Here is a 57,671-nt window from a genome sequence, read left to right as displayed (position 1 = left end):
CTGATGATTTTTCATCGACCAATTGCAGTGCTTTTAGGAGCTTCTCCGAGACTTTTTCCTCTGGTTCGTACTTACATGTTAGTAATTGTCTTTTTTGCACCAGTAGCTATGGTGAATATGATTTTAGGGGATATTTTGAGAAATGATGGGGCACCAAAACGAGCTATGGTGGTTCAGTTGTGCGGGAGTCTCGTCAATTGCGTGGCTGACTACATCTTGATTTATCCTTTAGGTATGGGGATGTTTGGAGCGGCTTTAGCAACAGGGGTATCACCTATTTTAGGCATTTTTGTAGCCTTGCCCCATTTTATGAAGAAAGATCGAGTCAAGTTACGTTTAGGGCCTTTGCGCTTTGAGCTCATTGTGAATTTTATTCGTTTAGGTTTAGCAACCTTGATATTGGAATTATCTAATGGGGTTATTCTGTTAGTCTTTAATCGCCTATTACTAGGAGTAGCTGGGGAAATGGGTGTGGCAGCTTATGGCATTGTGGCCAACGTTGGAATTGTGACGAATGCCCTCTTTAATGGGGTGGCTCAGGGGAGTCAACCTTTGATCAGTGAAAGCATCAATAAAACGAGTAGCAAGGGGACGCACTATTATTACCGTTTAGGACTGGGCACTATTGCGGGAATTAGTTTGATTTCTTATGCTATTATTGCCTTGGGAGCAGAAAGTATTGCCAATGCATTTAATGAAGGTCGGATAGTAGAGTTACAAGATTTAGCTGTAAGAGGATTACGTTTGTACTTCCTAGCTCTACCATTTACAGGATTTAACTTATTTAATACGATGTTTTTCAGTGCTAGCAACCAATCCAGAAGAAGTTTAGTGCTTTCTATGATGAGAGGTTTCGTGGTGATTTTACCTCTTGTGGTCGGACTAGCGACGATAGCTGGGGTTGATGGGATTTGGTTAGCCGTGATGGTAACAGAATGGGTGACCATTGCCTTTTGTCTTAAAATGCGTTACTTTGATTGGGTAAAGGAGTAAGTTCAATGGCTAAATTATCTACCTTAATTTATTTAGAACGAGAGGGCAAGTTTCTGATGATGCTGCGTAATAAGAAAAAGGTCGACATCAATGCCAATAAATGGCTAGGTGTTGGTGGAAAAGTGGAAGCAGGGGAAAGTCCCTATCAAGCGGCCTTGCGTGAGGTGTATGAGGAAACAGGCTATGTAGTAGATGATTTGAAAGCCAGAGGAATTATCACCTTCCTTTACGATCAAGACGAAGCCCTCTATATCTTTCTCTATACTGGTCGAGCGAAAGAAGGAGATCCGTGTGTTTGTGATGAGGGGGAACTCCATTACATAGAGAAAGAAAAGATCTTAGATTTAGATCTTTGGGAAGGAGATCGAGTCTTTTTAAAACGCTTATTGGAGAATGATCCACGTTTTATGGATATCCGTCTTGTTTATGATAAAGAGGATCGCTTACTAGCTGTAGAAGAGCGTTGCTAGGAGGAAAAAAGATGAAGGGAAAAGGCAAAACAGCTTGGCTTATTGCAGGTGGTGTCTTAGGACTTATAGCAGGAGGCCTTTATACTAAAAGAAAGAGCTTGATTGGCCCTAAATTAAGCTTGCATGGCCAACGTTTGTTGAATGAATTGAATCAACTTTTGCAGGGCTATGATCAAGAGAGACTTAATAGTATTTATTGGGTAGTTCAAGATCATGATATCAAGACGATTCAATACCTGCGCCAAAAGAATATCTTTAGCTACGAAGAATTGACAGCCATGTATTTGGATCGCTGGCGTCAATTTCCAGAAGTCCTAAGCCGAGATGTAGTGGCCTTAGCACCAGAAGCCTTAGCCGATGCCAAGGCGAGGGATCAAGCCTATCATGAAGGAGTGCCTCTTATTTATGGGATACCCTTGATTGTGAAAGATACCATTGAGTTAAAAGGACTACCAGTCTTGCGGGGGTTAACAGCCTTATCTAAACGCGCAAGTTCAGCTGATGCACAAGTGGTTCATCATTTGAAACGAGCAGGGGCGGTTATTCTTGGGAAGTATGGCTTTAAGAAAATTCGGAAATGGGCAGGAGAATCGGTCTATTACGATGGTGGAGCTAGTCTTTTAGCTCACAACCAAACGTTAGGAACTATCGGGACAGGCTTAGCAGGGAGATTAATCTGGCAATCTATCAGACAATCCTTGATCGGCTATAGGCCTTCTGTAGATCTTTATGAGATGGGAGGGATTCTGCCTCTATCAGATTGGGCTGAAGTGGTCGGCTTTATGGGAAAGAGTGTTTCGGATGTTGTTTTGCTAGCAGAAGCAGCCAAGGGTGAAAATGAAGATAGGCCAAAAACTAAATCTTCTAGTAAAGAGAGTATGCCAGATTGGCGAGATGTCCGTGTGAGTGTTATGGCAAGTAATGATGGCGACTTTGGGATCATGGATAGGGCAACAAGTTGGATGAAAGAAGAAGGCCTAGCCATTACTTACCAAAGTTTTTCCCTCACTAAGCAGTCTTTAGGCGAATTGTTTAGAGGAAGGATACGGAAAGCCTTTGATAACTATAGGGCTAATACAGCAACCCTTTTGCCAAGTTTTGAAGAAATTATTCATCAAACGAAATGTTTGGCGAAACAAAAACAAACTTGGATGGATCGTTATTTCACAGAGGATTTAGAAGAAAGAACGAGTGACCATCACTTAAAACAAGTTCTAGAAGGTTATAAGGCAGAAATGGCTGATTATTTTGCTGAAAATAAGGCGGATGTGTTAGCGGTCGTTGACGCGGGGATGATCCAAGAAGCAACACTAATCGGTCTCCCTGTTGTGACGATTCCTATGGGAGTAACGATGATGAGCGAACCTTTAAGTTTGACTTTAATTGGTAAGAAGGGTAGCGATAAGGCCTTGCTCCAATTTAGTCGCCAATTGAGTCACCGGATTCAAAAATGGCAACATGGAACGAAAGTGGATAGTTAGCTGACCTTTTAAGCGATGGATGGCATCAGTATAGAGCAAAAAAAAGCAAATAAGACTTATTTTCTCCCCGAAAATGGAATTTTTTGACCATTTTTGGGGATTTTTTGATAGAATAAAAAGTAATAGCAAACGCTTAAACACTATAGTTAGCGTTGTATAAAAAAAGGAGGCATTATAATGGAGTGGATGAAGCTTATTGGAATTGTCATTATTGTTGTCGGATTTGTACTCGGCTTGGATACCATTGCGACGATCATTATTGCTGGACTGGCAACAGCTTTGGTATCAGGAATGAATTTTCTGGAATTTTTGGAGGTCTTGGGGAAATCCTTTGTGGATCAGCGGGTAGTGTCCATCTTTTTCTTAACCCTGCCTATCTTAGGCTTGGCTGAATCTTATGGCTTGAAACAAGGGGCTGTTAAGTTGATTGAAAAGCTACGAGGGCTAACCATGCCACTATTTATTAGCTTGTATTTATTGATTCGCGAATTAGCAGGCTTGTTAGCTTTACGTCTTGGAGGACATGCTCAATTTGTTAGGCCTATTGTTTATCCAATGGCAGAGGCTGCCGCTCAAACAGAGATGGATGAGTTGGATGAAGAAGATATAGAAGAAATTAAGGGTTTGTCAGCTGCTAATGAAAACTTTGGGAATTTCTTTGCTCAAAATACCTATTTAGGGAATGCAGGGGTTCTTTTGATTAGTGGAACTTTGATTGATTTAGGTTACAAAGAAGCTTTGCCTGCTAGTATTGCCAAAGCTTCTATTCCTGCAGGTATTGCGATGTTAGTCGTAGGGATTGCTTATAATTATTATGTGGCTTATCGAATGAAGCAATAACATCAAAAAGGAGCTAAGAAGTAATGAGTGTGGATCTTGTTTTAGAAATTATCTGTGTCTTGATGGGTATCCAGCTCTTTCATACCAGCTATCGAGCTTTTATAGATGCTAGTTTGAAAAGCAAGCGTTTAGGGACAGGGGCATTTTGGCTCCTATTGGCTATTTTATTTGCCTTGGGATCTTATCTTCCAAATGTGGTAAATGGGGGATTGGTTTGTTTATTGGGCGTATTAACCTTATTTAAACAAGTAGAATTGGGGAGTTTTAAAGTCCCTAGTAGCGAACAATTAAAAGAGCGTGCTGATCGTATAGGTTGGTTGATCTTTTTGCCAGTTATTTTTTTATCAGTAGGTTCCTTGGCTTTGGGCTTAGCCTTACCTGAATATGGGAAAGTGGCGATTGGTCTAGGGGCTGTATTGGGGCTGATTGCTATCTTCTTAGTCACTAAAGCTAGTGGGAAAGAATTTTTGGAAGAAAACAATCGTATGGTGCAACAAGTTTCTCCCGTTAGCATTTTGCCTCAAATTTTGACAGCCTTAGGGGCAATTTTTACGACAGCTGGCGTTGGAGAATTGGTTTCCAAGGCTATTGGTGGTCTTATTCCTGCAGGTAACCAATTCGTTGGTGCATTTGCTTATTGCTTGGGGATGTTTATCTTCACTATTGTGATGGGGAATGCTTTTGCGGCCTTTACGGTGATTACGGCAGGTATTGGGATTCCATTTGTTTTTGCACAAGGTGGAGATCCTATAGTAGCTGGGGCTTTAGCGATGACTGCAGGATTTTGTGGCACCTTAATCACGCCAATGGCTGGGAATTTCAACGCCTTACCCGCAGCTTTGATGGAAATGAAATCTGAATATGGGGTGATTAAACAGCAAGCTATTCCAGCCTTTACTTTACTATTCATCCATGTGTTACTGATGTACTTCTTGGCTTTTTAAAAAAAGGTTTCAAGTTAAGCCAGTTTATAGGGACAGCACGTTTTAGGAGGGGCTCTTTAATTTAGGAGGGGCTCTTTAAGAAAGAATTGCGCTAAAGAGGACGGAAGCTCACTTGAGAAATGATTGATGTAGAGGGAACTGTTAGAAAGGAAGAGAGTTAATGAAAATTTTAGTCACAGGTTTTGATCCCTTTGGAGGAGAAAAGATTAATCCAGCTATTGAAGCGGTGAAACGCTTGCCTAGAAGCATACATGGAGCAGAAATTTACCAGCTTGAAATTCCAACTGTTTTCCACCGTTCAGCAGCAGTGATGAAAGCAAAGATTGAAGAAGTGAAGCCGGATGTCATTCTTAATGTCGGTCAAGCAGGTGGCCGTGCAGGAATAACAGTTGAACGAGTGGCGATTAACCAAGATGATGCGCGTATTCCAGATAATGAAGGGAATCAACCTATTGATGAACAGATTCAAAAAGATGGAGAGGCGGCATATTTTAGTACTTTGCCTATCAAAGCCATGGTAGAAGCCGTGAAATCTTCTGGTATAGCAGCGAGTGTATCTAACTCAGCGGGGACTTTTGTCTGCAACCATATCATGTATCAATCTTTATATCTCGCTCACACTTGTTATAAGGGAGTGAAAGCAGGTTTTATCCATATACCTTTTCTACCTGAACAGGTGGTGGATAAACCGACTATGCCTTCTATGAACCTAGGCGATATTGTCAAGGGATTAACGGAAGCTATTGGTGCTATTGTGGATTATGAAGGGAAAGAAGACGAAAAAATCATAGGTGGAACGACTCACTAAATAGACGACCAAAAAGCTATTTAAGAGGAATTTTGATGTGCCTTTCTATCTATACTTTGTTGTTGGTGAATGTAACAAGCGCTGATGAATAGAAAGCTCAGTATGACCGAACTGGAGGAAAGAGTCCTTCATCGGGAGCAGCGTAAAAGGAAGTCAAGCGAATTACTTGCTGTGCCGAAAGGCTTACAGCAAGTTTGAGACTGACTAGCTGGGAGACCAAGGCTCCCAGTGGTCCCGCTGCATTTTCCCGGATGAAGGTAACTCTTATCCGAAAGAATCGGTCATTTTTGTGTTTTATATGGCATAGACAGACTACAGTCTGTCTCCTTCGCCAACAACAAAAAGTACAGAGACTTTTTAAATAGGAGGGCTTTTATTTTGTTTTCCCATCTTCCATGCTAGACTCTCAGAAGCCTTTCCGTTAAAATCGTTAAGAGATAGCTAAAGAAGAAAGGTCAGTCTTATATGGACTCATCTAACTCAATTGAAATGAAAGAAGGGGGAGGGAGCGCTAATGGAAAAGAAGCAAAGAAACTTACTAAAAGGCAATGTGATGACGATTTTATTGGGGCTAGCAGCTCCTTTGATGGCGACAGCTTTTGCTCAGATGGCTTATAATCTCGTGGATATTTTTTGGATTGGGCGTCTGTCTGTAAAAGCTGTCGCTGCTTGTGGAACGGCAGGCTATTTTTGGTGGATAGGGGAGGCAGTTGTCCAAGCTGCTCGTGTCGGAGTGAGTGTGAAGTCCTCTCAAGCTTATGGAGCGAATGATATGAAAAAAAGTCAAGAAGTGATTGCTTCAGGGCTACAGTTGACTATTTTCCTTTCATTGGCCTTTGCGGCGATTATCCTCTTTTTCCAAGATCCCTTGATCAGCCTTTTTCATCTCTCTAAAGAAGTCAATGAAATGGCTAAACAGTATTTAGAGATCGTTGCCTTGGGGATGCCGGTTATATTTGCTGTGCCAACCCTATCCTCTGCCTATCATTCGACAGGAGACAGTGCAACACCTTTTAAATTGAATGTAGTGGGTTTAGTGACGAATATTATCATAGATCCGATTTTTATTTTTTCTTGGCATTTAGGGGTAAGAGGGGCTGCTTTGGCGAGTGTTACGGCGAATTTAGTGACGGTTATCCTCTTTTTCCTCCATATGCACTTTTTCCATCCTCATCTAAAAAAGGTGCCTTGGTTGCGCTGGCCGGGTTTATCTGCTTATTTAGAAATGTTACGGCTAGGCCTACCTTCAGGGGCTCAGAATGGGCTACATGCCTTGATCAGTATGTATTTAACACGTTTAGTAGCCAAGTTTGGCCCAATTCCAGTAGCAGTCTATTCAGCTGGGTCACAAATGGAATCTTTAACTTGGCTATCTGCAGAAGGTATTGCCTTTGGGCTGACAGTGATGGTCGGGCAACATGTGGGAGCTAAAGCCTATGAACGTTTGAAAGTTGTTATTAGAAAAGGTGTTTTCCTCACTTTTGTAGCAGGCGCTCTTGGTATGATGGTGCTGATTTTAGGGAGGCACTCTATCTTTCCTTTCTTTATTCAAGATTCACAAGAAGCTCTTCGCTTGGGGGCGATCTATTTAGTGATCTTAGGGGCTAGTCAAATTTTCCAAGGAGTAGAAATTGGGACAACGGGGGTCTTTCATGGTTTTGGACAAACCAAACTGCCATCTATGGTGGGGATGTCACTCAATCTTTTACGTATTCCATTAGCCTTACTTTTGATGCCTCATTATGGTGCTCCAGGTGTTTGGATGGCTATTTCTTTCTCTAGTGTCTTGAAAGGTATAGTGAATTCAGTTTTATTAAAGCATTATCTGAAGTCTTGGTTTATGGCACATCCTACTGGTCTGAAAGCAGAAACAGGCGAAAACTAGAGGCGTAAACGAGGGTCAGAAGAGAGTGATAACCCATATGGATGGCATACTTTGGGAAACAGGCGTTTATATGTTTACTTTTGCTTTGAAGTAGTCGTTTATCTATTCATTTTTGTTTTGAAGTAGTCGTTTATCTATTCATTTTTGTTTCCATAAGGACGGACATTCAATGATAGGAATTGGCAAAGATGAAACTTTTGAGTGTCTGTCCCCCTTTAGCCATTTTAGTGGAATCAAGTCATTGGAGAATGGAGCTAGCTCTTTTATAGAAAAGGTTGTAGGAGTTAGTCCTTGCATGAAAAGGGCTGGAATAGAGATGAGAAGTGGATGGGGAAGAAAAGATGGAATAATCGGATATTTTTTTGGAAAAAGTCTTGCAATTTATGATGAACTTGGCTATAATTATTTTTGTCGTTACGGGATATTAGCTCAGTTGGTAGAGCAATTGACTCTTAATCAATGGGTCGGGGGTTCGAGACCCTCATATCCCATCAGTAAACTGTTAGGCCTAGGCTTGACAGTTTTTTTATTTGCCAGTATATAAGCTTCATTTGATAGTTAAGAGAGTTTGAGTACTGGACATTTGTGTTATAAAGCAAGTGTTAGTGAAGGTAATGATAAAACGATTCAGATGACTAGTTTAGGGATAAGTAAGCTTGATAGCGAAAAAACATATGAAGTTAAAACCCTAGACATAAATGCATCTATTAGCTATGTTAAACTAAAAGAATAAGTCATCTTTGCTGATGTGAAATCGTTTGGCTTAAGTTAGCTTCTACTATAGTAGAGGGGGGAGAAGGGTATGCGACAATTAAAAAAATGGGGACTAGTAGCTTTGGTTATCCTAGTTTTATCTTCATGTGGATTTAGTGCTAAAGAATCGCTAAAAAGTCCGATCAAGGAGGTCACTCATCAGACACACAAAATTCTAGAAAAGGCAGAAGGAAAGAAGTTGGAAACTTATGCTTTGCTAAAGGAAATGCCAGAAGAAAAAGTTTTGGTGATTTATCGCCATAAAGGAGACCGTATCCTACAAGAAATAACCAAAACTTTAGCGACTTATTCTAGCTTGTCCTATGGCAATCGTTACCAAGCCATGCAGGATTCGCATTTAGCAGATAGTTTGAAAGCAGCTAAGAAAATAAAAGGGCTAGACTACTCGATTGATTTTAAGGAATTCTACCTTATTGAAGAAGTAGCAGTAGACTACGAAAAGGTAGACCGATTGGCATTAAATAAATTATTTCCTTCTTCCAAAAAAGACGGTTTAGATGGGTCAAAGAGCTTAGAGAAGAGCCTAGATTATCTGAAAAAGAAGCATTTTAAGCCAGTGAAGAAGTTAGATCTTGCAAGTTTGGAAAAGGAACTATTGGAAGAGGAAAAGTCCAAGGAACGAATGGACGCTTTAGTAGAAAGCTTGAAAGCTAAGATGCAAGCAAGATTTATTAAAGTCTATCAAAAAGGTTCTATGGAAAAAGGAGAGATGGCAGAGTTACGTTTCTTTAGCGAGGACAATGAGCCAGTTTCTGCCGTGCAAGTAACCCTTTTTCGTTCTTACAAAGGCCTATCTGAAAAGGAAAGAATAGCTGACCAAAAGAAATGGCAAAAGATTATTCGGCAAGTTAATCATTTAGATGGGGCAGCTGGACAAATGCGAGTGACCAAGATGGAAACGCATCTGGGGATTACTTTTGATCCGAATAAGGTGGACTTTACGACTTTAAAAAAGATGGATTTATTTAAAAAATTAGTGCTGAAAGATAATAAGTTGCTAGTGGATGACATGAAAAAGTTTTTAAAAGAGCAAGCATTTGAAGAAGTGAAAGTAGATGGACTTAAAGCTTTCGATGGGGATGAGTAGGCTTATTGGAGTGCCTGGTGTTAGTTAAGGAATAGGCAACTCTTATTCGAAAGAATCGATCATATTTGTGCTTTATATGACATGTACAGACAATGGGCTGTCTCTTTCATCGACAAGGAAAAGTCAGGCTGTCTTTTTTGTTGACCGCTTACTTTCTAGTCAGACGAAGGCTTAAGCCAAGTAAAAAGAAGTAGTTCCTTATCATTTAGATGGGAAACTACTTCTTTTTTATTTGCTGTGAGGAATTTCAATACTCAGCTCATCAATAGCTTTGATTTTAGAAAACTGAGTGACGGAAGAACTGTTTTTGCCTGGGTTTATAGATTTAAATCATCGACATAGAAGAAACCAACACCCAAGCATTTAGGCCCACCATGGACACCTAGTACAGTTGTTAATTCACGAGTAATGACCAATTCGGCCTTGTCGACGATGTCTGACATGTCTTTTAAGAGTAAGTTCAATTCAGAATCGTTATCTGCTGCAAAAGCCCCGAAGAAATATGGACGGCTTGTATCCAATTGCTCTCTACAAGCTTGGATCAAGGCTAAACGGCTTTTATTGGCTCCTCTTGCTTTAGAGGCGACAGATAATTGACCATCCTCTACAGTTAGAGTAGGTTGGATATTCAGTAAAGTACCAATTGCCCCCTTCATCTTGCCTAAGCGTCCGCCTTTGATCACATATTCAAGGGTACGAGTGAGCAGATAAACACGGCCGGAGTCGTCGATATTGGCACGTAGGCGATTCACCACATCAACAAATGGGATATCTTTTTCACGTAATAGGCTAGCGTAAATCCCCATCAACCCAATGACAATACCAATTTGCCCACTGTCGATGACCTCAATCTGAATACCCTCATCGATAAAGTCAGCGCAAATGACTTGGCAAAGGTTGTACATCCCGGTTAGGCGGATGGACCCAGTAAGGATCAAAATTTGTTTATACCCCTTGTCAACTAATTCTCGAATGGTGCTATCGACTGTTTTAGGACTAGGAATACCAGAAAGTACGGTATCATGTTGGCCGATCAGTTGATAGAATTCACGACTAGAAATATCGATTTGGTCACGGTAGTGTTGATCATCTAATTGGACTTGGTAAGGGATGAGAGTGATCCCGTATTTTTCGGCTAATTCTATATCGATGTTAGAAGCCGTATCCATAACAATTGCAAATTTTTCCATTAAGTTCTCCTTTTTATGGTAGGTTGAGGGTAGAGGAGTGGTTTTCATCAGGATGATTAAGTCCCTGCAACCCTTCAGTGGCTAATAGCAAATCAAGGACAAGTAAGTGGCTATAGGCTAAACAAGCATAGGTAAGACCTGTTGTTTCATGAGAAAGATCATAGGCTTCAAAATGGTAAGTCTTTTTCTTCACTAAAACAGGTAGAACTGTTCGATGCAGTTGTTCCTCTAAGGCTTCTGCAAAAGCATCATAGGTGACACTGATGGATCCATGCCGCATAGCTAAGTCAATTCCACGGCGTACTTGCTTGATTGGAATGACATGTTTCAAAATAGTGATCGCAATGATATGAGCGATATGTTCACGGTTATAACGTCGGCAACTAGGACTAGGCATGATCTCAAGTTTGACGTAATTTTGGATCATGGTAGCTGTTAGCTGGCTATCTTGAATTAATATCGGCCCTAAAATATCATTGATATATTGAATAACTTGCCGGGAGAAAAGCCCGATATCAGGCAGTTCTTTGTAGCGAGGTAAATGGTAATGGCTTAAAACGTTTAGAGCGTCGCGCATAGTTCCCCCTTCTTTTAGGCATCCTCTTAAGTAGATTAGTATTTGTTTCTGGACTAGTTAGAGCTTGTTTAAAAAACTTTATAGTTTCTAGCTTGCTAGTTTCTAGTAATAAATACTGTAAATAGTGTAACGAAAACCACAAAAACTGTCAAGAATACCGAATACTTTGTCCTTTTAGAAAGCTAGTAAGGGTTGCTACTGAACAGCTTTTTAGGGAAAACAGTTTTTTTAGGTGGATGGCATGTGTTGGAGTCCTTTTTCGAGAAGCGGAGAGCGTTCTCCTTTTTAAAAAGAGCTGGCAGCCGAGGCAAAAGGGAGAGGATTTCGATGGGGACATTTGCCCGTTTACGCCGAGCATTTAAGAAGGGTCAAGCCTTCATTGAAAAAAGAGGGGAAAGAAAATATAATAGGATGAGATTTAATTTTGTCCGAAACAGTAAGAAATAGAGGGGGAGTTGTGGTGAGGGAAAAGGCTGATCTGCCTTTGTCGACGATGGAACGCCACAGAGGGAAAAAATTTAGTCTTCTTATTCTAATAGAAAGTTTGTTGGTAGGTTTTTTAGCTGGACTGGTGGTGGTGGCTTACCGCTTCGCTTTGACACAATTATCCGAGATGAGAAATGTCTTGTTTGCACAAAAGCATCCGGTCACCCTTAGTCTTATCCTAATCTTGTTAATTGGGGCAGGATATGTCGTTAACCTTTTGCTCAAGTGGGCACCATATTCTGGTGGTTCGGGGATTCCGCAAATTCATGCTGAATTATTGGGAAGAATTGATTATGCGACTTGTCCTACCCTGATTAGTAAATTTTTTGGAGGAGCTTTAAATGCCTTCGCTGGCTTGAGTTTAGGTCGAGAAGGACCATCTATTCAGTTGGGGGGGACTATAGGGAAACTTCTTGGTCAGCTTTTAAAACTTGATCGTATGGATCGGGCTAGTCTAATGGCGGCTGGTGCAAGTGCCGGTTTGTCTGCAGCCTTTAATGCGCCTCTTGCCGGGATGCTTTTCGTCTTGGAAGAAATATACGGGACTTTTTCTTCGAGTGTCTTAGTGCCTGCTCTGTTAGCTAGTTTGATGGCCAATGTGGTTTCTTTTTATTGCTTGGGGGATCAGACAGCCTTTCATTTTAGACCCACTCATTTATTGGATTTAAGTCAACTATATTTGGTTTTGCCTCTAGCCATTCTAGCAAGCTTAGTTGGGATGTCTTTTAACCTACTTTTAGATAAATGGCGAGCTTATGCTAAACGTTGGCCTAAATTGATGGACTGGCGCTTCTCCCTATTGTTCCTTTTTTCTTTTGGGATTTGGCAAGTTTTACCCGAAATTCAAGGGGGAGGACATAGTTTGGTAGAAGCTTTAGCGAAAAGCACATTTCCCTTAAGCTTTTTATGCCTTTTGCTTGTTGGTAAATTGGTATTTACCTGTATTTCCTTTGATTCTGGAGCGCAAGGAGGTATTTTCTTGCCAGTCTTGGTCTTAGGGGCGACTACTGGAGTGGTTTTTCAGCAATTGCTTTTAGGATTTGTGAATCTTGAATCGTATCGTGTCAACTTTATGATCATTGGAATGGTGGCTATTTTAACGGCTGTTGTGAGGTCCCCAATCCTTTCTGTCGTCTTGATTGCAGAAATGACAGGAACCTTTTCTCAATTTTTAAGTTTATCTCTGGCCTCTATCGTGGCTTATGTTTTTTCTGAAAGTTTGAAAGTCGAGCCGGTTTATCATACCCTATACAAACACTTAATCGCTAACTTACCTTCTCGTTTGCCAAGTGGGAGACAGTTGTCGATGATGAGTCGTTTTTGCTTGCCTCCTGATTCAAAGCTAACGGGTAAAAAACTCAAAGATTTAAAATTCCCTTGCCCTCTTTTGGTGACAACGATTATAAGAGAGGGAGAAGAATTTGTCCCAGAAGGAGAGGATTGCCTTTTGCTCAATGATCAAGTCCTTGTGGCACATGAGTCAGGAAATGGGGAGTTGGTTGAAACTTTTTTCAAACAAACGTTGGAAAAGGATTAACTTAAATGGCTTACTCGAAATAGTAGAGAGCAAGTTTTGAAGGCTGTTGTCTAAATAAAAGAGAAAAGAACCCCTTCTTATGGTAAAATAGGTGTACTTGTAATTGAATTAGAAGGCTTCTTGATCCTTTAAGAAGCAATGAAGGAGGATTCCATGTCTGGCTTAGGCGATTGGAATAAAGTTCTCAAGATCTTGATGGCTATTGGAGATGTAGCTTTACTACTGCTGTCTCTATTCGTCTCTTTTTACTTGAGATTTGGCTTTACGATTCCGGAAAGAAATTTTAATGATGTTCGTGAAGCTTTTTGGTTAGTGGTGGTTGGATTTGTATTTGTAAATGTCTTATCTGGTATTTATGTTTTCTACAACAAAACAATCGGAGACCTCTTGTTTATTACGCTGATCAATCAAATCATCACTTCTATGGTGACGATGGCATTGACATTTGCTGGCAGGTGGTTTGCTTTTCCAAGATCAGTCATTTTGGTCAATATTTTGCTAGGGACTGTAGTTCTCTTTGCTTTCCGCTTTTTATGCTTCAAGGCCTACATTCATTTTGCTGGAACGAAACGGGTGATGATTGTGGGGGAAGAAAATCGGGTGTTCAAAGCGATTGACAATTTTAGGCGATCAAAAAATATCCGACATGAAGTGACACACGTTGTTCTGTCGGATTATTACTACAATGTTAAAGAGTATATGGATGAGTGTGATATTGTGTATTTTGCCAGCAACTTGTCTGAAATTGAACGCTATAAGATTGTAGATCTGTTAGTCCGTAGGGGCAAGAAAATTTTCTTTAATACCTCTTTTGAAAACATGATTTACATGACACCTAATATCATGAGTATTGAAGATGAGAGTATTATTGAATTATCTACTTTTGAAATTCCTTCAGAACAGGATGTCATCAAACGATTTTTTGATTTTCTCTTCGCTTTGATTATACTCGTTCTAGCTTCGCCTATTATGGTGATAACAGCGATTTGCATCAAAGCAGATTCACCTGGCCCTATCTTCTACCGGCAAAAACGAGTGACTTTGAAGGGGCGTGAATTTGATATTCTCAAATTCCGTTCCATGGGAGAAAAGGCCGAAAAAGAATCCGGACCGATTTTGGCTAGTTCGAATGATAGGCGTGTCACTCGGGTGGGTAAATATATTAGGAGTTTACGAATTGATGAGTTACCACAGTTGATTAACGTTTTAAAAGGTGACATGTCCTTGGTTGGGCCACGTCCAGAACGCCCATTCTTCGTGGATCAGTTTAAAAAGGAAAATCCGCATTACTATTTGCGTCATAATGTTCGTGCAGGGATAACTGGCTATGCCCAAGTGTATGGGAAATATGCCTCAAACTTTAATAGCAAATTAAATTTCGATTTGATCTATATCAAGAAATATTCCTTGCTACTCGATTTGAAGATTATGCTTCAAACAGTGAAAATTCTTTTTGATAAGGTATCTTCACGGGGCTTAGATGAGGAAGAAAACCACCAATACAATTTAGCAGAATTGAAGGCAATGGGGATCGAAATTATCCGCTAGAAGTCATTCAATAGAATAGAAACAAGCAGCAGTTGGGAAATAGGAATCCCTCTGCTGCTTGTTTTTTTGTGTGCGCCCGGCATGGGTAATAACTTGGTGGTGCAAGTCCACTAATGGGCAGAGTCCTACTCGATTAAGACAATGAGTTGAATAGTGCCTGAGAATGAAAATGTCAATTTTCTAGCTGATCAACAGCTGAGAGCTAGTAATTGGTCAAAAAAAAGTGGGGTCAATATTCTTTTAGTCGAGTAAGTCAGTGGGACAATATAAAATCTGGATAAGGCTAGGTAAAAGTCATTTTTAGTAATAGTATTCTAATTGTATTTTATGATAAAAAAGCGTAGTTGGTTTATAAAATTAGAGTATGTATTATTTTTTTAAGAAATACATATGCACTCATTAGAGAGTATGTTAAAATACTCAGAAAAAGGAGGTGAGAAGATGGGTAGAAGAAGATCTGAAATAAATAGGGCAAAAGAACATACTTTTGTACTGAAAGATGAGGAATTAGATTTTTTTGAAAAAGTGCTTAATGCAGATAGAAATTTAATTTTGCAAACGACTAGAAATCTTATGAATGAGAAAACTCAACAGAGCAGTTGTTAGAAGGAGTACACATTAGTAGACGTTGGATAAAATAGCTCTAATTTGAAAGAGATGCAGATATGTACCTAGAAAGAGACGTTTTAACGAGCGAAGCTATTCATATAGCTGAGAAAATATTGGCGGACATTTGTCCTAGCTACAGTATCCGAATGGTAAAAAGCAAGAATAGTTGTTTGTATGCTGTAGAAGTGGTAAACAATTCTGGCGAGGCGATAGCAGCTGGAAAAGGAAGGAAAGAACAAGCTTTAGCTGGAGCATTATTTGAAGCAATTGAACACCATTATTATTGTGATGATTCACCAACTTTTGAATCAAAATATATACCTATTGAAACTTTACGATCGAAAAACAGCCAATTAAATGACATGCTTCCTATAAGATTATATAAGAAGAATAAAGATGTTGAAGTTGTTGATATAATGCATGTGCATACTGGTGAAAAGATTCCCTTTCCCTTATTTCTTATCTTTCAAAATGCAGGATTGTGTGATGAGATAGTGAGTAGATATGCGACTAACAATGGATTTGCAGTAGGATTAAATCCTTATGAAGCAAAGATACACGCGATAAATGAAGTTCTAGAACGAAATGCTTTATCCACTCATCTTGTTGAAACATTTTTGACTAAAAATAAGCCGATTCGAGTAGTCCGACCTAGTTCACTCACGCAACCATTACGGAATGTGCTGTGTGATTTAGAACAAACGATACATGCAAAGATTCATATGATTGATATGACCGAATTTGACGGATTTTATAGTTATTATGTATGGACGGATGCTTTGAAAAAACTGCCACTAAAAGGTTCAGGGACATCACAGAACTCTGAGTTAGCTTTGTTTAGGGCTATGTCAGAACTATTCCAATCGTTTGCACTGTATACTATCGAAGAAGAAAGAATGGATGACTACACTTTTGAATTATTTAAAAGTGTACCACAGTATCGCAAAATGGTGACCTGTGACTATAAAGAGGTTGAAAGAGTTGATGTTGATTTTATGAATAGCCAAGTAAGTTTCGCTAATTGTAAGGAACAATATCAATACATTTTAACCTTACTAAAGAAGCACCATTTGAATGGATATGAATACGAAGTTGAAACTAACAATGAGATTTCTTGTTATAAAATTATTGTTCTTGAAGCGGATAATTTTCAGGTGGTTAATCAGGGGGTCATGGCTATTCCGAGAAAGATAAACTTTTCTAGTTTGAATAGCTAGCTGAATGCCTTGACCTGAAGGCTATACTTGTTATAGATGTGAAGAAATAGAGCAGTATGGAATGTCTGTGAACAAGTTGCTAAGGGATGAAATGACATTGTTAATAAAGTAATAAAAAGCAATTTGAAAGATTGCGGTAAATTAAAACAATACGTGAGGGACAAAATGATCGAGGTAAAAAACGTATCTTACGACTATAAAGTATTCGAGAAAAGTGAAGGGTTTGTAGGAGCTATTAAAGATTTCTTTAACCGGCAGTATGAGTTTGAACCAGCCCTTTCTCATATTGATTTACAGATTGAACGTGGTGAAATGATTGGGCTTTTAGGGCCTAATGGTGCAGGAAAAACAACCCTCATCAAAATCATGACTGGGATATTAGCTACAGATAAAGGAAGTGTGCTAGCGAATGGATATATTCCTTATCGAAAAGATGTAGCTTACTTAAAAGAAATTGGGGTTGTCCTTGGACAAAAAAGTCAATTGATTTGGGATTTACCTGCTAAGGAAACTTTATCTTTGCTTCAGGTTGTTTATGGGATAGACCGGGAGATTTTCAAGAAACGCTTGGAAGATCTGACGCAAAGGTTGAATTTGAGCGAAAAACTCAATATCCCTGTTCGAAAGTTGTCCATGGGAGAACGTGTCAAATTTGAAATTATTTGCGCTTTAATCCATTCACCTCAAATTCTATTTTTGGACGAACCAACTATTGGATTGGATTTGCCTAGTCAAGTGGCCATTCGTCAGTTTTTAAAAGAGATTAATCAAAATGAACACACAACCGTTATTATTACTTCTCATAATATGCAAGATATAGAGAATTTATGTGAAAGAGTCATTGTATTAATCAAGGGGAGTGTCCGAGATGACCTTACAATTGAAGGGTTGAAGAAAAAATATACGACCCAAGATCAGTACGTGATCGAGTTTAAGGAGGAAATTCCAGAAGAATTGACGGCCTATAAAGAAACGGAGAACAGTATCCGGTTAGCTTTGGAAGATTATGAAAAGATTAAAGGCCAGATCGATCTATCGGAGCTAGTAACCTTCCAAAAAGAAAGTGAAAGTTTTGAAGAAATTATTTATCGCTTATTTAAGGAAAATGCATAATGAAAAAATATTGGATCATCTTTTTAAATCGTTTATCAATTAGGTTGTCATATAAATTCAATTTGCTAGCGGGCATGTTTAATAATGTGATTGCGATTATTTTGTCGGTTTTTACCTGGCAGGCTATTTTTGCTAGTTCAGGTCAAGATGAAATAGGGTATTTCTCTCAAACACAAATGATGGTGTATATTATTCTTGTCAATTTTTCCATGGTTTTGTTTTCAGGAGAGGGAATTGTTCGTTTGGGTCAACAGGTTCGAACAGGAAAGTTGACGATGCATCTCTTGAGACCATATTCCTATTTGTTTTATAATTTTGCAGAACTTTTGGGAGGAAAATCGCTGGAGTTCCTAGTTTATTTGTTGGTGATTGCTTTTGGGGTTTTTAGGGGTTTTTCACCAAGCTATGCTGTACTTTTAACCCTCTTGTTAATAGTAAATGTTGCCATGTTCTTTTTGTTTGTTTCCTTATTAGGTAATTTAGGCTTCTGGCTGATTCAAATGTGGCCAATGCGGTCGATCTTCAATGCTGCTTATACCCTGTTAGGAGGCCTTTTATTTCCTTTGAATTTGTTGCCAAAGGGTTTTTATCATTTGTTGATGCTGAATCCTTTCGCTTTGGTGGGTTATCATTACACGAGAGCCTTGCAATTTCAAATGGATGAGCGGGAGATTGTCTGGCTGATTATTGTTGCTATAGGATGGAGCTTTATTTTTTATGTAGCTTACCAATTGAGTTACAGATTGGGCTTAAAGAAATACGAAGGAATGGGTGCATAATGACATTTAAATTGTGGCGAAAATTGGTCAGTCAAAGCATTCAAGAAATGTTGATTGATCGGAAGTCGGCAGCCCTAGTTTTTTTAATAGGAATCCTATTCTTTGGGGTGGAAATAATTGCTGGCGTAGTCTTTTTTGAACAAACTGAAACGATTTTAAATTGGACAAAAACGGATTACTTATTGCTAGTCTCAACAGCATCTAGTATCAGTTTTATGTATCAAACTTTATTTGTTATATCGCATGAAAATTTAACTGAGTATATTTTGGAAGGCGAACTTGAACCTTTTTTGTTGAAACCAGTTAACTCTCTCCTGTATTTTGTATTGAATCGGATTGATGTATCAAGCTTTTTTAACTGGTTGATTTGCTTAGGAGTACAAGTTTATTTTATACAAAATTACAGTATGAGTGTGTTGAGGCTGGTGTTATTTGCCTTCACCATGCTTTTGGCAGTTATTTTGATCTTTATTTTGAATCAACTGGCCGTATCCCTTTCTTTTTGGGTGGAAGATGCGGATAGTATTTTAGGTGTCCCAGAGTATTTAGTAGAGTTTTCTTCAAGGCCGATGGTGATATATCCTAAAGGGATTCGCTTTTTCTTTACCTGGTTTGTGCCAATTTTGATGGGTTTGAATCTTCCAGTTTTAATTGCTAAAGGAGATAGTTATCAGACCTATTTATTACTGTTAATGGCCTTAGATAGTTTGGGCTTACTGGCGGTTTATTATGTTTGGAAAGCAGGATTGAAGCGTTATGTTTCCGCAAATTAGGCAAATTAGGCAGCAAAAAAGAGCTAGTATATAAGGACTAGCTCTTTTTTGCTTTACACTTCTTGTTTTAAATAAGAGAAATTTAACAGAAAACTTAGCTTCAACTTAAGCGCTCGTACTCGAAATTGACCTCGATAAGCAAACGATAGACAAAGCTAATTTAATTGGTCAAAATTAAGAATAGCGTCATATTGCTCGATGTGATTAGTTGGTCTATGGGAAATATTAATGACACATAGATCTTTTTTGTTGAGCAAATAAGATTCAATCAAGTCGTAATTTTCTTTATCTAAGCCTGAAAGGGATTCGTCTAATAGGATAAAGTTTTTATGTTGCAATAGGGCTCGAATGATGAGGAGGCGTTGCTTTTGGCCACCTGAGAGATTGCCATCATCGATGAGTAGCTCATCTAGATCTTTAAAACGACTCTCTAAGTTAAATTGCTGCAACAATTTTTGAGTTTGATCGACTGGTAAATCTTGGTATAAGTGTAGATTGTTGAGGAGTGTTTCTGTAAATATAATGGATTGTTGAGAGATTAAGGCAATATGCTGTTGCACATCGGCGTAGCTCAGTTGTTGGCTATCAAGATTATTGTATAAAATACTTCCTTGATCAGGCTCGATGTTTTTAGTGAGTAAATAAGCTAAAGTAGATTTCCCTTTACCACTGCTACCTATAATGAGGTACTTGTGACCTCTGACAAATTCATAAGTAAAGTTTTTAAATAATTGATGGTCGTTGATGGAATAAGAGATGTTCTGTAGAAGGATTCTGTTCAATGCTTCTAGCTTGCTGGCTGTATGCGTTACATCTACTAGCTCGTTTGATTGATGATCATAACTTTGTTTAATATCCTTAACTGAGTTGATACTAGATAAATTGTCTGCAATCAGGTTGATAGGCATTTCAAGTTCGTTAGATAAAGCAATAATGGATGTTAGAGCACCGATTGTTATGGCGCCACTTAAAACTTGCTGACCACCGATAAGTAAAATCACTATAACACAACCGTAGAAAAATAAGCCGATTAAAACGTTTATCAGTGAGGTAAGTTGACATTCGTCTTGAACACTTGTATTGACATCTTTATATTTGTTATTAACGTTATCGACAAATAGCTTCGAGGAATGAGAGTTTTTAATGTCTAAAAGACCGGAGATAAAATCTTTCAAATAGCTGTTGTATTGGGATTGCTGATCAGATATTTTGTTGGTAACTGATCGAGTTTTATGCCTAAACAGATAGGGAATTAAAATAGGGAAAGCTGAAACTAAAATAATGAGGATAGCTGTGATGGAGTCAAGTGAAAATAAAGCCATAGAGGCAATGATAAATGTCACAATCCCTTGGTATAAGGAAATGATTGCATCATAATGGAAGGTTTTTATTCTATCGATATCATTGTTAAGAATGGAAATGTATTCGCCACTGGACTTTTCTTTGAATTGGCGAAAGTCTAAATGGAATACTTTACTAATAATGGTTTTGTGAATATCTAAGCCTACTTTATTGAGATAAGAGGTATTTAAATATTGTCTGGCGTACTCGATAATGAGCAACAAAATCATAATAAAAGCCATGACTAAAATGTTTTTTGAAAAAGCGTCAACGTCTTTTTTAGCCAATGCGTCAATAATAAATTGAATTTGATATGAAAATAACACGTTTAACGTTGATACAGCAGTAATACAAGTTAAAACGGTTAGAAATAAGAATTTACGCATAATCTTCCTCCTTTTGTGTTGCTTGATAGATTTCTTGGCATATAGCTGAAGTGGAATGGCCAATTTTATTTAAAGCGCGTTCCCAGTGTTTGATTCTCATTTTTATACATTGAGTATGTTTTTTTGAGATAAGATCTTCAAAATGAGTTAAATCAGACATTGAAAATAGGGAATCTGGGAAAAATGAACAGGGTTTGATAGTAGCTTGTTCAGTGATTGTCCACTCTAATAAACCTGCTCCACAAGATAAAGTTTGACCGTCTATATTTTTAAAAAAGCTTGAGCAAGCAGAATCGTCCCACGTATGAATCTTTATTTGATTGACGTATTCGTTACTTTTTATGTGTAGCAAAGTTTGAAAGTTAGCTAGCTCATTTTCTGAAAGCAACCATTTCTTGTGGATAGGGATGCCCCTCCCTAATTGGCTGAGCAAACCCATGGAGAGTTCAGGAATATGATGCTGGATTAAAAACTGAATATATTGATCAAATCGATTCAAAAATTGATGTCTAACTATATTGCTGACAGAAAAAGAGGCATTAATATCCGTTAAACATTGAATGCCCGCTAGAGTTCTTAAAAAGGCTCCTTTTTTCTTGGTTATAGTATCATGTATTGCGGGATCATAATCATATAGTGAAATTTGAATGTGATCAAAATAACTCATAACAGAGAGGTTATTGGTATTAATAAAATGCCCAGTGGTTGTTATGGAGGTATAGTCAAAATTTGTATTGACAAATTCACTTATGGCATTGAATTGAGGATGAATCATGGGTTCTCCACCAGTTATTTGGATTTCAGAGACAATTCCCTTGATGCTATTTAAAAATTTGAAGAGTTGGTCTGAATCAATGGAAGAGCTAAGTTTTGGACTGCATTCTTTAAAGCAATGAACACATTGCAAATGACACTTATTGGTTAACTCTATGACAATTTTTCTTGGGAAATATAAGCCTTTTTTGCCAAATATCTTTTTGCTAGTAAAGATACTACTTTTTACTAGCCATTCTTTTTCAATCATGTCTTTAATGAAAGAAGAAAGAATTGTAGTGATAGCTTGTATATCGTCTTCGATAACTATATTTTTAAAGTAATTCACCATACTATTGAAGGGTAAATTGTTGTTGATCATAGCTAAAATTTTTGCTTGATACTGATTTAGAAGGTAATAATGATTGTGAAGATCTAGTATCATTTCTTCTCCAAAATATTGTAAATAAGCTGTTGGGTTGATGATGAGTATAGTAATGCGCCCCCCTATTTTTAATGTGATGATTTAGTAAATGGCAAGATTTTGTTAGAAAGTGTATGACATAATCAGGGATTAATGTGATGTAAATAGCTTAAGAATGCATCAGGATTGTACTTATGTTGAGACAATTACATATAGGCAAGTCCTCCGAGCGTAGTAACGTATTAAATGGTTAATCTTTTGAATAAGCTTGTGATAAATAAAAGAATAACAAAATGATATAAATGACATATATCTATAGAAAGGAGTATTTTGAAATATAGGTAATAGGAATAGATTTTAATAACTGAGCAAATGACTCTTGGCTATGTTTTAAAATTAAAACGTAGCCAAGAGATGTTGCTTAGATTGGATCACTTTGCACAATATGCTTGAAAAAAGAATAAATCTATTTTAACTAAGTAGTAATTATTAAAAACTAATTAATTTAGTGTTTTTGGTTCTTTTTGTGCCACAATTGCGAATGGATTGACCTGTCTCAATAGTTAATTTGGCTTTCAAATCATATAAAGATAGTTGCTTCATCTTTTATCCTCCTTTTGTTTTGCTTAAACGTCGTTGACGTTTGAATAATTTTATATCATGAAAATGAGAAAGTAAATATAATAAACTAACCTAAATGTAATGAAAAAAATGACCTTTCCTTAAAGCTCTAGTAGCGCTTATGGGAGACGATTGGCTAAGTTTGTTTGGGCTATAAGCAATAGATTTCAGCTGTTGATAGCTCCAGTTTGGGAAAAGGTGTGTTAAAATGGAGGAAATATGCAAGCAACACGTTTGCCAAAAAAAGGAAGGATCTATTGCAATGCCTATTCAATACCATGACGACTCTTTAGCTTTACATACAGACTTATATGAGATTAATATGATGTATTCTTACTGGAAAGATGGCCTTGAAAATCGAAAGGCTGTTTTTGAAGGGTACTTCCGTAAGTTACCATTTAAGAGTGGTTATGCCGTTAATGCTGGTTTGGAGAGGATCATTCAATACATTGAAAATCTTCATTTCTCTGAAACTGATATAGCTTATATTAAGGAACATTGTGATTACGAAGAAGAATTTATTGACTACTTGAGAAACTTTCGCTTTAAAGGGAATTTGCGTGCTCCGGCTGAAGGGGACATTGTTTTTGCTAACGAGCCTGTTTTACAAGTAGAAGGAACGCTTTGCGAATGCCAATTAGTGGAAACAGCTCTTTTAAATATTGTGAATTTTCATATTTTAATTGCCACAAAAGCTAGTCGGGTGAAATCAGTTGCTAAAGATGACCCGGTGATGGAATTTGGCTCAAGGCGGGCGCAAGAATTTGATGCAGCTATTTGGGGAACTCGTGCAGCTTATATAGGAGGTTTTGATGCGACGTCCAATGTCCGTGCTGCTAAAATGTTTGGCATACCAGCTGCTGGGACTCACGCTCACTCCTTAGTACAAGCTTATCGTAATGACTATGATGCCTTTGTTAGTTATGCTAAGTCGCATAAAGATTGTTGCTTTTTAGTGGATACCTATGACAGCTTGAAATCAGGGGTGCCAAATGCTATTCGTGTGGCAAAAGAATTCGGGGACAAGATCAACTTTTTAGGTATTCGGATCGATAGTGGAGACATGGCTTATATGTCCAAGAAAGTTCGTCAACAATTAGATGAAGCTGGATTTACAGAAGCAAAGATTTATGCCTCCAATGATTTAGATGAAAACACCATGCTAAACTTGAAGATGCAAGGGGCTAAGATAGATGTATGGGGAATTGGTACCAAATTGATTACGGCTTATGATCAACCAGCTTTAGGGGCTGTATACAAGCTTGTGTCGATTGAAGATGATCAAGGGAAAATGGTGGACACCATCAAAATTTCTTCTAACGCCGAAAAAATTACCACCCCAGGGAAAAAGCAAATTTGGCGGATCACCCGTAAATCAGATGGGAAATCTGAAGGGGACTATTTGGCTGATTGGGATGAAGAAGTGGCAGGTTTGGATGAACTCTTTATGTTCCATCCAACTTATACCTATATCAATAAAACAGTGAAGGATTTTGTGGCTCGACCAGTTTTACAAGATATTTTTGTGGATGGGAAATTGGTCTATGACCTACCAAGTTTAGAAGAAGTAAGGAATTTTGCTAAAGAACAATTGGATCAACTTTGGGATGAATATAAACGTATACTGAACCCAGAACCTTATCCGGTTGACTTTTCTCAAATGATTTATGATCGGAAGATGAAGGCCATCCAAGAGATTAGAAAAGAGGTTGAAAAGGGGCAAGCTAAAGCTTAAAGGAGAAACAAATGAGACCATTGCAAAGAGAAATTATTCAACAGTTGAAAGTGTTGCCTACAGTTGAAGCGGAGAAAGAAATAAGGCGATCGATTGACTTTATCAAAGACTATTTTCTTGCCCATCCTTTTTTAAAAAGAGCTGTTTTAGGTATTTCTGGCGGGCAAGATTCGACTTTAACGGGTCGTTTAGGTCAATTAGCCATGAAAGAATTACGAGAAGAAACTGGGGATGAGGATTACCAATTTTTAGCGGTTTGCCTTCCTTACGGGCAACAAAAGGATCAAGAAGATGTGGAATTGGCACTTGATTTTATTCAAGCTGACCGAGTGATTCGGGTGGATATAAAAGCTGCTGTCGACGCTTTAGTCCAAAGTATCGATGGAGCGATTAGTGATTTTAACAAGGGAAATATCAAGGCTAGGATGCGTATGGTGACGCAATATGCTATAGCAGGTCAAGAGCAAGGCGTGGTATTAGGGACAGATCATGCAGCTGAATCAGTTACCGGATTTTATACGAAATTTGGGGATGGAGCTTGTGATATTTTACCAATTTGGCGCTTGAATAAACGACAAGGGCGCCAGCTTTTAAAGGCTTTAGGGGCTAATCCACGCTTGTATGAAAAAATTCCGACAGCTGATTTGGAAGAAAATGCTCCTCTTAAACCAGATGAAGAAGCACTTGGGGTGACTTATCAAGCGATTGATGATTATTTGGAAGGTCGAGAAGTCAGTGATGAAGAAGCTGAACGTATCGAAAGCTGGTATCTCAAAACGGCGCATAAAAGGCATTTGCCTATCACTGTTTATGATGATTTTTGGCGAAAATAGATATGAGTATGGCAGAAGATGATTTTTGGCAGAAATAGATATGAGTATGGCATATGATGATTTTTGGTGGAATAGATATGAGCACGGTATAAGATGACCGGCTAAGATAGATTAGTCAAAGGGGACTAGTTGAAATATAAGGAGTAGGACTGTCATTGAAGTAACTTTTCGGATAAATGTAGACATAGATGGATGAGATGGAATAGAAGCAGTAGGAAGGGAATCTTTATAAAGGGGACTGCCTTAAGGAGGTTTTGGGGTGGATAGACGATTGCTTGTAGCTTTTGTGTTAACCGTTATGGTTTCTTCAGTTATGACTCGATTGGTTCGTTATCTATCCTATCGTTTCCAATGGGTTGATCGACCTCGCTTCCGCCATATCCATCATCAGGCTATGGCTACTATGGGTGGCTTGGCTCTTCATGTCAGTTTTTGGTTGGTATTTGCTATTCTTTTCAAAGAACAGTTTGCGCATTATACCAGTGTTTTTGTTGGATCAAGCCTGATTGTTCTTACTGGAGCGATTGATGACTATAGGGATCTCTCTCCATTTCAAAAAACTTTTGGCATTTTGCTTGCGACAGTCTTAGTCGTCTCAAAATCATCTTTGTTAATTGAAACCATCCGTATGGGGAATACTCTAATTTTCTTGCCCGTTTGGTTGCAGTGGTTGGCAACTGGGGTTTGGTTCTTTTTGCTGACCAATGCGATGAACCTAATTGATGGCTTAGATGGACTAGCCTCTGGGGTAACGGTGATTAGTTTATTAACGATGGGGATGATCTTCTATTGGTTTATTTTTCCAACTCCTTTTCCTCAGCTCGTCATTGTAATATTAATGATGGGGAGTTTACTGGGCTTTTTGCCTTATAACTGGTATCCAGCCTCTATTTATCTAGGAGATACGGGGAGTTTGTGGTTAGGATTTATGCTTTCTGTCGTGTCCTTGGTAGGGGTTAAATCGGCAGCTTTTGTGTCGGTTATCTTACCAGTTTTTATTTTAGCTTTACCATTGATAGATTCTGTCTTTTCGGTTATTCGCCGTCTGTGGACAGGGCAAGCCATTTTTCAGGGGGATAGGAAACATCTGCATCATCGCTTGTTAGATGTAGGCCTCTCTCATTTGCAGGCAGTCTTGGCCATCCTTTCCATTAGCTTGCTTTTTAGCTTATCCGCTTTGACGGCACAGGTTTACCATGATATTTCGGTGATTTTCTTTGCTTTAGCTATAGTGTTGGCTACTTACTTAATAGTGATGACGAGAAAAAAGCCAAAAGATGGATAACGAGTCCTTAAAGTTTTATTGCGCTTCAATGATAAGTCAGTAGGGTATCTTTGGAGTTTGTTCTTTCTTTGGAAAGGTATGCCCTTAGAAGTGATGTCAAAAATGTATGTTTGATCCTAAATTCCCCCAAAAATTTGTCCACCATTTGAGCATTGGATAAATTTTTGGGGAATTTAGACTTGATCAAATAAGCCCTAAATTTGGATCAAAGGATCTAAATTTAGGGCTCTTTCTTGTCGGGAGTGATAGCTAGCTGCTTTTACTTAGTTTTCTGATGATAATATGAGGATTGCCCCTCATGTTTTTGTGGCTTAAAGATAAAAGAGGAACTAGTTGTTTGGATCTTGTCCTCTTTTCACGACTAGCGGGAGGATTTCCTTTTCTAGTGGAGTGATTTTTTCTTGACCGTTGAGGAAATTATGGATGGAAGAGACTAGCTTATCGTAGTGCTCTAGAGGAGTTTGTAGGCGGTAGGTAACCTGGTCTAGATAGCTGCGATTGGTTATTTCTACAGGATAATCTTTTAAAAAATGGTCAAGAGGATCGATGGCGCTATAGGCAAAAGTGAGATCAAAGGGTTGGTGCCAGACTCTATCGACAAGGCAGGCGGCATCTAAGGCGATGGTAACTCCCTTAGTATAAGCACGGATAAGACCGCCAGCACCAAGCTTTGTGCCACCAAAATAGCGGACGACAACGGCAGAAACATCGTGTAATTTATTTTTTTTAAGGACCTCTAACATGGGAACTCCAGCTGTTTGACTGGGCTCACCATCATCGTGGGCACGTTGGATATGGTCATCGTCGCCTAAAAGATAGGCAGAACAGTGGTGGGTTGCTTTGGGGTGCTCTGCACGAATTTTAGCTAGGCCGTCGATAGCCTCTTGTTCAGAGGAAATAGGAAAGAGATAGCCGATAAATTGAGAGTCTTTGATCATGATATCTGCGCTAGCCCATTCTTTAATTGAGAGATTTGACATAAAGTGGCAATTCCTTTCGTTCTAGTGGTTGATTCTGTGACTTGATTATAGCATACTGTAAGGAGATGTTTGCTAGGCTCTTCTAGCAAACGATAGGCTTGTGCCATAGATTCACAACATGATGCAATTATACAGATAAGTGATGGAGATATTAGATGACAAAGATAGCTTTAATGACAGATAGTACGGCAAATTTAACAGAACAACAGAAAAAAATATGGAAAGTCGACGTCGTGCCATTGAGTGTGACTTTTGGGCAAAAAACTTTTTTAGAAACGGAATTGACTGAAGAAAAATTTTACGACTACTTGAAGACGGATAGCCATTTTCCAACGAGTTCTCAGCCAGCTCCAACAGCTTTTTCAGATGCTTTTGAACGCTTGATAAAAGAGGGCTATGAGGAAGTTATAGTAGTGACTATTTCTTCTAAAATCAGTGGGACTTATCAATGTGCACAAATGATGGCGGAAGAATATGCTGACCGTTTGAAAATACATGTGGTAGATAGTATGTCTTCTGCAGCAGAAATGGTTCGTTTAGTGCAATATACTGCCTCGATGATTGCTAGCGGTTTTAATAGTGAGCAAATCTTATTTTCCGTCGAAGCTTTTGTTAAGCGAATGGAAACCACAATTGTGGTGAATGAGCTGGATAGTCTAGTTCGTGGAGGACGATTAAGCTCTGGGGTGGCAATGGTAGGCAATATGCTAAAAATTAAGCCTTTGTTGCAATTTGAACAAGGCGAAATTGTCTTAAAAGAAAAAATTCGTACAGAACAAAGAGCCATCAAGCGTGTTTTTGCACTCTTAGAAGAATATGTCGAACGAAGCTCGTCAGATGAAAAAGTTCTTGTGGGGATATCAGAGGGGCTTTATCGAAATAAAGCCGAAGAATTAGCCGAAGAAATTCGAGAAAAGCATCCGAATGTAGACGTGATGATTTCTTCCTTTAGTCCTGTTATAGCAACACATTTGGGAGAAAGATCTTTAGGGGTGATTTGGTCTGTTATTGATCCACAAGTCTCACTGATTAATGTAGAGGAATGATAAACTTTTTGAGATCGATTGTTCTTGTGGAAGATTTATTTAGGCGCTATTCTAAGAGCCTTTAAATGAATAAACGTTAATACAGTAAGGCGAAAGTCTGTTAAAAGTACTGATATACAAGTGCTTTTGACAGGCTTTTTTGCTTGAAGAGCTAGATGTATCTTGCTTGAAGGGGGATAAATGGGCCTAGCTACTGATGAAGTGAATGAGCTAATCAGAAATGAACTCTCTTGCGTTTCTTATTGACGCAAGGGGAAAAGTTATATTGTACTATTGTGAAGCCCTGTAGATGAGCTGCCTTATGTGAGTAAAGTGCAGGGGGAGCTTTTGTTTTGAAAAATGTTGTTCATCTATGTAAAGGAGGGGAAAAGTGGAAAGTTTAGAGGGGAGGGTGCTAAGTTTAGAAGAACTATCAAGAGAGCAAAGGGAATTTGTTCAAAAGCATCCAGATCAGCTTAGAAAGTTTTATGGCATTAGAGAGGGAATGTGTCGTCGTTGTTTAAATCAGGATAGCCGGCTATTTCAGGAAAAACCTTGTGTAAAGGGACATGGAAATTGTTTTTATTGCCTGGATTGCTTGGCTTTTTCACGTGTGTCAACTTGTAGTGCTTTAGTGTATCTACCGGTTACTTCCTTAGAGCCTAGGGAGGTTGATTTTTATTTGGAGCACTCCCTTTCCACCGATCAAGAGCGAATTAGTGGGGAAATGTTAGAGAGCCTGAGTAAGGGAGAAGATCGATTGATATGGGCAGTTACTGGTGCAGGGAAGACTGAAATGACTTTTGCTTGTATAAGAAAGGCGTTGTCTCAAGGCAAGAGAGTGGCCTATGCCTCTCCTAGGATTGATGTGTGTTTAGATTTACACGCGAGGTATAAAAAAGCTTTTCCGTCCGAGGATATTCCTCTTTTGTATGGGGAGAGTAAGGAGGAGTATCGCTTTAGACCCTTTATGATGATGACAACGCATCAATTGGTGAGGTTTTACCAAGCCTTTGACCTTCTTATTGTGGATGAGGCGGATGCTTTCCCTTTTAATGGTTCCGCGCTTTTAGAAAGGGCAGTGGCGAAGTCAGTCAAAAAAAGACATAGTATATTCTGGTTAACAGCCACACCGCCAAACTTTTTGATTGAGGAAGTGAGGAGTGAAGGCTTGCCTATATCTATTTTAGCTGGTCGCTTTCATGGGCATCCTTTGCCTGAAGCTGAGTTTTCTTATGTGGGGGATTGGCGGGAAAAAGTGATAAAGGGGAAGTTACCTAACTGTATTCACCAATTTTTGAAAGAAGAAGTCGCTCAAGGACAATTTCTTATTCTTTTTATGCCACATATACCCTTGATGATAAAAATGGAGAGTATCTTGAAAAAGCTGCATCCTGATTGGCGAGTGGCTAGCGTTTCAGCCAAGGATACTAAACGTTTAGAAAAAGTACAGGAAGCTAAGGGAGCAGCTTATGACCTTCTTTTATCCACAACGATCTTAGAAAGAGGAGTGACCTTTTATGCCATAGATGTGGCTGTTTTAGGCGCAGAAGACGAGACTTTTTCTTCTGAATCCTTGATTCAAATAGCTGGACGAGTTGGCAGGCATAAAGATGCCCCATCAGGACGAGTAGTCTATTTTCATAATGGGCAAACTAAAGCTATGAGAAAGGCTCAATTGACGATTCGTTTCCTCAATCGTTCTTATCAAGAGGGAAGGGAGGATTACCATGACTTGTTTACTTTGTCATGAAAAGATTCAAAGGAGATTCCTCCTAGAGCAGTGGCTGACATTTTATCCGATTAGCCAGCCTTGTCTATGCCTTGAGTGTCAGAAAAGTATAGAAGAGGAAAGGTTTAAAGGGGATTCTTGTTATGTTTGTCAAAAAGGAAAGGATAAAAAAGTGCTGTGTGCAGATTGCCTAAACTGGAGGGCTAAGGGAGTGGATCCCAAATTTCGTGTATGGTCAGCCTATCGCTATGAAGGGATGATTAAAGAGAGTTTACTGCAATTGAAAATGAAGGGGGATGTACGGTTTGAACGCATCTTATCGCCTATCTTTAAAGAGGAACTAAAAGTTTTTAAGGATAAAATTTTTGTACCTATTCCTTCCAATAGAGAAAGAAAGAGGCAAAGGGGATTTAACCCAGTGGCCTATCTGTTAGAAAAGGCAGGTTTAGCATATGTCCCTTTGTTAGAAAGTAAGCAAATGGGAGATGGGCAAATGAAACAGGCCTATAAAAGCCGACAAGAACGCTTGGCTTCAGAAAATCCTTTCCAATTGAATGAAGATTTGTTAAAAGATATTTCCGATAGGCAAGGAAAAAGTATATTATTAATCGATGACGTCTATACGACAGGTGCTACCATGCACCATGCCTTAGAATTGCTAGAAAATAGAGCCTTTCAATCGATAGCAGCTTGGGTTTTGGCAAGAGCTTAAGAAAGACTTGCCTTTCAGTTAGAAAAGCAAAAGAACATCTTGCTGCTAGAAATATAAATGAAGTCAATAAGGGAGAGAAAAAACATAATATAGGGAAGAAAAACTGAAAACGTTTGTAAATGATCTCTTAAAGTTTTATAATAATAGTGAAGGATCCCCTTATTTACTCATACCAAAGAGTCGGGATCTAAAACTGGGCAACCAGCGAAAGGAGATTGGTACTATGTTCAAGTATAATATGCGTGGAGAAAACATCGAAGTCACTGAGGCAATTCGTAATTATGCCATCAAACGGCTCAGTAAGCTCGAAAAATATTTCACAGATTCTCCTGATGTGACCGCACACGTTAATTTTAAAGTATATGCGGATAAACAAGCTAAGGTAGAAGTGACCATTCCGTTTTCTTTCTTAGTCTTGAGAGCAGAAGAAACCTCTCCAGATCTATATGCCAGCATTGATTTTGTAGAAGACAAACTTGAACGTCAAGTTCGTAAATACAAGACACGTATTAACCGTAAAGCACGTGAAAAACAAGTTGACTTGACGGTTCCGTTGGTAGATGACGAAGAAGTCGCTCAACGTGAAGGAGACGGCATTTCAATTGTTCGGAAGAAACGCATTGCTTTGAAACCTATGGACAGTGAAGAAGCTGTGCTACAAATGAATATGTTAGGTCACGACTTCTTCATTTATGAAGATGCTGAAACTGGTGGCATCAGTATTGTCTACCGCCGTAAAGACAAAAAGTATGGCTTGATTGAAACGGATGACCTAGAAAACTAGGAGACGGAAAAGAGAGCGATCAGCTAGCCTTGAAGTCGGATGAAAATGAAGAGCAGAGCAGTGGGAACCCTTTAGCTGGCATCCCGCTGCTCTTATTGCTTTTTTAAGCTAAACAAGAGCTTTGTCGCCACTGTAAGGCTTTATTTTGTCATAACTTAATGTTAGAATAATTTTGATATGGCTAAATTAGATAATGCCCACACTGTGATTCGTTGCTTTATTTAAAGATAGGCGATTGAGAAGGAGCTAGTATGGCAAATTTTTTGAAACGATTAATCGAAAACGATAAAAAAGAACTTAGACGCATCAGTAAAACAGCGGATAAAATCATGGCTTTGGAGCCTCAATATGCTGCTTTGACTGATGAAGAATTACAAGCAAAAACAAGAGAATTTAGAACACGTCTAAAAGAAGGAGAAACGTTAGATGATATTCTTCTGGAAGCCTTTGCGGTAGCTCGTGAAGGGGCACGGCGTGTGTTGGGCTTGTTCCCTTTTAAAGTGCAAATTATGGGTGGTATTGTTCTCCATGGAGGGAATATTGCCGAAATGAAAACGGGGGAAGGGAAGACTTTAACAGCTACGATGCCTGTTTACCTGAATGCTTTGTCTGGTGAAGGTGTACACGTGGTTACTGTTAATGAGTATCTTTCATCTCGTGATGCGGAGGAAATGGGGGAATTGTATCGTTTCCTTGGCTTAACGGTTGGATTAAACTTGAATAGTATGTCTGCCCCTGAAAAAAGGGAAGCTTATGCAGCAGATATCACTTTTTCTACCAATAACGAATTAGGTTTTGACTATTTGCGGGACAACATGGTGGTTTATAAAGAGCAAATGGTTCAACGCCCATTGAATTTTGTTATCGTCGATGAAGTAGACTCTATATTGATCGATGAGGCAAGAACACCGTTGATCATTTCCGGTCAAGCTGAACAATCCAATTTACTCTATAAACAAGCAGATCTATTTGTGAAACGTCTTAAAGAAGATGTGGACTATGTGATCGATATCACCTCTAAGACAATTGGTTTAACCGATGAAGGGATCACCAAGGCAGAACGGAATTTCCGTACGCCAAACTTGTACTCTGTGGATAACTCTGCATTAACGCACCATATTGATCAAGCTCTTCGAGCCAACTATATCATGCTTAAAGATATTGACTATGTGGTCGATGAAGGTGAAGTGAAGATCGTTGATCAATTTACTGGTCGTATTATGGAAGGGCGCCGTTATTCTGACGGTCTGCACCAAGCGATTGAAGCCAAGGAAGGCGTAAAAATCGAAAACGAATCTAAAACCATGGCGACTATTACCTTCCAAAACTTCTTCCGTATGTACAAGAAACTTTCAGGAATGACCGGTACAGCTAAGACGGAAGAAGAAGAATTCCGTGAAATTTACAATATGAATACCATCGTCATTCCAACCAACCGACCAGTTATTCGGAAGGATCAACACGACTTACTCTATCCTTCCTTAACGTCAAAATTCAGAGCTGTTGTTCGAGAAATTAAGGAGCGTCATGCTCTTGGTCAACCAATTCTTGTCGGGACAGTAGCTGTAGAAACTTCTGAACTTTTGTCCCGCATGTTGGCAAAGGAAAAAATTCCTCACGAAGTTTTGAATGCCAAGAACCACTTTAAGGAAGCGGAAATTATTACTGGAGCAGGTCAAAGAGGAGCTGTAACGATTGCTACTAACATGGCTGGTCGTGGGACAGATATTAAGCTTGGGCCTGGCGTGAAAGAACTTGGAGGACTTTGTGTTATTGGGACTGAACGGCACGAATCGCGTCGGATCGATAATCAGCTTCGTGGACGTTCTGGACGTCAAGGAGATCCAGGTGTAACGCAATTTTACCTGTCCTTAGAAGATGATTTGATGCGCCGATTTGGTTCTGAACGGATCCAAGCTATGTGGGAAAGATTGGGTCAAGATGAAACTGAGGACATCGTGATTCAAAACCGCTTCTTTACTAAACAAGTTGAATCTGCACAAAAACGGGTAGAAGGGAATAACTATGATACCCGGAAGAACGTTTTGGAATATGACGAAGTGATGCGGGAACAACGGGAAACGATTTATCGTCAACGTCTACAAGTGATTACTGAGGAGAAATCTTTGGAAAAGGTCACGATGCAAATGATCAAACGTACTATTCATCGTATGGTGGCTAATAATACGATTGGCGATAAGAAGGATTGGAATTACAGAGCCATTTACGATGCTGCTATTGCAAGTATTGCTAGAGAAGATGAACTTTCCAAATCAGAAATAGATGGAAAGAACCCAAGTGATATTGAGGATCTTTTATGGAAACTTGCTATGGCAACTTATGAAGATAAGAAGGAGCAATTAGCTAGTCCTGAACAATTGTTAGAGTTCGAAAAAGTAGTCATTTTACGAGTGGTGGATCAAAAATGGACAGACCATATCGATGACATGGATCAATTACGGACTGGGGTTGGCTTGAGAGCATATGCTCAAACAAACCCTCTAACAGAGTATCAAACAGAGGGGTATACACGCTTTAACGAAATGATTGCAGCGATCGATTTTGATGTCACACGGATCATTATGAAAGCTCAAATTCGTCGTAATTTGAAAAGAGAAGCAGTAACCCCATCGCACAGTAATTAAAGAGAGTAGGAGAGAAGAAATGGGCTGTTAAAGTTCACCCATTTCTTTTTCCATCTATACGAGTGCTTTTAAGAAATAGTATGGAAGGACTTAGCCTAGTGCAAGTCTTTAGAGAGGAAGTGTCCTAATTGGAAATAAGTGACTTAAGGCGAATCTATGAAAAAGCAGCTGCTCAAGTGAACAGCTTCAGGAGGTCTCTTTGACATAGACCGTTTATCTGAGGATATCGCCGAGATGGATCATCAAATGATGGCAAATGATTTTTGGGATGATCCTCAAAAAGCCAGAGAAATCATTGGCAAAAGCAACCAACAAAAAGCTATTCTTCACCAATTTGAATCCTTAGGGAGTCAAGTGGAAGATTTAAGAGATAGCATTGAGCTCTTGGAAGAGGAAGAAGATGAGGAATTACTAGCAGAAGCAGAAAAAGCTTCTAGGGTATTGGAAAAGGAGCTAAGAGGGTTTGAATTAGATATGCTCTTAGACGAAGCTCATGATTCTTCCAATGCTATCGTGGAAATACATCCTGGGGCTGGTGGGACAGAATCTCAAGATTGGGGCGAAATGCTCCTACGTATGTATAGGAGATGGGCTGAGCAGCATGATTTTTCAGTGGAATTCATTGATTACCAAAATGGTGAAGAAGCCGGATTGAAGAGTGCGACTTTCTTGGTGAAAGGGCATAATGCTTACGGTTATTTAAAAGCTGAAAAGGGTGTCCATCGTTTAGTTCGTATTTCACCGTTTGATTCAGCAGGTAAACGGCATACCTCTTTTTGCTCGGTTGATGTGGTTCCAGAGTTATCACAAGATGTGAATGTAGATATTAGACCAGATGATCTAAAAATTGATACCTACCGAGCTTCTGGGGCTGGGGGGCAACATATCAATAAAACGTCATCAGCTGTACGGATCACCCACTTACCAACAGGGATTGTAACGCAATCTCAGGCACAACGGTCGCAATTTGCTAATAAGGAGACAGCTATGCAACTCTTAAAGGCTAAATTGTTGCAAATGGAAGAAGAGGAAAAGGCAAAAGAGTTGGCTTCTATTCGTGGAGAACAACTGGAAATTGGTTGGGGATCGCAGATTCGTAACTATGTTTTCCATCCTTATAGTTTAGTGAAGGATTTACGGACTGAGTATTCTACTTCTTCGATATCCGATGTGATGGATGGAGATTTAGATGGATTTATTGATGCTTATCTCAAGTGGAGAATGGGGAAAGTTTCGGATCATTCACTTTAGGGAGAAGTTTTTAGGAAAGATGCTATACTGAGTCTAAGGTAAATGAAAATAAAAAAAGAAGAGAGGGAAGTGTATGGGACTCATCATAGAGATGATGGATGTGTCGAAATATTATGAGGGAGAAGTCCCAGCCTTGAAAGGCATTTCTGTTCAAGTTGATGCTGGAGAATTTGTCTATATTGTAGGGCCGAGTGGTTCAGGTAAATCTACCTTTACGAAATTGATTTATCGGGAGGAGAAAGTGAGCAAGGGCTATATTAAAGTCGGGGATTTTGACCTTGTTCGACTAAAAAATAGAGATATTCCCTATTTAAGAAGGTTTGTTGGGGTCATCTATCAAGATTTTAAACTCTTACCTAAGTTGACCGTTTATGAAAACGTTGCTTATGCTATGGAAGTTGTGGGGAAACGTCCAAAAGAGATCAAGCAACGAGTGAATGAGGTCTTGGAATTGGTTCACTTATCCGCCAAAAAAGATCGTTTCCCAGATGAATTGTCTGGTGGAGAACAACAGAGGGTAGCCATTGCTCGTGCGATTGCCAATATGCCAAAAGTTTTGATTGCAGATGAACCGACAGGAAATTTGGATCCGGAAACTTCAGTTGAGATTATGCAAATTCTAGAAAAAATCAACAAGCAAGGGACAACCATATTAATGGCAACTCATAATAGCCAAATTGTGAATCATATGCGTCATCGGGTTATTGCTATTGAAAATGGCAAAATTGTGCGTGACCAAAATCGAGGAGGCTACGCTTATGTTCGTTAGAAATTTTCTTCGCCATATAAGGGATGCCTTTAAGGGGCTTAGGCGGAATAGCCTCCTAACTGTCGCTTCCATTACGGCAGTGACCTTGACCCTCATCTTGTTTGGTTTAGCGACCAGCTTCTTGATGAATGTGAATCATGTCGCTATGCATCTTGAAGAACAAGTAACGGTTAAAGCTTTTATCGATCCAGCGGCTAATCCAGATGATGAAAAGAAATTACAAGAATCTGTCCAAAAAATTTCGCATGTAAAGTCTGTGGAGTATCGAACGAAGGAACAAGAACTAAAAGATTTAACCAAGTCTCAAGGGCAGGAGTTCAATATATTTACGGAAGATTCTAATCCTTTATCCAATGCCTTAGTCATTAAGACGACAGACCCACAAGTGACTAAAAAAGTTGCTGAAGAAGTCGCTAAGTTAGCTTATGTGGTGGATGTTAACTATGGGGGAGAAAGCGTCACCCAGTTCTTGTCTTATGTGAAAACAGGTCGTTTAATCGGGATGGGTGTCTTAGGAGCACTTTTAATCATTGCGATTTTCTTAATCTCCAACACGGTCAGAACAGCTATTTATGCAAGACAAGTGGAAATTGATATCATGCGTCTAGTGGGGGCAAAAAATTCCTATATTCGTGCGCCATTTTTCTTGGAGGGGGGCTTGATTGGCTTACTAGGGTCTATTATACCGCTTGCTCTCTTTATTATTGGCTATCCTATCCTTTATCGTTATGGGATGGACAAGATGGCAGGGACGTCTTTGAAGCTGATTCCTCCATATCCACATATTGTCTGGATTAGTTTGGCCATGGTTATTGTTGGAGTTGTCATTGGGTCTTTTGGTTCGCTCTTTTCTATTTCACGCTATTTGAAGAAATAAATGAGAGCTTTTAAAAAAGAGCTGGATCTTTGAAAAGAGATCGAGGGAATTAGTAGCTCTTTATCAAGTTTTATGACCCACATTTTTATTCTTAATTCAATTTTTTGTTGGCAAATTCTTTTGAAGCGGGGCTGGGACAAAAGCCCAATAATTAAGTAAGTCCAAATAAGAAAGTGTGTCATATCAAGTCGGGAAAAACTTGATTGGCGCACTTTTCTTCTTGCTTTATGAATTTTATCCCATCCCCGTTTCATAAGAATTGCACCTTGTTTTTTAGTTTTGAGACAGCTGAAAAGTGGATGACTTTCGTCTATCTGAAGGACATGATATAATAAAAGGGAACAGACATTCGCTTTAATAAACGATAGAAGATGAGTGAGATAGGAGTGACAGGAGCTTATGGGGAAAGAGAAGATTCTGGTACATGGTGCACGAACCCATAATTTAAAAAATATTGATTTAAGTATTCCAAGAGACAAGCTTGTGGTGGTTACTGGCTTATCTGGATCTGGTAAAAGCTCCTTGGCCTTTGATACTTTGTATGCAGAAGGGCAACGGCGTTATGTGGAAAGCTTGTCTACTTATGCTCGTCAATTTTTAGGGCAGATGGATAAACCTGATGTGGACAGTATTGAAGGCTTAAGCCCTGCGATTGCTATCGACCAAAAAAGTACTAGTAATAATCCTCGTTCTACTGTCGGTACGGTAACGGAAATTAATGATTTTTTACGTTTACTCTATGCTAGAGTTGGGGAGGCTGTTTGTCCGAATGATGGGCACTTGATTGCGAGTCAAAGTGTGGAGCAAATGGTGGATCGCTTGATGGCGATGAAGGAGAGGACTCGGATACAATTGTTGGCGCCTATTGTTAGAGGGAAAAAGGGGCAACACAAGCAAATTATTGAAAAAGTAAAAAAAGAAGGTTATATCCGTGTAGCTGTGGATGGCGAAATTTTTGAACTGTCTGAAGTCCCTGAATTAGATAAAAATAAAAAGCATGATATCAGTGTGGTAGTTGACCGCATTGCTATCAAGCCTTCATCTAGGTCTCGCTTGTTTGATTCCTTGGAAAATACGCTTCATTTGGCTGAAGGTCGTGCAGAAGTTTTGCTTGAAAAGGGAGAAACCCTTGTCTTTAGTGAGCATTATTCTTGCCCAGAGTGTGGCTTCAGTATAGGGGATTTGGAGCCACGTCTTTTTTCTTTTAATGCTCCTTTTGGTTCTTGCCCAGATTGTGACGGTTTAGGGGCTAAGTTAGAAGTGGATGTAGATTTAGTTATTCCTGATTCAAATCTTACGATAAGAGAGCAAGTTTTTGTGCCTTGGCGATCGATTTCTTCACGTTACTATCCGGAGCTCTTACAGCAATTTGCAAAAGCTACAGGGATTGATCTGGATACCCCTTTTAATCAATTGCCTAAAAAGCAACAGAATTGGTTATTATATGGCCGTCCAGACTTTTATTTTACCTTTGATTTCACTAATGACTTTGGGAAAAGGACACAAAAGGAAATTGATTTCGAAGGTGTATTGGTCAATGTGAATCGACGCTATCATGAAACGCATTCTTCATTTACACGAGAGCTGATGAGTCAATATATGACTCAATTGACTTGTCCAACTTGTCATGGCTATCGGCTGAATGAAAAAGCTTTAGCGGTAAAAGTCGAAGGCAAACATATTGGGGAAGTTTCTGATATGGCGGTAACAGATCTTTTGACTTTTGTTCGAGGGCTAAAGTTTAAAGAAAATAAAGATAAAGAAATAGCAGGACCTATTCAAAAAGAATTGCTAGATCGGCTGAGCTTTTTAGAAAATGTAGGCTTGGGTTATTTAACATTGAGTAGGGTGGCAGGCTCTTTGTCTGGTGGGGAAGCGCAACGCATTCGCTTAGCTACTCAAATTGGCTCTAATTTGAGTGGAGTTTTGTATATTTTGGATGAACCTTCTATAGGACTTCATCAAAGAGATAACGATCGCTTGATTGCCTCTTTAAAACAAATGAGGGATTTGGGGAACACCTTAATTGTGGTAGAACATGATGAAGATACGATGAGGCAGGCAGATTATTTGATCGATATAGGGCCTGGAGCTGGCGAACATGGAGGGCAAGTGGTAGCAGCTGGTACGCCTATCCAAGTAGCCAAAAACAAAAAATCCTTGACGGGACAATATTTATCCGGAAAGAAGCACATAGCAGTTCCTTTATTAAGACGAAAGCCTGAAAAAGGGGCAGTAAAGATCGAGGGAGCTAGCGAAAATAATCTCAAACAAGTGGATGTAGAATTTCCTTTGGGCTTATTTATAGGGGTTACTGGTGTGTCTGGGTCAGGAAAGAGTTCTTTAGTGAATGAAGTTTTGAAAAAGAGTTTAATGAGAAAGCTCTACAAGACCAGTGAACGTCCAGGAAAATGTCGGGCAATAAAGGGTTATGAAAGCCTAGATAAGGTGATTGCGATCGACCAAAGCCCGATTGGACGGACACCACGATCTAATCCAGCGACCTATACGAGTGTTTTTGATGATATCCGTGACTTATTCGCGCATACGAATGAAGCTAAAGTCAGAGGATATGGAAAGGGACGCTTTAGCTTTAATCTTAAAGGTGGCCGTTGTGAAACCTGTAAAGGCGACGGGATTTTGAAGATTGAAATGCATTTTTTACCAGATGTTTATGTGCCTTGTGAAGTTTGTCATGGTAAACGGTATAATAGTGAAACCTTGGAAGTCAGTTATAAAGGGAAAAGTATTGCTGATGTATTGGAAATGACAGTGGAAGAAGCTCTCGATTTCTTTGCGAATATTCCTAAGATCAAACGTAAATTACAAACTATTGTGGATGTTGGTTTAGGTTATATTCGTTTAGGACAACCAGCAACGACTTTATCAGGTGGAGAAGCGCAACGGATGAAATTAGCCAGTGAACTGCAACGCGTGGCAACCGGTAACACTTTTTATATATTAGATGAACCAACAACTGGTTTGCATATGGCAGATATTCAACAGCTTTTAGCAGTTCTTCAACGTTTAGTCGATGCGGGAAACACGGTTTTAGTGATCGAACATAACTTGGATGTGATCAAATCTTGCGACTATTTGATTGATATGGGGCCTGAAGGTGGTGCTGGTGGAGGTCAAGTTCTTGTGACTGGCACACCAGAAGAAATAGCCAAGACAGCTATTTCTTATACCGGTCAATATCTTAAACCACTTTTAGAAAAAAAGATCTAGTGAGTGCGCAAAAATAGGAGTCGGACTAGAGCTTTCACTGCTTTTTTTAATAGTGTTGGCGGGGAATTTTGGCGCTTAGTCAAATAGTGTTGCTGGAAAATCTTCCGAAAAAAGGCACTTTGTTAAATTTTGTGGTGGGTAAATTTTTTGGCACTTTATCAATGTTAGCTGTTACTTTGTCTGGGAGTGTTTTACCAGCTACTGAAGTTTTAGCTGATAGTAGTTCTAATATTATTTATCAAGTTCCTAAAGAATCTGATTATCAATATTTAAAAGAAGAAAGAAGTATTTGGAAAAAAGTTGGTAAAACTGCCATTAGGAAAGCTATAAAGAATAGAACTGCTATTGTAAATGCGGTAAAATCTGTTTCTGGTAAAGCAGTTGCAAACCAAGTTGATAGATACTTTGGTAAGATTGCTGCTTCTCTTACCCCTTTGTTAGAGTGGACTGATATTCCTGCTCAAGCAGTATACGATGCTGTTTTTAGAGGTTTAGTCAATTCTGGCGTTTCAAGAAGTGTTGTTACTAATATAGCTCTTGCTATTAGGGAGGCAGTTAGTTGGATATTGTAGATGGGCATGTTTTAGATAAGTTAAATCTGATAGAAAGTGCTATTTCTGAATTAGCCGAATTACATGGACATTCAGCTTTAAACCCAGTATCTCCAAGTCTTTTTTGCTTGGAGAATGGTATTACTTTTGATGAGAGAGGGAAAATTATTATATTATTGAATAGGCTATTTTCAGAAAATGAAAATGTTAGCTATTTAGAATTAAAAAGAAATATCATTAGAGAAGTACCAAAGTTGGCTTTATTATCTGAAGAAGTTTTTGAAGGTATGGTTAACATTTTTAAGAAAAATTATGTTATCGAAGAAGAATAGTCAGGCAATAGTCATGTGGTATGGATAGAACTCTTTTTTAGAGGGTACTTTTCCCGATCTTGATACTTTAAAAATATAAAAGCGAGTATAAATATTGATTTAACAACGTTTATACTCGCTTTTCTTTTGGGCACTTTGTCCAATTTTGTTGTGGGTAAATTTTTCAGGAAAAGTGTAAGTGGTCGATAGCCAGCTACATTGCTTATTACTTCGGGTTATTGATTGCTTCTAGAAAGTAACTAGAGCTTTTAGAGAATTGGTCATCTGTTCAACAGCCATGCCACCGTTTCGAGCCAAGGTCTCTCAACTCGCCAGCTAGTGTCAAATAAATTGTGTAAACTTTTATATAGGGATCTTTTACAGGAGTTCTGGTGAAGATATCCTTGATAAAGGGAAATATTCAGAAGATGGGTCCTAGGGCCTATGAAAACTTACTTGAATTTGGTGATAATACACTTGTAAGGGTTCTAAGAGGTAAAATGGCAGCCAAGGAGGAAAATGATGGATAAGAAAGAAAGAATTATGGCTTTGCTAAAGGCTGGCGTGATTAATGAAGATGATGCCTTAATCTTGTTAGAACAAGAAGGTCAAAAGATCGGAATAACAAGGGAACAAAATAATTCAGAAGAAAAAAGGCAAGTCAGCCAAGAAGAAATGAAAGAAGAAGCCACTATTATTTTAGAAAAAGCTGCAAGTCTATCGGCTAAAATCGATCAAGAAAAAGCGCAATTGGAACAATTGAATGAACTCCTTCTCCATAAAAAGGACTTTTTTAAAGAACTAGAAGCAGCCTATGCCGACTTTCAACAATTACGTGACCAAGAAAAAGAAGATCTCTCAGATGGTTTTATACCAACTTCAGTTGATGATTTGCTAGAAGCGGATCTTTCAACTGAAGGGCAAAAGGAAGAGGGACAAGAAGCTTGTCAAGAAGACTTGGATAAGCCTTTTAGTCGTTATACTGAAAAAGATTTTGTAGAAGCTATTGCAGATTCGAGGGAAGATATAGATAGTTTAACTAAATCGATTCAGGAAAAGGAAGCTGATATAAGTAATCTAAGTCAAAAAATGGCGGAAATACAAGCGGTTGGAACTAGTGCTTTAGGAGAAAAAAAGAGCCCTAGTTCTTCAGAAAGTAAGGATAGCTCTCAGGATGAAAAAGGAAGAGAGGAATGGAAGAATTTTGCTAAAGATACTGCGGATTGGGTGAACAAAGTAACGCCTAGTATCTTATCAGCAGTTAAGGTGTATGCTGATCGTGTACAGGAAATTGCAGAGGATTTTTCAATGGAAGTGGGTCGCTCTAAACCTTCATCTTCAAAAACAAGAGGAGGATTAAATACTTATCAAGAAGTGATCCCTATAGATAAAGAAGCTTCTATCGTTGATATTAAATTGGCATGTGGGAAAATTGACCTAGAAGTAAAAGAGGGAGAAAGTGGCCGATTAGAGATAAGCTATCAGGGAGTTTTCGAAGATAGTAAGTCTTTAAGAGATACAATTGAAAAACATAGGCTGGTGAGAAATGATCTAGAAATGGCGAAATTCCATTTTTCTAGTCGGAATATTCAAGTGGCAGTTAAGCTTTATTTATCAGAAAAAAATTACGACTATGTATCGCTCAAGGTAATCTCTGGTGAAATTAAGGCTGAAAGCTTGAAGAGTCAAGATATTTTGGCTAAAGTGAAGACAGGAAATATCTCTTTTGATAAAGTTTCTGGAACCATGCTAGAAAGTTTGAATACAAGTGGGAAGATATATCTCAAAGATTGTCAGTTTAGAGATGTATTTTCCAAGCTTACTACAGGGAAAATTTACTATACAGGGGCAGTGCAAGGTCTCGATTTAGACGTTCAGACTGGGAATATTCTCCTCGATACGGACAAGAGTTTGCAACATGTAGAAGCTAAGGTGAAGACAGGGAATATACGTTGGTATAATATGGATTATCAATCGATTGAAGCAGATCTTAAGTCAGGTATTGGAAGCATTAGCCATCCTTATTTGCGGGAAGATATGGATATCTCTATTGAAGAAGAGAGGAGAGCTGGGCAAAGGCTGAAGTTTCGCCATTTAAAGGAAGGGACACCAGTCATAGCGACCCTATCGACTAAATTAGGGAACATTCAATTGACGACATCTCAGATGGATAAGGAAGCCTAGAAATAAGCCAGCAAGATAAGTGGAAGCTGTAGAAGAGATCGTATTGACTAGGAAAGGAAAATAAAAAAATGAGAAGATTAAGACGATCGAGGCACGATAGATGGTTTGCAGGCGTTATGGGAGGCCTAGCTGAATATTTAGGGGTTTCGTCCACATTGCTTCGGATACTATATGTGCTGATTAGCCCTTTTGGAGCGCCGGTTCTATGCTATATATTACTTGCCTTGATTATTCCAGATGAATGGTAGAGAATAGATGAGTAAACTGAACGATTATTTAGAGAGAAAGGAGAGAACGCTGTGAAGAAAGAATTGAGAAGATCACGACACGATAGATGGTTTGCAGGCGTGATTGGAGGTATAGCAGAGTATTTAGGTGTTTCTTCAGGCATATTGCGCCTACTCTATATTTTTTTGGCGCCTTCTGGTTCTCCTTTATTTTTGTACCTGGTTTTAGCTGTGCTTATTCCTGAAGAAACAAGACGCCGCAAGGACGATGATGAAGCTAATGATCACAAGAGAGAGTGGAGTGATTTTTGATGGGTTTTTGGCAACGATTGGCGACCAACGCTCTAGGCTTTATGATCCTATCCTTCCTCTTTTCCCCGTATTTTCATGTTAGTTCGTTGTGGGCGGCAGCATTTGCTAGTTTTTTGATGGCAGCTTTAAACGTTTTTGTTAAGCCACTTCTCTTTATCCTAACTTTGCCTATCACAATTTTAACCATGGGACTCTTTGCCTTTGCCTTAAATGCGTTAGTCTTGCAACTTGTTAGTTCATTAATGGGCAGTCAATTTAGGATCAGTTCATTTGGGATGGCTTTGCTGATCAGTTTCCTTTTGACGGCATTTCAGAATTTCATGTCTAGAAGATTTGGAAAGGAATGGCGTTAAATAGGTCAAAATAAACCCTAGAGAAAGTTTATCTTCTCTAGGGCTTTTTTTATGGGGGAAACTTGAGCTTAGTGGATGAGCTTAAAGAAAGTTGTAATATAGGGGGATATAGGGAAGTTGTACAAGAAGAATCAGTTATCTTATCTGCCCAAAATGGTTCGTCTATGGTAGAATAGATGGAGATTATGGTAAAGCGAGGGAGATAAATGGCGGACGTTACGGTAAAAGAATTAGCTGAAGCGTTACAACTGGAGATTATCTCAGAAAAAGATCATCTGGATAGTTTAATTGCGACTAGTGAAATTTCTCGCCCAGGATTGGTCTTAGCAGGATACTATAAGTTTTACCCACGCAATCGGGTACAAGTTTTTGGCCGGACAGAATCAACGTATTTACACAATTTACATTCAGAGAAAAAATTGGAGATTTTTCGATTTATGGCAGAAAATGGGACACCATGCTTTGTTTTAGCGAGAAATCTTCCCCTTCCAGAAGAATTGTTAAGGGCTAGTCACGAGTTTCATGTGCCTATTCTTCGCTCGCATCGTCGGACGACTCGGATCATAGGCCATATGACGAATTTTTTGGAAAGTAAGATGGCACCTGCGCAAACTGTACACGGCGTCTTGGTGGATGTGTTTGGGATAGGTGTGCTCATCACTGGAGAAAGCGGTGTTGGAAAGTCTGAAACGGCTTTAGAACTAGTTCAAAAGGGGCACCGATTAGTAGCAGACGATCGAGTGGACTTGCATCGACAAGATGAATTGACGATTGTCGGAGAAGCACCAGAGATTTTGTCTCACTTGATCGAAATTCGGGGGGTAGGTATTGTAGATGTGATGACCCTTTTTGGAGCAGGCGCTATTCGTTCGAGTGTAGAAGTCGATTTGATCGTCCATTTAGAAAATTGGAGAAAGGATACCCCTTATGACCGTCTAGGGAAAGATGATGAAAAGGAAAAAGTTCTGGGTGTGGACATTAAGAAGTTAACCATTCCAGTGAAGACTGGTCGGAATATTTCTATTATTATCGAAGTCGCTGCCATGAATTTCCGAGCTAAGGGGATGGGGTATGACCCTATGTATCTGTTCAACCAACGTTTGGATTCATTGATTAAGACGAATGCCCAAAAGGAGGATAATGATGTTTCTAGCCATTAATCCCGTTGCCTTTTCGCTCTTTGGCTGGGAGGTACGCTGGTATGGCATTATTATTACCTTGGCAGCTTTTCTAGGCATTGAATTAGCGAATAGAGAGGCGAAGAAAAGAGGTTTCCCTCAAGACAGCCTTTGGGATTTTGCCTTTTGGGGGCTCCCTTTTGCTTTTTTAGGAGCTAGGCTGTATTATGTTCTTTTTAAATGGGATTATTATGCAGGGCATCTATCTGAAATATTAGCGATTCATAAAGGCGGAATTGCCTTGTATGGTGGCCTAATTTTTGGGGCCATAGCCGCCTTGATCTACTGCATAAAAAATAGCTATTCCTGTACCCTTTTTGTGGATATACTGGCGCCTTATTTTCTTTTAGCGCAGAGCATAGGGCGTTGGGGCAATTTTATGAACCAAGAAGCTCATGGGGATAGAATTGCCAAATCCGTTTTAGAAGCTTGGCATTTGCCTGCCTTTGTGATTGAACAAATGAGGATTGATGGGGTATACTATCAACCTACTTTTCTTTATGAATCTCTCCTCAGTTTCATTGGGGTGATCATTATTTTAACTTTACGGCGCTATGCTCCTTTACGTTTGGGAGATGCGGTCAGCTTTTACCTTGTTTGGTATGGGAGTAGTCGATTTTTAGTTGAAGGAATGCGGACGGATAGCCTATATGTTTTTTCAACTATTCGAGTATCGCAAGCCTTATCTCTCATTTTTATTGCTCTTGGGATTTTGTATGCCATTTACCGTTACCAGCATAAAGAAGAATATATCTATTACAAAAAGGTTATTCATCCTATGAATCTAGCGGTTCTCTGATAGTAAAGGCGTGATTTAAAAAGGAGTCGAGTAGCCGTTAAGTGTTAGGAATGGGTGAATAACAGCTTTTTTTTAGAATAAGGATCTGAGTGGATAGGATTTCTTTTTTAGGATAGAGTATTCGATAAGGATTTCTTTTTTGGGTTAGAATATCTGATAAGAATTTTCCGCTAAGAGCAGATGGCTTATGGGGATATTTCCCTAATAGAGCAAGGAGTAGATGGAAGAAGTAGTCGCTAATTGAAAAAAGGAAGAAGGCCCAGATCGGAAGACGTTAGAATATCTAAATGATCAGCTGAGATCTGTTGGCGGAAGGAGAGTAATATGCGAATTGCAATTTTGGGAAGCGGATCATGGGGGACAGCCTTGTCCATGCTTCTAGTGGATAATGGCCATGATGTGGTTCTCTATACTAACATGAAGGAACAAGTAGAGGAGATTAATCAACAGCACACGAATCAGCATTATTTGCCCGATACTGTATTAGATGATAAGATCTATGCGACGACAGATTTAAAAGAAGCTGTTGAAGGGGCAGATATGGTATGGTTTGTTTTACCGACGAAGGCTATTCGTTCAGTAGCAACTGCTGTAGCCCCTCTATTAAAGAAAAAGCCAATACTGGTTCATGCCTCCAAGGGATTGGAACAAGGATCCAGGTTAAGGATTTCCCAAGTGATTGAAGAAGTGATTCCAAGTGAGCGTTATGAAGCCATTGTTGTCTTATCTGGACCAAGTCATGCCGAAGAAGTAGCAGTAAAAGATATTACGACCATTACCGCAGCGAGCCGCAATCAAAAAGCAGCTGAAGCTGTTCAAGCTGTTTGTATGAATGATTACTTCCGTGTTTATACTAATCCTGATGTGATTGGGGTAGAAATTGGTGCAGCAACCAAGAATATTATTGCTGTTGGTGCAGGTGTTTTAGCAGGTTTAGGCTATGGGGATAATGCCAAAGCCGCTTTAATCACAAGAGGATTAACAGAAATTAATCGATTAGGACGAGTCTTTGGAGCTGACCCGCTTACTTTTATTGGCCTATCTGGTGTTGGTGATTTGATTGTGACCTGTACCAGCCATCATTCAAGGAACTGGAGAGCGGGTTATCAATTAGGGCAAGGGAAATCCCTAGAGGAAGTCCTTGATCATATGGGGATGGTCGTTGAAGGTGTAGCGACCATTAAGGTTGTTTATGAACTAGGTCAAGAATTAGATGTAGATCTACCGATCACAAATGCTTTATATGGTGTTCTTTATCATGGTGAGGAAATTCATTCTAGTATAAGGCAATTGATGAGAAGAGATCCAAAGTCAGAAGTTTTTGAAAGTTAAGCATTTAGCACTCAGTAAATAAGAAAAGTTGACAGCAAGAAAGGAAATAAAAATGACTGTAAAAAAAGCCGTAATTCCAGCAGCAGGTCTAGGGACTCGTTTTCTTCCAGCTACCAAGGCGATGGCCAAGGAAATGTTGCCTATCGTCGATAAACCAACTATTCAATTTATTGTAGAAGAAGCTTTGGCTTCAGGAATTGAAGAAATTTTAATCGTTACTGGTAAAGGGAAGCGACCAATTGAAGATCACTTTGACTCTAACTTTGAGCTAGAAGCTAATTTGAAAGAAAAAGGTAAACTTGATCTCTTGAAATTAGTTGAAGAAACCACTGGGATCAAGCTGTATTTTGTCCGCCAATCTTATCCTAAAGGCTTAGGGGATGCTGTTTTACAAGCTAAAGCTTTTGTGGGGAATGAACCTTTCGTCGTGATGCTAGGGGACGACTTGATGACTGATGAAGTCCCATTGACCCGCCAGTTGATCGATATTTATGAAAACTATGATGCACCAAGCGTAGCCGTTATGGAAGTTCCACATGAAGACACTTCTAAATATGGGATCATTTCGCCTAAACGTCAAATTAAGGAAGACATCAGTGAAGTAGAACAGTTTGTTGAAAAACCAGACCCTGAAAATGCGCCAAGTGATTTAGCCATTATTGGGCGCTATCTTTTAACACCTGAAATTTTTGATTTCCTTGAAACACAGGAAGTAGGTCGTGGTGGGGAAATCCAATTGACTGATGCCATCGAACGTTTGAATACCACACGTTCCGTCTATGCGAAAACGTTTAGGGGGAAACGTTTCGATATCGGGGATAAATTAGGCTTTGTTAAAACCAATATTGAATTTGGCCTAAATCATCCAGAGATCAAAGATGGATTGCGAAGCTACCTACTTGAATTAGGTAAAAAAATAGAAAGAGGCGAGTCTATTGACTAAAGAGCTAGATAAAGTATATGACGTTATTGTTATCGGGGCTGGGCCTGGTGGTATGACTGCAGCTCTTTATGCTTCTCGAGCTAATTTGTCTACTTTGTTGCTTGAAAAAGGTGCTCCTGGCGGTGAAATGCTCAATACGGCAGATATTGAGAACTATCCAGGCTTTAAGAGTATTGCTGGATATGAGTTAGCCGATAAAATGTATGAAGGAGCTATGAGCTTTGACGCTGAACACCAATTGGCAGATGTGACTGGTATTAGCGATGAAGGAGATATTAAAATCGTCCATACAAAGAAGGCAGATTATAAAAGTAAGACAGTGATTATTGCGACAGGAGCTAGTCATCGTCAACTTGGAATTAAAGGTGAGGAAGAATATCAAGGGAAAGGCGTTTCTTATTGTGCCGTCTGTGATGGGAATTTCTTCCGCAAAAAAAATGTAGTGGTCATTGGTGGCGGAGATTCAGCTGTTGAGGAAGGAACCTATCTTTCTCAATTAGCCGATTCAGTGACGATTGTGCACCGGAGAGATAAGTTGAGAGCCCAAGCTGTTTTGCAAGAACGTGCTTTTGAAAAAGAAAATGTGCATTTCCTATACGATACAGTCCCACTAGAAATATTGGGAGATAGTCATCGTGTGACAGGCTTGCGTCTTCAAAATGTCAAGACCAAAGAGGAGTCTGAACTAGCTATAGATGGTGTTTTCATCTATGTAGGGGTTATTCCTGTTAGTGAGGCCTTCACTAGTCTTGGGATTACGGACGAACAAGGGTGGATTAAAACGGATGATTATATGCAAACGTCTCGCCCAGGTATCTTTGCGATTGGAGATGTCAGGGCAAAACATTTGCGCCAAATTGCAACAGCAGTTGGAGACGGGGCTATTGCTGGTCAAGCTGCTTACCAATATATCGAAGCGCAAGGGGACTTGAAATAGTCGTCTCTTAAAGGCTTTTAGATAGGGATCTAAGCCTTATGAGAAAGAAAGAGGGATAAAAACTAATGGCTACTATGACATTGGGCCAAGTGTATAAAATATTAAAAGAAAATAAGCTCTTAAAAGAAATAGTGACAGCAGATGCTTGGAGGCACCATTTAACGCCTGAAGAGGAAAACATTTCTTTTGACCATATTTCGAGCGATTCTCGTCAAGTGGGGGAAAACACTTTATTTGTTTGCAAGGGGATGAACTTTTCTAGTGAATTCCTTGACCAAGCTGTAAAAAGTGGCGTTCGTTTCTATGTAACCGATCGCTTACCTGAAGTGAAAAAAGAGGCCTGTGCCTTGGTGGTGACCAATAGTCGAAAGGCGCTTGCTTTCTTATCTTTTGCTATGTACGATCATCCTGATTCCAAGCTAACGGTCATGGCGATCGGTGGAACGAAAGGTAAGACAACAACTGCTTACTTTTTAAAAAATATCATGGATCGGGTTAACGGTGGCAAAACCGCCTTACTTTCTACCATGGAAACAACCTTGGATGGTAAAAACTACCAAAAATCTTTGTTAACTACGCCAGAATCTATCGATTTAGCTCAAATGTTGGCAGAGTGTGTTAAAAATGGGATGACCCATGTAGTGATGGAAACCTCCTCTCAAGCTTTTAAAATGGATCGTGTAGCTGCAATGCGCTTTTCGATAGCGAGCTTTTTAAATATCTCACCAGATCATATTGGTGAAAACGAGCACGTTGATTTTGAAGACTATTTTTATTGCAAGCGGCAAATGTTCCCCTTGTCAGATTTTCTATTTCTTAATGGAGCAAGCGATTATGTCGACTTTATAAAAGAAGAATTAGACGATGCAGGCAATGCTTATGCTTTACTTGGGAAGGATGAAGAACTGGCTTATCATTGGAAAGAAATTGACGATAGGGAAGGACTTTTAAGCTTTAGTTTTAAGGGACAAGGCATGGATGAAGCAGCAGATTTTAGCATCAAAATGCCGGGGAAATTCAACCTGCAAAATGCTGCTATAGCGGCGTCTATGGCCTTGAAAGCTGGAGCTAGTGTAAAAGCTATACGAGAAGGTTTGTTAGCTACTCATGTTCCTGGACGTATGGAAGTAGTAGAAAGGTCTGCTGGCTATCCGATTATCGTAGACTATGCTCATAATCGCTTGAGTTGTGAGGCCTTGTGTGCTGACTTACGAGAACGTTATCCTAAAGCCCATTTAACTTTAGTGATAGGGGCTCCAGGTAAAAGAGGTCTGTCTCGTCGAAAAGATTTTGGTATAATTATTAAAGCTTATATGGATTCAGCTATATTAACCGCCGAAGACCCTGCAGATACAGATCCAGTGGACATTGCTAAAGAGATTCAATCTTATTGTTCAGATGTCCCAACAAAGATTATTGTGGATCGGGAAGAAGCTATTCGTCAGGCCATTGAAGGAGCTGACGAAAATACCTTGGTCATTTTAGCGGGTAAGGGACGAGATAATTACCAAGAAATTGGAAGTGAACGCTTAGCTTATAAGGGAGATTTAGCGATCGCTCAAGAAATAGTCGCAGCTTTAGAGAAGAAAAAATAAAAGCCTAGGCTAGGCCTAAGAAGGGTGAAGTTCTGCCTTTTTAGGATTTGTACGGTCAACGATTCATATGAAGAGTTATTGGCTAATTCGACTGAAAGAGTAGCTTTACTGTTAACGCAAAGTTCCTAGTAGGAATGGTTTAAGAGCTGTATATGTCATTATTGGGCTAAATTAGTATAAAAAAGGCCAGCCTTTTATAGCGTGCTATCTTGTATAGCGTGTGACTGACCATAAAATATGGATAGATTAAAGGAGACTTATGTATGAGCTGGAAAGAATTAGTGAAAGATTGGAAATTAGGTTTATCTGGCGATTCTGATTTGAAAAAAGAGTTAGATGCACTAGAACAAGATCCTGAAAGTTTAGCAGATGCTTTCTCTCATCCACTGGAATTTGGGACAGCAGGTATGCGTGGCTTGATGGGACCTGGGATTAATCGGATGAATATTTATACCGTTCGTCAAGCAACTTATGGTCTAGCTCAAGTTGTTCTTAAGCAAGGTGAGGGTGCAAAGCAAGCGGGGGTCGTTATTTCTTATGATTCTCGTCACCATTCTAGAGAATTCGCTTTTCATGCGAGTCAAATCTTGGTAGGGCAAGGGATTAGAACTTATATGTATGATTCATTGCGTCCAACACCAGTACTAAGTTTTGCAGTTCGCTATTTGAAGACGGCTGCTGGGATTATGATTACAGCTAGTCACAATCCAAAACAATATAATGGCTACAAATGTTATGGGCCTGATGGCGGTCAAATGCCACCAGAAGACGCTATAAAAGTAACAGAAGCCATGTTATCTAGACCAGATCTCTTGTCCATTGAAGGGGTTAGCCAAGAAGAACTACTTCAAAGTGATCTTTTCCAATTGATTAGTGACGAAGTGGATCAAGCTTACTTGAAAGAAATCGCTAGTGTAACAGTAGATCCTAGTGTTATTAAACGGCAATCTGATCTTAAATTTGTTTACACTCCGCTTCATGGGACAGGGCAATATTTAATGGAAAAAGTATTTAGAGAAGCAGGTTTTAAATCTGTTCACTATGTGGATAGCCAAAAGGATCCAGATGGAGAATTCTCTACTGTTAAATCCCCAAATCCAGAAGATGGAGAAGCTTTTATTGAAGCAGAAAAAATTGGACGTGCTGTTCATGCAGACGTCTTGATTGCAAGTGACCCAGATGCTGATCGGATGGGTGCTGCAGTTCGTTTGAGTGATGGAAGCTACCGTACCTTAACCGGTAATCAAATTGGTGCCATCTTATTAGACTATCTCTTGAAAGCTAAACAAGCCAAGGGAGAATTAAGTGACAAGACCTGCGCAATTAAGTCGATCGTGTCAGGAGAATTAGCGACGAAGGTAGCCCACTCTTATGGGGTTGAAATGCGTAATGTTCTCACAGGATTTAAATATATTGCAGAGCAAATTCATTTATTCGAGCAAAATAGATCAGGGGAATTTGTGTTTGGATTTGAAGAATCTTATGGCTATTTGGTAAAAGCCTTTGTCCGTGATAAAGATGCCTTGCAAGCAACCTTACTTTTAGCAGAAGTGGCTGCTTATCAAGCAGAACAAGGACTTAGCTTGGCGGATGCCTTAGAGGATTTATATGCTCGTTTCGGGGTTCATGCGGAAAAGACTTTAGCCTTTAAATTTGAAGGAGAAAGTGGTCAAGAACGCATGAAAGAAATCATGAAGCAATTGCGGGATAAACCATTGACGCAACTCTTAGGGGCTAGTGTAGCGGCTCGTGAAGATTATTTGACAAGCCAACGTGTTGAAACAACTGCTACTAAGCCGATTAGCTTACCAAAATCTGATGTGTTGAAGTATTATCTTGACAATGGGGATTGGTTAGCGTTTAGACCTTCAGGGACAGAACCTAAGTTGAAAGTCTACATGGGCGTAACTGCTGAAAATCAAGCTTTAGCACAAGAAAAAATTGCGGGTTATGAAGGAGTCTTACGTGAGCTATTAGCTTAAATAAGAAAATCTCCTATTTTGTAAGGATAAAATAAAGGATAACAAACAAAAGAAACCTAACTTCATGTGGAAGGGCAAGTCTTCTGCTTGAGTTGGGCTTCTTTTGTTCTAGCGGACTAGAAGCTTTTTATCAGAAATTATATTAGTCTAAGTGACCCTATTTAAGCTATTAGATCTTGGAGGGATTTGGCCATCGGGAGGCTAATTTATTTTTAGATGGAATAATCTATCGACTTAGAGATAAGCTTACTTAAAGCGATTGGCCAATAATCTAGTTAAAGCTCTTGTCTAAATAAGGGATTAGGGTTAAACTTAATTACAGTTGTAGTTTTTTTGTTAAAGGATGGAAGATTCCATTGGGGAGGCCACCTTTTGCGGATAAGTGTTGAAGACCTCTGTTTAGTTGTTTTCAGCGCTTTTTTCATCACCTGGAAGGCTAGTTGTTTTTATTGACGGAAGTGGCATGGTAGAATCGTGTTATAGAATAAGTAAACTATACCTTACAGGCATTATCTCTATATCTTCAGTAGTAATAGGATATAATAGAGTGAAGAACTAGTATATGATAGCAGATTGGGGAGGGTATGATGGAGAGTTTAGACCTCGTAATAATTACAGGGATGAGTGGCGCAGGAAAGACGGTAGCGATGCGTTCTTTCGAAGATATGGGCTACTTTTGTATTGATAACATGCCTCCTAGTTTAATTCCAACTTTTTGGGATTTGGTCAAAACTTCTGGAAAAGTGACCAAAGTTGCTTTGGTGATTGATTTGAGGGCGAGAGCCTTCTTTCATGAGATTGAGGAAGCTATCCGCAATTTAGATAATACGACTTTTGTGACCACTCGTATCTTATTTTTGGAGGCAAGTGACCAAAAATTGGTGAGTCGCTACAAGGAAACGAGAAGAAGTCATCCGCTAGCGGAAGATGGTTTGGTCATGACGGGGATTCGCTTGGAAAGGCGACTCTTGCAGGAAATTAAATCAAGAGCACAAAAAGTTATCGATACAACAGATTTATCGCCAAGAGAACTTCGAGAAGAGATCATGAATACTTTTGGGCAGGAAAAAGACCATTACTTTCAAGTGGTGGTTATGTCCTTTGGCTTTAAGTATGGTTTGCCTATTGATGCAGATATGGTGATGGATGTACGTTTTTTGCCTAATCCCTTCTATGTCGAAGATTTGAAGCCATTGACGGGATTGGATCAACCTGTATATGATTATGTGATGAAACAACCTGAAACAGAGATTTTTTATCAGAAGTTTCTTGACCTCTTGTCCTTCTGTCTTCCAGGTTATAAAAAAGAAGGGAAGAGCCAAGTGGTCATCGCTATTGGTTGTACAGGGGGGCAACACCGCTCTATCGCTTTAACAGAGCGTGTAGCTAAAGCTTTAGCTGATCAAGGTTATGAAGTGACTAGCTATCATCGTGAAGAAGAAAGACGGAGGAAGGAGAGAAGAGAACTTGAATCTACTGACAAATAGGCCGAAGATCACTGTTATCGGTGGAGGAACGGGCTTGCCGATTATTTTGAGCGCTCTTCGTTCTCAAAGGGCGGATGTCACAGCAATTGTAACAGTTGCTGATGATGGTGGCAGTTCTGGCGTTATTCGGGACTATGTCAATGTCGTACCACCAGGAGATATAAGAAACTGTCTGACAGCCTTATCTGAACTGTCAGATTTGGAAAAAGATGTTTTTCAGTATCGTTTTGATTCGGAAGATCAATTTTTCGCCGGTCATGCGATTGGAAATTTGATTATTGCTGCTTTAACTGAAATGAAGGGCAATATTTTTGAGGCGGTTAATTTGCTGAATGAGATGATGAGGATATCAGGGCATGTTTATCCTGTATCAAATGAACCCTTGACCCTCTATGCCGCCTTTGAAGATGGTAGTGTAGGGGTTGGCGAGTCCAAGATTGCTACATTCCGTAAACCGATTGATCATGTTTATGTTAAAACATCTGACGGGGGAAATGAGGCTGTAGCGCATGAGGCAGTCGTTCAAGCTATTATGGATTCAGATATGGTCGTTTTAGGACCAGGAAGCTTATACACCTCCATTTTGCCGAATTTAACCATCCAAAATGTAGCAGAAGCTGTACGTAACACGCCTGCTGAAGTTGTCTACATTTGTAATATTATGACTCAATGGGGTGAAACAGAACATTTTACAGATGCCGACCATGTTAGAGTCTTGCATAAGCATTTGGGGAAAAACTTTATCGATACAGTTTTGGTGAATAATGAACAGGTGCCTGATGAATGGATTAATCCGATTGAAAACGGCGAATATCTTTATCAGGTGGCCACTGATTTTTCGGCATTACGTGATCAAGGTTGCCGAGTGATTTCTTCTGATTTCTTACATCTAAGTGAACGTGGGGTTTGCCATGATGGAGATAAGGTGGTTGAAGAACTCTATCGTTTACTCTATTCTGCCAAAGTTGATTAAGAAAAGGAGGGATGGACGTGTCATTTGCTTCAGAAACTAAAAATGAGTTGACCCATTTGATCGTACATCCTGAGCATGCTCGGGCAGAATTATCCGCGATGATTCGTATGAATGGGGCAATTGGCTTGCAGCAAGGGAAAATAATCCTCAACGTCCAGACGGAAAACGCGGCGATTGCTCGGCGTATCTATGTTTTAGCCAAGGAGCATTTCAATGCTGAAGGAGAGCTTTTGGTTCGACGGAAGATGAAATTAAAAAAGAACAATGTCTATATTGTTCGTTTCAAGTCGAAAGCAGGGGAATTATTAGAAGCCTTGCATATTATGGATGGATTGATGATTAATCCGCATGTGGATCCTCATTTTAAAGATGATGAAGAGCTGAGGCGTTCCTACTTAAGAGGAGCTTTTTTAGCGACAGGATCGATGAATCATCCCGAAAGTGCTAGCTATCATTTGGAAATTTATTCGCAGCAAGAAGAGCATAATGAAGATCTGTTAGAGATGTTGAATGATTGTGCCTTGAATGCTAAGACCATAGATCGACGGCAGGGGCATATCATTTATTTAAAAGAAGCTGAAAAAATAGGGGATTTCCTGGCTTTAATTGGGGCGACCAATGCACGATTAACGTTTGAAAATATCCGCATCGTGAGAGATTTAAGGAATTCTGCCAATAGGATTGTGAATTGTGAAGTCGCCAATTTGAATAAAGTAGCGGAAGCCTCAGCGAAACAGATCAAAAATATCAAGAAAATTGATGAAATGATGGGGCTGAGCCAGTTGCCTGAAAAACTGCAACAAATAGCTTTAGCTCGGTTAAAATTTCCAGATGCTAATCTAACGGAATTGGGGAAACATGTTGAAGGAGGGCCTATTTCTAAGTCTGGTGTCAATCATCGACTCAGAAAGTTAAATGATATTGCAGACCAATTAGAAAAAAGGTAAAATAAAAAGATCATTGCATTTAGCACTTGCGTATCTTATAGGTAGCTGGAAGAACCAGTAATAAGACGGAGGTGGAAATGAAATGAATCAATTTTCTGGAATTGGACGGGTAGTTCGACAGATAGAATTAATTGAAACGCCACAAGGGAATAATGTCATTAATAATGTACTGGCCATTCCCAAACGGCGAAACACGAATGAGCAAAGCGCCGATTTTATTCCATTTGTTGTTTGGGGTAAAACAGCTGAACTCATGCATCAATATGTAAAAAAAGGACACCAAATTGGTGTTTCGGGACATTTTCAATCGCGTCATTATACCAATAAGCAAGAGCAGACGGTATATGTGGTAGAGTTGGTTGTAGAAAGCATTACTTTTACCCAAAGCCATGGGAGTGACAGAGAAGATTCAGATCTAACGCCGGAGAGTCTGGCTGAACTCTTCCAATAAATCGTTAGATGGATCGACCTGTATTCATGAGCGTGACGCCTGAAATGTCTAAATAAAATAAAAGAGGAGTAGGGGCTCGCTTATGAGGTTGATGATGATGGAAAATGATCAGTCTGTTTGCGATCGAGTAGAATTATTTTTCGAAAGAGAAGGATGGACTGTAGATTACTATGGTGATGGGCAAGAAGGCTTAGAAGCTTTTAGAGAAAGCAAGGGCAAATATGACTTTTTGATTTTAAGTTTAAAATTGATGACTTTGCCCGGCCTACAAGTGTTAAAAGAGATTCGAAAAGAAGACCAAGATATTCCAATTTTGATTTTGTCTGAAAAAATTTCAGAAAGTGATCAGATTATTGGTTTGGAAATGGGAGCGGATGATTATATCACTAAACCATTTAGTGAAATTTTATTGATTGCCAAGATTCGTGCGATTTATCGACGTTACAATCATGCACACAAATACACAGTTAGTGATCAAACACAAATGATTACGACGGCTACTTTAAAAATCAACAAATCGACAAGAGAAGTCGTTTTTTGTGGGAAAATTTTGGAACGTAAATTTCAAGTACAAGTTAGCCACCCCCTAAATTTTTCACAAAGGGAGAGCTGTG

The 57,671-nt window shown here is 39.3% G+C and carries 51 protein-coding genes and 1 tRNA gene (1 of these 52 running past the window's edge); 47 read left to right on the top strand and 5 right to left on the bottom strand.

Annotated features, from left to right (window positions below; all coding sequences use genetic code 11):
- The 9 genes from D3H64_RS09200 to D3H64_RS09160 form a co-directional block, all read left to right on the top strand.
- Positions 1–993, top strand: partial view of an MATE family efflux transporter gene (locus D3H64_RS09200; RefSeq protein WP_121565928.1) — the 3' portion only. The gene continues 312 nt to the left of window position 1, outside the view; the window shows 993 of its 1,305 coding nt (coding positions 313–1,305); the start codon falls outside the window, past its left edge; its stop codon occupies positions 991–993.
- Positions 994–998: 5 nt separating this feature from the next.
- Positions 999–1,463 (top strand): 8-oxo-dGTP diphosphatase, encoded by a 465-nt coding sequence (locus D3H64_RS09195; protein WP_121565927.1) that lies wholly within the window; start codon positions 999–1,001, stop codon positions 1,461–1,463.
- Positions 1,464–1,474: 11 nt separating this feature from the next.
- The gene (locus D3H64_RS09190; protein ID WP_121565926.1) at positions 1,475–2,944 is read left to right on the top strand and encodes an amidase family protein; all 1,470 of its coding nucleotides are present in this window, start codon (positions 1,475–1,477) and stop codon (positions 2,942–2,944) included.
- A 177-nt stretch (positions 2,945–3,121) separates the two neighbouring features.
- Entirely contained in the window at positions 3,122–3,784 is a 663-nt protein-coding gene (locus D3H64_RS09185) for a 5-oxoproline transporter, DUF969 family subunit (RefSeq protein WP_121565925.1), read from the top strand.
- Between the two features lie 23 nt (positions 3,785–3,807).
- Positions 3,808–4,728: a DUF979 domain-containing protein gene (locus tag D3H64_RS09180; protein WP_121565924.1), complete on the top strand. Its 921-nt coding sequence runs from the start codon at positions 3,808–3,810 to the stop codon at positions 4,726–4,728.
- 160 nt (positions 4,729–4,888) lie between these two features.
- The gene (pcp, locus tag D3H64_RS09175; protein WP_121565923.1) at positions 4,889–5,536 is read left to right on the top strand and encodes a pyroglutamyl-peptidase I; all 648 of its coding nucleotides are present in this window, start codon (positions 4,889–4,891) and stop codon (positions 5,534–5,536) included.
- A 514-nt stretch (positions 5,537–6,050) separates the two neighbouring features.
- On the top strand, positions 6,051–7,421 hold the full coding sequence (locus D3H64_RS09170) for an MATE family efflux transporter (protein ID WP_121565922.1): 1,371 nt from the start codon (positions 6,051–6,053) through the stop codon (positions 7,419–7,421).
- Positions 7,422–7,839: 418 nt separating this feature from the next.
- Positions 7,840–7,912 (top strand) — tRNA-Lys (locus D3H64_RS09165).
- Between the two features lie 311 nt (positions 7,913–8,223).
- Positions 8,224–9,282 carry a DUF1307 domain-containing protein gene (locus tag D3H64_RS09160; protein ID WP_121565921.1) on the top strand — a complete coding sequence of 353 codons (1,059 nt, stop codon included), beginning with the start codon at positions 8,224–8,226 and terminating at the stop codon, positions 9,280–9,282.
- A gap of 317 nt (positions 9,283–9,599) precedes the next feature.
- On the opposite strand, the gene D3H64_RS09155 is transcribed toward D3H64_RS09160, so the two are convergent.
- A complete protein-coding gene (locus tag D3H64_RS09155) occupies positions 9,600–10,472 on the bottom strand; it encodes a DegV family protein (RefSeq protein ID WP_158589273.1) in 873 nt (290 codons plus the stop codon).
- A 13-nt stretch (positions 10,473–10,485) separates the two neighbouring features.
- Entirely contained in the window at positions 10,486–11,049 is a 564-nt protein-coding gene (locus D3H64_RS09150) for a DUF1836 domain-containing protein (protein ID WP_121565919.1), read from the bottom strand.
- A 460-nt stretch (positions 11,050–11,509) separates the two neighbouring features.
- Between D3H64_RS09150 and D3H64_RS09140 the strand changes: the two genes are divergently transcribed.
- The 7 genes from D3H64_RS09140 (at position 11,510) to D3H64_RS09115 (ending at position 19,111) form a co-directional block, all read left to right on the top strand.
- Positions 11,510–13,072, top strand: a complete 1,563-nt coding sequence (locus tag D3H64_RS09140) for a ClC family H(+)/Cl(-) exchange transporter (protein ID WP_121565917.1) — start codon at positions 11,510–11,512, stop codon at positions 13,070–13,072.
- Between the two features lie 153 nt (positions 13,073–13,225).
- On the top strand, positions 13,226–14,620 hold the full coding sequence (locus D3H64_RS09135) for a sugar transferase (RefSeq protein WP_121565916.1): 1,395 nt from the start codon (positions 13,226–13,228) through the stop codon (positions 14,618–14,620).
- A 441-nt stretch (positions 14,621–15,061) separates the two neighbouring features.
- Entirely contained in the window at positions 15,062–15,226 is a 165-nt protein-coding gene (locus tag D3H64_RS10280) for a hypothetical protein (RefSeq protein WP_158589272.1), read from the top strand.
- Between the two features lie 59 nt (positions 15,227–15,285).
- Positions 15,286–16,446, top strand: a complete 1,161-nt coding sequence (locus D3H64_RS09130) for a YcaO-like family protein (RefSeq protein WP_121565915.1) — start codon at positions 15,286–15,288, stop codon at positions 16,444–16,446.
- Positions 16,447–16,611: 165 nt separating this feature from the next.
- Positions 16,612–17,559, top strand: a complete 948-nt coding sequence (locus D3H64_RS09125; RefSeq protein WP_121565914.1) for an ATP-binding cassette domain-containing protein — start codon at positions 16,612–16,614, stop codon at positions 17,557–17,559.
- Positions 17,559–18,338, top strand: a complete 780-nt coding sequence (locus D3H64_RS09120; protein ID WP_121565913.1) for an ABC-2 family transporter protein — start codon at positions 17,559–17,561, stop codon at positions 18,336–18,338. The genes D3H64_RS09125 and D3H64_RS09120 overlap by 1 nt, the downstream gene beginning before the upstream one ends.
- Positions 18,338–19,111: an ABC transporter permease gene (locus D3H64_RS09115; RefSeq protein WP_158589271.1), complete on the top strand. Its 774-nt coding sequence runs from the start codon at positions 18,338–18,340 to the stop codon at positions 19,109–19,111. The genes D3H64_RS09120 and D3H64_RS09115 overlap by 1 nt, the downstream gene beginning before the upstream one ends.
- Before the next feature lie 155 nt (positions 19,112–19,266).
- Here the strand turns inward: D3H64_RS09115 and D3H64_RS09110 are convergent, their stop codons facing one another.
- Both D3H64_RS09110 and D3H64_RS09105 read right to left on the bottom strand, forming a co-directional pair.
- On the bottom strand, positions 19,267–20,838 hold the full coding sequence (locus D3H64_RS09110; protein WP_121565911.1) for an ABC transporter ATP-binding protein: 1,572 nt from the start codon (positions 20,836–20,838) through the stop codon (positions 19,267–19,269).
- Positions 20,831–22,036 carry a radical SAM protein gene (locus D3H64_RS09105; RefSeq protein ID WP_121565910.1) on the bottom strand — a complete coding sequence of 402 codons (1,206 nt, stop codon included), beginning with the start codon at positions 22,034–22,036 and terminating at the stop codon, positions 20,831–20,833. Before D3H64_RS09105 ends, D3H64_RS09110 begins: the two co-directional genes overlap by 8 nt.
- Before the next feature lie 862 nt (positions 22,037–22,898).
- On the opposite strand from D3H64_RS09105, the gene D3H64_RS09100 reads away from it, so the two are divergent.
- From D3H64_RS09100 to D3H64_RS09090, 3 genes are all read left to right on the top strand, one after another.
- Positions 22,899–24,371 (top strand): nicotinate phosphoribosyltransferase, encoded by a 1,473-nt coding sequence (locus tag D3H64_RS09100; protein WP_121565939.1) that lies wholly within the window; start codon positions 22,899–22,901, stop codon positions 24,369–24,371.
- Positions 24,372–24,382: 11 nt separating this feature from the next.
- Positions 24,383–25,204, top strand: a complete 822-nt coding sequence (gene nadE, locus D3H64_RS09095) for an ammonia-dependent NAD(+) synthetase (RefSeq protein ID WP_121565909.1) — start codon at positions 24,383–24,385, stop codon at positions 25,202–25,204.
- Between the two features lie 259 nt (positions 25,205–25,463).
- Complete coding sequence (locus tag D3H64_RS09090) at positions 25,464–26,489, top strand: glycosyltransferase family 4 protein (RefSeq protein ID WP_121565908.1); 1,026 nt, start codon at positions 25,464–25,466, stop codon at positions 26,487–26,489.
- Positions 26,490–26,818: 329 nt separating this feature from the next.
- Here D3H64_RS09090 and D3H64_RS09085 read toward each other — a convergent pair whose 3' ends face one another.
- Positions 26,819–27,469 (bottom strand): YigZ family protein, encoded by a 651-nt coding sequence (locus D3H64_RS09085; protein ID WP_121565907.1) that lies wholly within the window; start codon positions 27,467–27,469, stop codon positions 26,819–26,821.
- A 155-nt stretch (positions 27,470–27,624) separates the two neighbouring features.
- Here D3H64_RS09085 and D3H64_RS09080 point away from each other — a divergent pair, with 155 nt between their 5' ends.
- From D3H64_RS09080 to D3H64_RS08945, 28 genes are all read left to right on the top strand, one after another.
- Positions 27,625–28,515: a DegV family protein gene (locus D3H64_RS09080; protein WP_121565906.1), complete on the top strand. Its 891-nt coding sequence runs from the start codon at positions 27,625–27,627 to the stop codon at positions 28,513–28,515.
- 370 nt (positions 28,516–28,885) lie between these two features.
- The gene (locus tag D3H64_RS09075; RefSeq protein ID WP_121565905.1) at positions 28,886–30,247 is read left to right on the top strand and encodes a DEAD/DEAH box helicase; all 1,362 of its coding nucleotides are present in this window, start codon (positions 28,886–28,888) and stop codon (positions 30,245–30,247) included.
- Positions 30,248–30,437: 190 nt separating this feature from the next.
- Positions 30,438–30,938, top strand: a complete 501-nt coding sequence (locus tag D3H64_RS09070; protein ID WP_158589270.1) for a ComF family protein — start codon at positions 30,438–30,440, stop codon at positions 30,936–30,938.
- Positions 30,939–31,161: 223 nt separating this feature from the next.
- Positions 31,162–31,722: a ribosome hibernation-promoting factor, HPF/YfiA family gene (gene hpf, locus D3H64_RS09065; protein WP_121565903.1), complete on the top strand. Its 561-nt coding sequence runs from the start codon at positions 31,162–31,164 to the stop codon at positions 31,720–31,722.
- 251 nt (positions 31,723–31,973) lie between these two features.
- The gene (gene secA, locus D3H64_RS09060; RefSeq protein WP_121565902.1) at positions 31,974–34,367 is read left to right on the top strand and encodes a preprotein translocase subunit SecA; all 2,394 of its coding nucleotides are present in this window, start codon (positions 31,974–31,976) and stop codon (positions 34,365–34,367) included.
- A 128-nt stretch (positions 34,368–34,495) separates the two neighbouring features.
- Positions 34,496–35,618 (top strand): peptide chain release factor 2 gene (prfB, locus tag D3H64_RS09055; RefSeq protein WP_121565901.1). Its coding sequence is split into 2 segments (ribosomal slippage): positions 34,496–34,567 and positions 34,569–35,618, totalling 1,122 coding nucleotides; the frame shifts between segments, so codons are not numbered across the junction.
- Positions 35,619–35,691: 73 nt separating this feature from the next.
- Complete coding sequence (ftsE, locus tag D3H64_RS09050) at positions 35,692–36,387, top strand: cell division ATP-binding protein FtsE (RefSeq protein WP_121565900.1); 696 nt, start codon at positions 35,692–35,694, stop codon at positions 36,385–36,387.
- Positions 36,377–37,264 (top strand): permease-like cell division protein FtsX, encoded by an 888-nt coding sequence (ftsX, locus tag D3H64_RS09045; protein ID WP_158589269.1) that lies wholly within the window; start codon positions 36,377–36,379, stop codon positions 37,262–37,264. The genes ftsE and ftsX overlap by 11 nt, the downstream gene beginning before the upstream one ends.
- 399 nt (positions 37,265–37,663) lie before the next feature.
- On the top strand, positions 37,664–40,495 hold the full coding sequence (gene uvrA / locus D3H64_RS09035; protein WP_121565897.1) for an excinuclease ABC subunit UvrA: 2,832 nt from the start codon (positions 37,664–37,666) through the stop codon (positions 40,493–40,495).
- Between the two features lie 68 nt (positions 40,496–40,563).
- A complete protein-coding gene (locus D3H64_RS09030; protein WP_121565896.1) occupies positions 40,564–41,067 on the top strand; it encodes a hypothetical protein in 504 nt (167 codons plus the stop codon).
- Entirely contained in the window at positions 41,055–41,378 is a 324-nt protein-coding gene (locus D3H64_RS09025) for a hypothetical protein (protein ID WP_121565895.1), read from the top strand. The genes D3H64_RS09030 and D3H64_RS09025 overlap by 13 nt, the downstream gene beginning before the upstream one ends.
- Before the next feature lie 371 nt (positions 41,379–41,749).
- Positions 41,750–41,887 carry a hypothetical protein gene (locus tag D3H64_RS10275; RefSeq protein WP_158589268.1) on the top strand — a complete coding sequence of 46 codons (138 nt, stop codon included), beginning with the start codon at positions 41,750–41,752 and terminating at the stop codon, positions 41,885–41,887.
- On the top strand, positions 41,880–43,541 hold the full coding sequence (locus D3H64_RS09020) for a DUF4097 family beta strand repeat-containing protein (RefSeq protein WP_158589267.1): 1,662 nt from the start codon (positions 41,880–41,882) through the stop codon (positions 43,539–43,541). The genes D3H64_RS10275 and D3H64_RS09020 overlap by 8 nt, the downstream gene beginning before the upstream one ends.
- A gap of 68 nt (positions 43,542–43,609) precedes the next feature.
- Entirely contained in the window at positions 43,610–43,789 is a 180-nt protein-coding gene (locus D3H64_RS09015; protein ID WP_121565893.1) for a PspC domain-containing protein, read from the top strand.
- 51 nt (positions 43,790–43,840) lie between these two features.
- Positions 43,841–44,080 (top strand): PspC domain-containing protein, encoded by a 240-nt coding sequence (locus tag D3H64_RS09010; protein ID WP_121565892.1) that lies wholly within the window; start codon positions 43,841–43,843, stop codon positions 44,078–44,080.
- Positions 44,080–44,433, top strand: a complete 354-nt coding sequence (locus tag D3H64_RS09005) for a phage holin family protein (protein WP_121565891.1) — start codon at positions 44,080–44,082, stop codon at positions 44,431–44,433. The genes D3H64_RS09010 and D3H64_RS09005 overlap by 1 nt, the downstream gene beginning before the upstream one ends.
- 206 nt (positions 44,434–44,639) lie before the next feature.
- Positions 44,640–45,593: an HPr(Ser) kinase/phosphatase gene (hprK, locus tag D3H64_RS09000; RefSeq protein ID WP_121565890.1), complete on the top strand. Its 954-nt coding sequence runs from the start codon at positions 44,640–44,642 to the stop codon at positions 45,591–45,593.
- Entirely contained in the window at positions 45,577–46,410 is an 834-nt protein-coding gene (gene lgt, locus D3H64_RS08995; RefSeq protein WP_158589266.1) for a prolipoprotein diacylglyceryl transferase, read from the top strand. Before hprK ends, lgt begins: the two co-directional genes overlap by 17 nt.
- Positions 46,411–46,734: 324 nt before the next feature.
- A complete protein-coding gene (locus tag D3H64_RS08990) occupies positions 46,735–47,742 on the top strand; it encodes an NAD(P)H-dependent glycerol-3-phosphate dehydrogenase (protein ID WP_121565888.1) in 1,008 nt (335 codons plus the stop codon).
- A gap of 52 nt (positions 47,743–47,794) precedes the next feature.
- Positions 47,795–48,685, top strand: coding sequence for a UTP--glucose-1-phosphate uridylyltransferase GalU (gene galU, locus D3H64_RS08985; RefSeq protein ID WP_121565887.1), 891 nt, complete (start codon positions 47,795–47,797; stop codon positions 48,683–48,685).
- Entirely contained in the window at positions 48,678–49,622 is a 945-nt protein-coding gene (trxB, locus tag D3H64_RS08980) for a thioredoxin-disulfide reductase (RefSeq protein WP_255421011.1), read from the top strand. The genes galU and trxB overlap by 8 nt, the downstream gene beginning before the upstream one ends.
- A 65-nt stretch (positions 49,623–49,687) precedes the next feature.
- Positions 49,688–51,217: a UDP-N-acetylmuramyl-tripeptide synthetase gene (gene murE / locus D3H64_RS08975; RefSeq protein WP_121565886.1), complete on the top strand. Its 1,530-nt coding sequence runs from the start codon at positions 49,688–49,690 to the stop codon at positions 51,215–51,217.
- Between the two features lie 263 nt (positions 51,218–51,480).
- Positions 51,481–53,199 carry a phospho-sugar mutase gene (locus D3H64_RS08970; protein ID WP_121565885.1) on the top strand — a complete coding sequence of 573 codons (1,719 nt, stop codon included), beginning with the start codon at positions 51,481–51,483 and terminating at the stop codon, positions 53,197–53,199.
- Between the two features lie 584 nt (positions 53,200–53,783).
- On the top strand, positions 53,784–54,686 hold the full coding sequence (gene rapZ, locus D3H64_RS08965) for an RNase adapter RapZ (protein WP_121565884.1): 903 nt from the start codon (positions 53,784–53,786) through the stop codon (positions 54,684–54,686).
- A complete protein-coding gene (yvcK, locus tag D3H64_RS08960) occupies positions 54,667–55,659 on the top strand; it encodes a uridine diphosphate-N-acetylglucosamine-binding protein YvcK (protein ID WP_233554930.1) in 993 nt (330 codons plus the stop codon). The genes rapZ and yvcK overlap by 20 nt, the downstream gene beginning before the upstream one ends.
- A 17-nt stretch (positions 55,660–55,676) precedes the next feature.
- Entirely contained in the window at positions 55,677–56,606 is a 930-nt protein-coding gene (gene whiA / locus D3H64_RS08955) for a DNA-binding protein WhiA (protein ID WP_121565883.1), read from the top strand.
- Between the two features lie 82 nt (positions 56,607–56,688).
- On the top strand, positions 56,689–57,057 hold the full coding sequence (locus tag D3H64_RS08950; protein ID WP_121565882.1) for a single-stranded DNA-binding protein: 369 nt from the start codon (positions 56,689–56,691) through the stop codon (positions 57,055–57,057).
- 82 nt (positions 57,058–57,139) lie between these two features.
- On the top strand, positions 57,140–57,671 hold a 532-nt coding region (locus tag D3H64_RS08945), incomplete at its 3' end, for a response regulator transcription factor (RefSeq protein ID WP_147429912.1).

This window comes from Atopobacter sp. AH10 (assembly GCF_003664595.1).
Classification (GTDB): Bacteria; Bacillota; Bacilli; order Lactobacillales; family Aerococcaceae; genus Atopobacter.
Note: the sequence above shows the minus strand (reverse complement) of the source record. Positions and strands in the feature narration are given on the sequence as shown.

Bases quoted from the DNA above. Each gene is read 5' to 3' on its own strand.
- D3H64_RS09120 (WP_121565913.1), top strand. From the start codon at position 17,559: ATGAAAAAATATTGGATCATCTTTTTAAATCGTTTATCAATTAGGTTG.
- D3H64_RS09015 (WP_121565893.1), top strand. From the start codon at position 43,610: ATGAGAAGATTAAGACGATCGAGGCACGATAGATGGTTTGCAGGCGTT.
- nadE (WP_121565909.1), top strand. From the start codon at position 24,383: ATGAGACCATTGCAAAGAGAAATTATTCAACAGTTGAAAGTGTTGCCT.
- D3H64_RS09160 (WP_121565921.1), top strand. From the start codon at position 8,224: ATGCGACAATTAAAAAAATGGGGACTAGTAGCTTTGGTTATCCTAGTT.
- D3H64_RS09110 (WP_121565911.1), bottom strand. From the start codon at position 20,838: ATGCGTAAATTCTTATTTCTAACCGTTTTAACTTGTATTACTGCTGTA.
- D3H64_RS09080 (WP_121565906.1), top strand. From the start codon at position 27,625: ATGACAAAGATAGCTTTAATGACAGATAGTACGGCAAATTTAACAGAA.
- D3H64_RS09195 (WP_121565927.1), top strand. From the start codon at position 999: ATGGCTAAATTATCTACCTTAATTTATTTAGAACGAGAGGGCAAGTTT.
- rapZ (WP_121565884.1), top strand. From the start codon at position 53,784: ATGATGGAGAGTTTAGACCTCGTAATAATTACAGGGATGAGTGGCGCA.
- D3H64_RS09155 (WP_158589273.1), bottom strand. From the start codon at position 10,472: ATGGAAAAATTTGCAATTGTTATGGATACGGCTTCTAACATCGATATA.
- ftsX (WP_158589269.1), top strand. From the start codon at position 36,377: ATGTTCGTTAGAAATTTTCTTCGCCATATAAGGGATGCCTTTAAGGGG.
- ftsE (WP_121565900.1), top strand. From the start codon at position 35,692: ATGGGACTCATCATAGAGATGATGGATGTGTCGAAATATTATGAGGGA.
- D3H64_RS09150 (WP_121565919.1), bottom strand. From the start codon at position 11,049: ATGCGCGACGCTCTAAACGTTTTAAGCCATTACCATTTACCTCGCTAC.
- hpf (WP_121565903.1), top strand. From the start codon at position 31,162: ATGTTCAAGTATAATATGCGTGGAGAAAACATCGAAGTCACTGAGGCA.
- D3H64_RS08970 (WP_121565885.1), top strand. From the start codon at position 51,481: ATGAGCTGGAAAGAATTAGTGAAAGATTGGAAATTAGGTTTATCTGGC.
- lgt (WP_158589266.1), top strand. From the start codon at position 45,577: ATGTTTCTAGCCATTAATCCCGTTGCCTTTTCGCTCTTTGGCTGGGAG.
- D3H64_RS09115 (WP_158589271.1), top strand. From the start codon at position 18,338: ATGACATTTAAATTGTGGCGAAAATTGGTCAGTCAAAGCATTCAAGAA.
- D3H64_RS08950 (WP_121565882.1), top strand. From the start codon at position 56,689: ATGAATCAATTTTCTGGAATTGGACGGGTAGTTCGACAGATAGAATTA.
- D3H64_RS09105 (WP_121565910.1), bottom strand. From the start codon at position 22,036: ATGATACTAGATCTTCACAATCATTATTACCTTCTAAATCAGTATCAA.
- galU (WP_121565887.1), top strand. From the start codon at position 47,795: ATGACTGTAAAAAAAGCCGTAATTCCAGCAGCAGGTCTAGGGACTCGT.
- D3H64_RS09180 (WP_121565924.1), top strand. From the start codon at position 3,808: ATGAGTGTGGATCTTGTTTTAGAAATTATCTGTGTCTTGATGGGTATC.
- D3H64_RS09185 (WP_121565925.1), top strand. From the start codon at position 3,122: ATGGAGTGGATGAAGCTTATTGGAATTGTCATTATTGTTGTCGGATTT.
- D3H64_RS09085 (WP_121565907.1), bottom strand. From the start codon at position 27,469: ATGTCAAATCTCTCAATTAAAGAATGGGCTAGCGCAGATATCATGATC.
- D3H64_RS08990 (WP_121565888.1), top strand. From the start codon at position 46,735: ATGCGAATTGCAATTTTGGGAAGCGGATCATGGGGGACAGCCTTGTCC.
- D3H64_RS09125 (WP_121565914.1), top strand. From the start codon at position 16,612: ATGATCGAGGTAAAAAACGTATCTTACGACTATAAAGTATTCGAGAAA.
- hprK (WP_121565890.1), top strand. From the start codon at position 44,640: ATGGCGGACGTTACGGTAAAAGAATTAGCTGAAGCGTTACAACTGGAG.
- D3H64_RS09130 (WP_121565915.1), top strand. From the start codon at position 15,286: ATGTACCTAGAAAGAGACGTTTTAACGAGCGAAGCTATTCATATAGCT.
- D3H64_RS10280 (WP_158589272.1), top strand. From the start codon at position 15,062: ATGGGTAGAAGAAGATCTGAAATAAATAGGGCAAAAGAACATACTTTT.
- D3H64_RS09005 (WP_121565891.1), top strand. From the start codon at position 44,080: ATGGGTTTTTGGCAACGATTGGCGACCAACGCTCTAGGCTTTATGATC.
- murE (WP_121565886.1), top strand. From the start codon at position 49,688: ATGGCTACTATGACATTGGGCCAAGTGTATAAAATATTAAAAGAAAAT.
- uvrA (WP_121565897.1), top strand. From the start codon at position 37,664: ATGGGGAAAGAGAAGATTCTGGTACATGGTGCACGAACCCATAATTTA.
- D3H64_RS09100 (WP_121565939.1), top strand. From the start codon at position 22,899: ATGCCTATTCAATACCATGACGACTCTTTAGCTTTACATACAGACTTA.
- secA (WP_121565902.1), top strand. From the start codon at position 31,974: ATGGCAAATTTTTTGAAACGATTAATCGAAAACGATAAAAAAGAACTT.
- D3H64_RS09170 (WP_121565922.1), top strand. From the start codon at position 6,051: ATGGAAAAGAAGCAAAGAAACTTACTAAAAGGCAATGTGATGACGATT.
- D3H64_RS09190 (WP_121565926.1), top strand. From the start codon at position 1,475: ATGAAGGGAAAAGGCAAAACAGCTTGGCTTATTGCAGGTGGTGTCTTA.
- pcp (WP_121565923.1), top strand. From the start codon at position 4,889: ATGAAAATTTTAGTCACAGGTTTTGATCCCTTTGGAGGAGAAAAGATT.
- D3H64_RS09135 (WP_121565916.1), top strand. From the start codon at position 13,226: ATGTCTGGCTTAGGCGATTGGAATAAAGTTCTCAAGATCTTGATGGCT.
- D3H64_RS09020 (WP_158589267.1), top strand. From the start codon at position 41,880: ATGGATAAGAAAGAAAGAATTATGGCTTTGCTAAAGGCTGGCGTGATT.